This window comes from Streptomyces sp. NBC_01334, from assembly GCF_035983595.1.
Taxonomy (GTDB): Bacteria; Actinomycetota; Actinomycetes; order Streptomycetales; family Streptomycetaceae; genus Streptomyces; species Streptomyces coriariae.
Map to the genome: position 1 here is coordinate 115343 of NZ_CP130719.1, position 57671 is coordinate 173013.

Below are 57671 nucleotides of genomic sequence, written 5' to 3' on the forward strand. Positions count from 1 at the left end.
TTCTCGTAGATCGAAGAACTCGATGCGTCCAGCAAGCAGCCAGGTCTCAGCGAGTGCTGCTGCCGTGCGCGACCGGGTCTGTCCGGCCGTCTGCGCAAGCAGGGCACAACCCAGTGCAGCGTGGGCAAGGGCCGCTGGATGCAGCGTGGCGGGGGCGACCGACCAATACAGGCGACGATGAGAATGAGTTACCGCCGCAAAGTCCTGTGCCACAGATGCAGGTTGCATCGCCGATGTCTGAGTGGGGACGGCTGTGAGGCCGACGGCAACCGCAGTACCGGTGAGTGCGGCATGCCGCGGACGTTCCGACCGGACCGTGTGCGGCTCACTGAAGCCCAGGGAAACAAGGTCCTGTCCAAGCACCTGGGTAAGAGCCAGCGCTAGGTCGGGCTGCGGCCACGGCGGAGCCTCCGATTCCCACCTTCGCACTTGTCTCACACCTACGTTCAGGGCGTCTGCGAGTGCCTGTTGCGAGTGGTAACCGGCCGCCATGCGCGCGGACTTCAGCCGGATGTTGCCTGCGGAGCGTGCCATGCCTTACCTCCCGAGGTGTCGAAGCACTGGCACAAGTGTCCCTGAAAGCCCTCCCCTTGGCTAGTTTCTCCTTCCATACCTGACATGAAGTCCTCTTTTAGACCGCGAGAAGACCTATTGAAGTCCTCGAATCGGCTTCTTCTGAGGGCCAATGTTGAACGCATCCTGATCGCCGTCTCTACGGAGGAGCAGCCGTGCCATGCCGACCCGCCTGGTCCCAAGAGCCGCTATGAGCACCACGCTTCTACGGCGACATGGATCTCCCAGGTCTGACAAGCATCGCCTCAGCCTCGCCAAGAGAGCGCACCACGTATGGCTGGTACCGCCGGATAACAAGCTGGCCAGGCTCGCTCGGTGCCTCTGGAAGGCCAAGAGGCTCTGTAAAGGCACAGAGCAAGCCTCGTTGTACAAGGCCGTGTCAGCCATCAAGACCTCCTCCGTTTGTTCCGAAGCAGGTGGTTACGACGAAAACCAGACAGACGCCGCGCTCGGTACTGCTGCGCCGTGATGGGGAGGTGATGTACGAACGCTTCGAGATTGCATCCCGCGTCGGTGGCGGCCCGCCCCGATCGCAGGACGCGATCCGGGTCGGGAGTATGCGCCGGATCGCGGCGGCGAAGCTCAGGTATTGCGGCCTGGACACGCTCATCGACGAGGTGATGATCATCGTCTCGGAGCTGTTGACGAATGCAGTCCTGCACAGTGGCACCCGCCAGATCACTTTGAGCCTTCGCCTCGAGCACGGCGTCCTGCACATTGCCGTCGCCGACGGTATGCCGGGCCGCGCCCGCCGCAGGGACATTGACGGCGAGGCCGAATCGGGGCGTGGTCTGGCTCTGGTCGATGCCTTGGTCCAGGAGAACGGCGGCAGGTGGGGAACCAGCGACAACGATTCGGAGACCTGGTGCAGCCTCGTCGTACTGCCAGAGCAACCGCGACCACCCGCACATCGCATCGTCAGCCGGCCGCAGGTGAGGCCTCGATCCCCAGAATGATCGCGGTCTGATCGACGAGGTCGGCAAATGTGCTCATCGTGCCGCTGGTGAGCATGGTCGCCCTGCTCGACGTGACGCTACGGGCCGCCTGGGTGTACCCGTTCAGCCCGCGCCGTGCGTCGAGCTGCTCAGACCTGGCAATGCCGTGAACCTCTGCACTGCGGCCGGAGAACAAGCTGCTCCGGCTGCCAGGCAGGCAAGACCCCGGCGCGGGGCCGACTACCCAACCGTTCCCCCACGGCCACGTATCTGCCCCGCGCCGGTTCCCCCAGCAATGCACTCGACGTCAAGGAGACCCACGATGACGATCGCTCCCGAAGTTTTTACCAAGTCGGCCGCGCCGGAGTTCCTCGAGCTGGAGATCACCGGCAGGTGTCAGCTGACCTGTCCCTGCTACGCCAAGGCCGGCCCCACCGAGGACCACGGCAGCTTGACCGCCGACGGCTGGAAGCAGATCATCAGCGAGGCCGCCGAGATCGGTGTAAAGAAGGTCCAGTTCATCGGCGGCGAGCCGAGCAGCCACCCGCAATTCGAGGCCCTGATGCACCTCGCCTTAGCGCTCGGGCTCGAGGTTCAGGTCTACAGCAATCTGTACCGGGTGAAATGGGCGCACTGGGATCTGTTCGCGCACCCGAGAGTGTCTCTGGCGACGTCGTACTACAGCGACATCGCTGAGGAACACGACCGCGTGACCGGCCGGAAGGGCTCGCACGGCGCGACCCGCGCGAACATCGTCCAGGCCATCGACCGGGGCATCCCACTCCAGGTCGGCATCGTCGAGGTGTTCGAAGGACAGCGAACGACCGCGGCCCGCAAGGAGCTGTTGGGCCTCGGCGTCCGCGCGGTGAACACCGACCGCGTCCGCAGCATCGGCCGCGGTGAGGTCCACGTCCCGAGCACCGCAGACTTGTGCGGCCGCTGCGCGAAGGGCCGGGCTGCGGTCATGACCAATGGCACCGTCACCCCGTGCGTCCTCGGTCGGTTCCTGCCCACAGGGAACGCGAAGGACGACGGACTTGCCGCAGTGTTCGGCGGTTGGCAGTGGGCGGCCACCGCTGCCCACATCCCGGCACGAACAGCTTCGGCGTGCCCGCCTGACGATTCCGGTGACTGCGACCCCGCAAACACCGAAGCCTGCGACCCTGCTTACTAGGACGAAAGGGCTGTGAAGCGATGAAGTGGCTCCCGCAGGCCCGGCGCCTGGCCCACGAGGTCGTGCGGCCGGAATCCCGTTGGCACTCCGCCGTCGCCACCGTGCCGCGCCACTCGTTCGTCCCCCGATGGTGGGAACAGGACGGCGAGACGTGGCATCTGCGCACCGGTGCCGATGACCCCGCCGCCTGGTTGCAGGCGGCCTACAGTGATCAGACGCTGGTGACCCAGGTCGACGCCTGCCACGCCGACACCACCAGCAACAGGGTCATCGAGGGCAAACCGGCCTCTTCGTCGACACTGCCGAGCCTCGTCGTGCGGATGTACCGGCACGCGATGATCGCCGACGGCGACCAGCTCCTGGTGACCACGGGCACCGGCTACGGCACCGCCCTGGCGTGCGCTCGGCTCGGCGACGCCCAGGTAACCAGCGTAGACGTCGACGAAAACCTGGTGAAGCTCGCGGAAGAGCGGCTCGCGGTCCTCGACGACCGCCCCCGCATGGAAGTCTGCGACATCACCGGGCCGCTGCCGGGCGAGTACGACCGGCTCGTGTCCACCGTGTCCGTACGGCCTGTGCCGGTCTCCTGGCTCAGGGCGCTGCGGCCGGGCGGCCGGTTGGTGACGACGATCGCCGGCACGGGCCTGATCCTCACCGCGGACAAGACCGCGGACGGCGGTGCCAGGGGCCGCATCGAGTGGGACCGGGCCGGGTTCATGCGCGCGCACCACGGTGGCGTCTACGACCGCCTGCCGGAAGGCGTCTGGAAGCAGGCGGCACAGGGGCAGGGAGAGGAGATCTCCACCAGCCGGTATCCGCTGCTGTATCCGCCGGACGCGTGGGACGTCATGTCGATGCTGGAGCTGAAACTTCCCGGTATCGACTATCGGCGCAGCCAGGACGCAGACACCCGCACGGTGTGGCTGCTGCACCCCGACGGTTCCTGGGCCCGCGCCACGGCGCACGGGTTCCTCGAGTCGCCCGTCGTGCACGAGAGCGGATCCCGTCGGCTGTGGGCGGAACTGGACCGAATCCGTAACCGCCTCAACCGCGAAGGCGCCCTCCCCGTCTACGGCGCCCAGGTCAGCATTAGCCCTGACGGGATGGCCACCCTGACCCGTGGATCGTGGCAGACCGTTCTGTAGCCGCCGGATGGAGAAGAGCACGGGGGCTGGTCCCTCTTTCCGCGCTTGTCCCGCTCACGCCGACGACCAGGTCATGCCGGTCAACGCCACACGAATGCCTCACCAGCGCATCAAATCTGCTCAGCGAACACGGTAGTCCTGATCGGTTGGTGGAGCCTCGATTCGGTACAGCGAGGGCCACGCCCGATGTGCAGGACGTCTATTTCGCTGGCGGGCCCAGAAAGCGCGCAGACAGGCAGTCAGCTCGTAGCGGATCTGCTGAGCCCTGTACTCGTGCTCACCAACCTCGGCGTGATCGTGGCCAGGACTGTGCAGGTCATCCGCCCAGCCCGCTGACGCGCCCAGCCAACACGCGTACCCCCTGCTGGAACTGATGACGAGGAACCCATGCCTTCCCCCCAGCCCGCCGCCCGTCGTCGCAGACACGGCCGCCGCTCCCGGACAGAGCGCTACCTCCTCGACGAGGTAGTCGGCGTCCTGCACGCCCCGTTCGCCTGCATGGCCGTTCTGGCGTGCCTCACCGCAGCCGCCACCTGGGCTCTCGGGCTCACCGCCCTGCACGTTGCCCTGTGCCTGGCCGGCAGCGTCCTCATCACCGCGATCATCGGCGTCCTCCGCGCCCACGCCGTGGCGGCCTCGCTCCAGCTCAAACGTGACGCCGAGTTACAGCTGATCGCTCAAGCCGCAGGCGCTGCTGAACAGACCATGATCTGGACGGCAGATGAGCTCTGCCGAGGATCCCGGCCGGCACTCCCGCCAGACCCCCAGCGAGCCGCCGACGACCCGCTGGAAAACGTCTTCGAACTGATCGGGAACCTCCAAGTACAGGGGGCGGGTGCCCTGCTGCGGGTGCACGACGAGTCACAGGCGGCCGTGCTCGTGGAGATGCACCGGACCTTGACCCGACGCCAGCACGCTCTGATCGACGAGATGCTGGAGCACCTGACCGGTTTACAGGAGGCGACCGAGGACCCAGTGCTGCTGGACCGGAGCTTCAGGATCGACCATCTTGCGACGCGTCTGCGGCGCATGGTGGAGAGCGTGTCCGTCGTTCTCGGCGGCCGGTCCCTTCGGGAGACGCGTGCACCCGTACAGGTCAGCACCGTCCTGCGTGGCGCAAAGTCCGAGGTGGTCAAGTACCCGCGCGTGCTCACTGTGCCCGGCGACGTCGGCGCCGCGCTCGCGCTGCCCGCCCACGTGCACCCCGAAGTGGCCCACCTGCTCGCCGAGCTGATCGACAACGGCCTGGAGCACTCCGACCCGGCGACCAACGTGGTGGTCCGCGCGCAGAGAGTGGCGGCCGGTCTGCTGATCGAAGTCGAGGACCGGGCGACGCTCCTGATGGATCCGACCCAGCGGGACATGCTGAATCATCTTCTCGCTCATCCGGACCAGGCTGACGTCGCCGCCCAGGTCCGCAACGGACATCTCGGCCTCATCACCACCGCGAAGATCGCTGTGCGGCACGGTCTGAAGGTCTGGCTCGTCATGAACGCGATGGGCGGGACCACCGCCCACGTGATCATCCCGAATCGCTACCTCGTACCGACCCCTCCCGCAGTTGGCACCGTCACCATCTCCGCCCAGCCGGTACCCGCCGCCCGGGAGCCAGCGCATGCCGGAGCCGTCCAGCAACACGTGCGCCGTACCCCGGACAACGGCGGCGCGGCAGGCCGGCTGCCCCGGCGCCAGCGCGTGGAAAGGCCCATGCCGCCCGCAGCCGCCGAGCCGGCCATGCCCTCGCAGGCGGCCAACCCCCGAGCCGCAGCGGACTGGCGCACGAACCTCAACGCCGGGCTGAGCGCCGATCCCGGCCCCGACACATCACATCCCTGAACAGCCCCTCATGACCCGACCTCTGATTCGTATGGAGCGAACTGCCATGGCCTACGACGTGAACGGCACAGCTGCTGGTGTGGCCTCCGACCGTCCCGCGCCCTCCCCCGACGAAGTCAAGGGGCAGATGACGCGCCTGCTCGAACAGTTCGTCGACGACACTCCCGGTGTCACGGACGCGCTGCTGCTCTCACGCGACGGCATGCAGCAGGTGCGCTGCTCGCACATGGAGGCCGACTGGGCCGACGAGCTGGCTGCGGCGTTCGCGGGAATGGCGGGTCTGGCCGCAGGGGTCTCCGGGCCGATGCGTGCGAAGCTGCCGCCCCAGCAGGTCCTGGTGGAGCGGGAGGACGCGCTGTTCCTGGTCACCGACGCCGGCGTCGGGCGGGCGTTCAACAAGAGCGGGGGCATCGTTGCGACGGTGCTGGTGGTGCTGGCCCGCGCCGACGCGAACATCGGCACGATCGGCTACGCCACCGGACGTCTGGTGACACGGTTCGCGCCGTTCATGAACACCCCCGTCCGCGCCCGCGACGGCCAGAGCGACGGCGCCGCATGAGCCGCCGCCCAGGCCATGCCCCGTTACCGGCCGGGGCCGTGGACGAGACGGCCTCAATCGTGCGGCTGTACGCCGTCACCGACGGCCGAACCCGCCCCCGTCACCGACTGAGCCTGCACACCGTGCTGGGTCCCGGCCACCGCACGCCCCGCCCCGGGCTGGCCGAGGAGAGCGCCCAGATCATCGAGCTGTGCAGGCAGCGGCGGCGTCCGCTCGCCGAACTGGCCGGCACCATCGGCCTGCACGTCGCCTCGGTGACGGTCCTTGTCTCCGACCTGATCGATGCGGGCTCCCTGGCCGTGCCCGCGCCGGAGCGGGCGGACGGAGAGGGTCCCGATCTCCAGACGCTCCAGGCGTTCAGCGCCGGCCTCAGACGCAAGTGGCCCGATGCGGCCGCGATGGCCGGGTGAGTTGCGTGACCCAGCCGCTGCGGCCCGCCGAGCGGGCCGTCCTGAAACTGGTCGTCGCCGGAGGATTCGGCGTCGGCAAGACCACCGCCATCGCCTCCATCAGCGACATCCCTCCCCTGCGCACCGAGGAACTCCTCACCGCGCAAGGTGAGAGCGTCGACAGCCTGCACGGCATTGAGGACAAGACGACCACCACGGTCGCCTTCGACTTCGGCCGGGTCGGCTGGGACGACCCCGAGCCAGTCGAGCTGCACCTGTTCGGCACCCCGGGACAGCCGCGGTTCTGGAGCTTCTGGCACCACATCGCTCAGGGCGCCTTCGGCGCCGTCATCCTGGCCGACACCCGCAGGCTCACCAGCAGCTTCCCCGCGGCCGACTTCTTCGAACAGCTCGGCCTGCCCTTCGTCATCGCCATCAACCGGTTCCCCGAGGCCGCCCCGCGCAGCCTGGACGAGATCCGCGAGGCCTTCGACGTCAACGCCGCAGTGCCGCTGATGTTCTGCGACGCCCGCCAGGCCGACTCCGTCGCCGGGGTCCTGCTCGCCCTGGTCCAGCACGTAGTGAACACCGCCATCACCGACTCCGCACTCCTGGACGCCCAATGACCTTCACCCCGCCTCACCAGCCCACTTCGGTACCGGCCCCGGTCCCGTCGCTTCACACGGTGCAGCACCAGATCCACGTCTTCACCGACGACCCGGCCACAGAACTCACCGAAATGGCCACCCGCCTGTCACGGTTCAACGAGCTGGGCATCCGCCTGGAGGGATCCGAGGTGCTCGACGACATCGCCGTCGACATGGGCGAACGCGCCGGCTTCCTCTACGCCATGGTCAACGCCTTCGGCGAAGAACAAACCTTCCTCGGACTGCGCAACCCGCCGCGCGACGCCGGCTACCCCCTCGTCGGCCGCACGATGAGCCGCGCCCACGGCTACTGCCCCGAGGTCGTCCAGCGCAGGCGCGGCCTGCCCCTGCCGAACGTGGCCGCCTCCCCGCGCTTCCAGGGCAACCACGTCGTCGACGCCATCGGTATCCAGTCCTACTTCGGCGCCCCCCTCATCGACGAGGCCACCGGCCTCGTGCTGGCCACGGTCTGCATCGTCGACCCCGAGCCGCGCACTCTCGACGACGCAGCGCGGCTTCAGGCCATCGTCAAGGACGGCGCCCGCGCGGCGGCCGCCGAGCTCAAGATCGAGATGCCTGTCCACTGACGCACCGAATGCCCCCGAACCCCCACACGCGGTTCTGGCCGCAGCCGTCATGTGAGCCCACCAGGGAGAGGGACTTCCATGCCCATGCCCACAACGCCCGCCACCCTCGACAGGTTCCTCACCCCCAGCCACCAGGCCCTGTGGGCGGACGTCGACGCCTTCGCCCAAGAGGAGGTCCTTCCCCTGGTGGAGCGTATGGAAAGCGCGCCCAGCCGCGTCGACCGCAAGACCGCCCGGCTCATGGCCAGCCGCCGCTGGTTCGGCGTCACCGTCCCCACCGCGTTCGGCGGCATGCAGGCCGGCCACGTCGCCAAAACGATCCTGATCCACCGCCTCGCCCGCGTCTCCGGCGCGGCCGCCGCGATCCTCCAGGCGAGCCTGATCCCGGTCGCCGCCCTCCTCCACTACGGCAACGACGACCAGCACGCCGCTGTGCTTCCCAGCGTCGCCGACGGCAGCCTGCTGATGTCGATCGCGGTCACCGAACCGGACCAGGGCGGCCACATCGGCGGGATGACCACCAGCGCCCAGTGGGACGGCAAGGCCTGGGTGCTGTCGGGGACCAAGGCCCACGTCGGCAACAGTCACCTGGCCCATCAGCATGTCGTCGTTGCCCGCACCGCCGCGCCCGGTACGCGCACCTCCCAGGCCATGACCGCCTTCCTGGTCGGAGCAGACCAGAAGGGGGTGCACGTCCACCGGTACGCCAGCAAGCTCGGCCTCCACGGCTTCAGCTACGGCCTGATCACCTTCGACCGCGTCCGCATCCCACCACAGAACATCCTGGGCGAGGTGGGGCAGGGCTTCGACATCGCGCAGTCCAGCAGCATCCTGTACGGAAGACCCAACCTGGCCGCCGTCAGCCTCGGCCTGCACGAAGCGGCCGTCGCCCTCACCACACAGCACGTCAGCGACCGCCCCCGCTACAAAGGGGCAGTCGCCGACCTCGGCGTGGTCCGAGACCGGCTCGGCCGCATGTCCGCCCGCGCGATCATGGCCCGGATCCTCGCCTACCACGCCGTCGACATGCTCGACCGCGGCCTGCCCTGCGACATGGAACTCATCGCCGCCAAAGCCATCGGCCACGAACTCGCAGCCGAAGCCGGCCAGGACGCCATGGAACTACACGGCGCCAACGCCCTCACCCAGGAACACCCCATCGAGCGGGTCTGGCGCGACATGCAGACCACCTACGCCCCCGCCGGCACCGGCGAAGTCCAGCGCATCCGCCTCGCCCAGAACCTCCTCCACGAACATCACCACCCGAGCGAGGAAACCGACCACACGCAGTGGTCCACCCGCCTCGCCCACCTCACCCGGCACGCCCGAGCAGACCCGGCGCCCGCCCTGTAAAGCCCCCGCGCACGGCACCCCCGTGTATCCGCATTGCCGTGCGCGGGCCCCAGCCCCGCCGCAGACCACGCATTCAAGCCAGGCCTGCGGCGGGGCGCACACCCCAACACCCCTCCCCTCACACACGCCCCTACGCATCCCCCCTTCTCAAAGGAACGCATGAACATCACCGTCCACCATGACGCAGGCCGCAGATTCGATGACCTGGCGCAGCGCGTTGAGGCCGTCGCCGCCGAAACGGCCCCGCTCGTCGAAGCGGTGACGGGACTGGCCCTGCCCGACACGGTGGTCATCCGGACCATGTCCCCACGCGCATGGCTGAAGGCGCACCAGCGCCGCAGCGCACGGCTGCTGCGGGCCGAAGCCCGTGAGCTGCGAGCTCCTCGAAGGCGCAGGCGCCAGGCGAAGGTTCAGCACTACACCCAGTGCAACGGCCGGCACCGGATCTGGCCCCTGATCGGCGCCCAGGTCGTCGACTTCCGCCCAGGCCGGTTCGAGCTCGTGATCCTGCCCCAGTCCATGCGCGAAGCCGGCCGGCTCAACGACCAGGCCGTGCTCACCAAGGTCATCTGCCATGAGCTGACCCACATCGCCCAGCACGCCACGGACAACGGTGCGATGTGGCGGCTACAGGACAGCTACTACCCGGAGCTGCGGGGCACAGCCGACCGCGACTACGCCTTCCTCGTAGAAGGGCACGCCTACTGGGCCGACCGGCAGATCACGACGAAACTCCTCGGCGCCCCGGTGTCGCTGAAGGAGATCAGCCCACACGCCACGCACCGCTACAGAGACCTTGCCGCAAACCCTCACCGCGCCGAGACGCTGGAGTACTTCACCAGGGCCGTCGACAGCGTGGAGGAGATCGTCACCACGCACGGCCTCGATGCCTTCAACGGGGTCTGGCAGCGTCCCGACCTCGTTCCGACCCGCGATGAGGCCAGCACACCCGCTGGCTGGACGCGCCGCTTCGGATAACGGAGCCCTGTCGGCCCTCAACGTCCCTGCTGGGCTCCCCCGGTTGGCCGAGCGCGGGATACGAGCCCCCGGCGCGGGGAGGACGGATCGATGCGCTTTCTGGCGACGAACTGCCCCCGCGCCGGGCGCTCCCACCGAAGATTTCGAAGAAGACGATCAAGGACGACGACGGTGCAGCCCGACCATCCCGCGTTCCTCTTTCCTGGCGCAGCGCCCCACCCCCTTCTGCCACAGGGCGTCGCGTGTTCCAAGAAACGTTCCGTGACCGAAATCGCCGCTTCCTTAGGAGGCACAGTGGTTCCGCACATTGTCCTGACCTGGGTCACCACGGCCCGAGGCGGAGCAGAGCACTCCGTCATAGAACTGGCGGGCAACCTCGCCCGGATGGTGCCCGACGTGGATGTGCTGTGGTGGCGTCAGGGCGGACCGGCCGCCGGCTCCTGCGCCCCAACCCGTGTCCACGAGGTGACGAACTGGCAGGACTACCAACAGACGCTCACTCGCATCTGTCAGCCCGCCGATGGCCGTCCGGTCGTGGTGATCTCCAGCCACCGCACCGCAGCCGCCGACGTGGTCCTCGCCCCACGGGCCCGAGTCATTCCCGTTGTCCGGCACGTCGTCAACGCCGAGCAGGTGCTGCGAGTGATCGACCCCAACCACGGCGCGATGGTCGAAAGGACGATCAAATGCCTTCCGTGGGAGGTGCTGTCGGCCGTGCCTGTGTGGGTGGGCATCTCGCACGCATCGTCAGCAGCCCTGCGGGTGCACGCACCCATGGCGCGATACGTCAGCACCATCCACAACGGTGTCGCGATCCCGGCCGAAGTCCCTGCCCGCATCCGACCCGCCACGGGCCGGCTACTCGTCGCCGCAGTCACTCGGACAGTGCCGTGGAAGCGCACGGAACACCTGGTGCGGGCGGTCGCTGACCCGCGTCTGTCCACCGCGGTGCGTCTGGACGTGTTCGGCGAAGCTGGCTCCCAGCAGGCTGCGTTGGAAGACCTGGTGCGCGAACTCGGCGCACCGGTGCAGTTCCTCGGGTACAGCGACGACCTGCCCCGACGGCTGGCCGGGTACGACCTGCTGGCCACCGCCTCGGTTCAGGAAGGCTTCGGACGCGCTGTCATCGATGCCGCCGGTGCAGCGATACCCGCTCTGGTGCCCAACGCCGGAGCCAGCCCCGAACTCGTCATCGACGCCCTGACCGGCATGGTCTACGACCCCGATGACCCCGGCGACCTCGTGGCCGCCCTCACCGACGCTCTCCTGGACCGCGCCTCCCTGATGAGGATGGGCAGCGCCGCCCGCGCTCTGGCCGAAGCCTGGTACACCCCGGGCCGCTGCGCCGCCCAGTACCTGACGCTGGTCATGGGCCAGAGCCCCGCCCCCCGCGCCCTCGAGCCCGCCCGGTGAACGATGCCGGCCCCCTACTCGGCGACGTGCTGCGCCTGGCCGACGACCCGTTCCTCAAAGATCTGGGTGCCGGCGCCCTGGACGAGCAGCCCATCGCGACCCTTGGCGACGTGTCCGGCACCGTGTACGAACTGGTGCGCGCCTCGCTCGGCAACCGGCCACGCATCCATCCCGACGCCTACGTCTCCCCGCTGGCGAACGTGGCCCACGACGTGGTGATCGGTCCGGGCGTGCGCATCCACGAATACTCGACCGTCCGCGGGCGCACAGTGATCTCATCCCACGTACACATCGGGTACGGGTGCGAGATTTCCCGCAGCCTCGTCGGCGAACACAGCATCCTGTCCCACCGGGCGACCGTGGGCTGTTGCGTCATCGGCCGCGGCTGCTACTTCTCCGCCGACCTGCTCACCGCAGCCTGCGTGATGACCAACGACGACATGCTCCGCCCGGACAAACCCATCAGCTTCGCCCTGCCGGACGGCCGGCGGATGAGCACCGGCGAACCGAAATGGTCAGCACTGATCGGCGACGGCGTCCGCGCCGGAGCACGGGTCACCGTCGGCCCCGGCGCCGTCATCAACGCCCGATCGGTTCTGGCCCAGAGCACCACCGTCGCCACGGCATGGATCCCCGCCGACAGCCAGGTGTCCGAGCCGCAGTCCGCCCGCCCGATCAGTACCCCTTTGGAAGGACAGTCATGAGGTATGAGGCCGAACGCAGCCACCTCATCAGCGTGATCGAGGACATGGTCGCCTGGCAGATGCTCAACCCGGCCGGAGGCGCCGTGTCAGTGCGCATGCCGGACGGGAACATCCTGCTCTCCTGCACCCGGCTGGCGTTCGACCGCTGGAAGGTCAGCCCCCGCGACTTCATCGTCCTGGCCCCCGACGGGGCCATCGTCGAGCAGAGCGGCGGTCTGGGCGCATCCGGCACGCCGGTGCACCTGGACCTGTACCGGATGCTGCCCCGCGCCGGGGCCATCGTGCACACCCACGCCCCCTACAGCCTGGTCTACGCGTCCCTGGGCCTGCCTGTGCCGAGCGTGACCAACCGCGCCGACACCTTCGGTGACATCCCCTGTCTCACGGCGGACGACAGCGCCGTGAAGTCCGAGTTCCTCGCCAACCCCGTCCAGCTGGACCTGCCGGAGGGCATGGTGAACCGCCCCGACGTCGCTGCCGTCAGCCTTTTGGAGTACCGGCCGCAGCTGGAGAAGGTCATCGCGCCGCGCGCCGGTGAACTGGAGCGTCACGGCCTGGCCTTCACCCTCTACCGGCACGGTGCGTTCACCGTCGGCCGGCAGCTGGAAGAGACCGTTGACCTGATGCTGCGTCTGGAGGAGACAGCGCGAACCGCGCTGTTGCAGCCGCAGCTGACCGGCGGAGCCGTCTACCCCAACCGGGTGTCCCAGCCCGAGAAGCGGGGCGCGGCGGTGCAACCATGACCACACCAGTATCGTCGTATCTCACGGGACGGGATTTGATCTAGCGCTTTAGTGATATTCCTCCCCAAACCGTACGCAGACTGGGACAGGAAATATCGCAGAATGAATATTCTGACCTCGCAGGAGCAGCCCATGGCCGCAGACCGGCACACCTACCGCATCACCGGCGGAGTACCGCTTCACGGCACGGTCGAAGCCTCCGGCGCGAAGAACGCCGTGACCAAGGAACTCGTCGCCACCCTGCTGACCGGCGAACCCTGCGTACTGCACGGCGTGCCCCGCATCCTCGAGGTCGACCTCGTCCTCGGCATGCTCGCCGAGCTGGGCACCTCAGTGTCCTGGCTCGGCGAGCACACCGTGCGCGTCCACACCCCCGAGGTGACCAGCACCTCGCTGTCCTCCGTGTACTCCGGCGTCAACCGAATCCCGATCCTCATGATGGGACCCCTGCTGCACCGACGCGGCGAAACCGTCGTCCCGCTGCCCGGTGGCTGCACCATCGGCAAGCGGCCCATCGACTTCCACCTTCAGGGCCTCGCCCAGATGGGCGCCGACATCGTGGACCGGCCCGGCTCCGTCAAAGTCAGTGCCGACCGGCTCACCGGGGCACACGTCCACCTGCCGTTCCCGTCGGTCGGCGCCACCGAGAACCTCCTGCTGGCGGCCGTCCTCGCCAAGGGCACAACCGTCATCTCCAACGCGGCCGTCGAGCCCGAGATCGTCGACCTGGTGCTGATGCTCCAGAAGATGGGCGCTCTAATCACCATCGACACCGACCGCACGCTCACCATCTCCGGCGTCAGCGAACTCCGCGGCGTCGAGCACCACACCGTCGCCGACCGCATCGAGATCGCCTCCTTCGCGGCGGCAGCGGTCGCCACCGACGGACGCATCGAAGTCCGCGGCGCTCGCCAGGATCACCTGATCACCTTCCTCAACGTCCTTCGCCACGTCGGCGGCGAATTCAACGAGACCGAGCACGGCCTGGAGTTCTTCCGCGCCCGCCCCCTGACCGCAACCGACGTCGAGACCGGCGTCCACCCCGGCTTCATGACCGACTGGCAGCAGCCGATGACGGTCCTCCTCACCCAGGCGACCGGCACGTCCGTCGTCCACGAAACAATCTACGAAGACCGCTTCGGCTACGCCCAGCAGCTCAGCAACTCCATGGGCGCTGGCATCGAACTGACCACCCGGTGCCTAGGAGCCGTCGCCTGCCGATGGCACAACCGCGACTTCCAGCACACCGCCAAGATCACCGGTCCCACCCCACTCAAAGCCGCCGACCTCGTCATCCCCGACCTGCGCGCCGGCTTCGGCTACGTCCTCGCCGCCCTCGTCGCCGACGGCACAAGCACCATCAGCGGCACCCGCTACCTCGAACGCGGCTACGAGCAACCCGTCGCCAAGCTCACGGCAGTCGGCGCCCGCATCACCACCCAACCCGCCTGACATTTCCGTGCCGCCTGCCCACAGCCGGACGGGCGGCACCCCGGCCGAAGGACCCGTCCGTGCGAACAGCCTTACCTCTCCTACCTCCACAGCGGGTGTGGGAGCCAGTCATCGACCAGCACGACACCTGGCTCGCCATCAATCCGGATCAGGGCTGCCCCAAGGTCTGCGACTACTGCTACCTCCTCGACCGCGGCCAGACGCGCGTCAAGCCAGCCCAACTGACCACCCCCCAGCGGACCACCGACCTGCTCCTGTCGAGCCCCTACTACTACCCGCAGGCCGTCCTTGCCCTCTACACCTGCACCGATGCCCTCGCCACCCCACGCAACCGCGCCCACCTTGTCGGCCTCCTCGGCGAACTGGTCGCCAGGGGCGTACGCAACCCGGTGTGCCTGATCACGAAGTGCGCCGTCACCCAAGACGTCATAGATGCCGTCCTCACGGCGCGGGCGGCCGGCATCCCCGTGATCGTCTACCTCAGCTACTCCGGGCTCGGCCCTGACATCGAACGCGGCATCGACCACAAGGCACTCCGCGCCAACTTCCCGCGTCTGAGCGAACACGGGATCCCCGTCATCCACTACTGGCGCCCCCTCATCCACGCGAACGCCGCCCCCGAGACGATCACCTACGTCCTGGACTGGGCCGCCCGCTACTCCACCTGTTCCGTAGCCGTCGGCCTCAAGGTCAAACGCGGTTCCCGGCAGCAGATGGCTGACCTGTGGCCCGCACTGAGCGACGAGAACCTGCCCCTCGAGTCGGCCGACGCCGTATGGCCGCGCGAGACCTGGGACCTGCTTGACACCCTGCCTCTCCGCTACCCCGACCACCCCATCTACCAGACGAACTCCTGCGCCCTCGCTCACGTTCTACAGCGCCCGGACAATCACCACGTCCACACCACCCCCACCTGCACGGCCAACCACTGCCCAGCCAGTCAACGCGAACGCTGCGCCACCTCCTCCCCGCCCCCGGTCACTACCGACGCCATCCGAAACCAGCTCGTATGGCTCGGCGTGCCCACGATCCCCGATCTCGACTGGGACGCGACGACGCGCACCGTCACCATTCAGGGAGCCCTCAGCCTCCGTGACCGCAGCAACATCGCCCAACGGCTCGGTATCGCCGTCCGAGCTCCACGAGGCAGCAACGAGCAGTACTGGGCCGGTCGGCTTGAAGGCCGTCAGCCCCTCATCGTCTACGGGTAACGGCTCCTCCGAAGCAGCAAAGGAACGTGGGACACGGGCCCCTGAAGCCGGCGAAGATTCACACGAGAGCTACGCCAATCGCTTCAAGGCAGACCTGGCTCACTGCCTCGTCAGCCTCCGACAGCAGCGTGGTTGGTCGGTGTATGACCTGGAACGACGAACAGGGATCAGCCGGTCGACGCTCTCACGGATCGAGCGAGCCGTAACCGAACCGACAACGACCGTATTGGTAAGAGTCTGCCTGGCATACGGCCGTCCAGCGTCACGCCTCCTGGCCGAGGTCGAATCTCGCCTGCCTCCCACCGGCAGTTCCAGCGTGTCCCCCAGGCAAGAACCAAGCTGACGGCGATGCAGCGCTCCCGGGCGCGGCCAGCCACCACCCGCGCGATAGGCCGCGCCCGGCAGTTGATGCAACAGAACGGGCGGGGACCCCCGGCCATGCCCCCGGCCGGCCTCGACTCACTCCCCAGAGGTTCGCCATGCCGATTCCAGCCCCACTCCCCCGCAGCGAACTGCACACCTTCGTCGACGACTGCGTCCTGATACGCCGCGGGGATGATCCCCGGCGGGCTACGACCCACCGCTGTGCGCTGATCGACTTCGAGCGCAGCGAACCGAGCCCGCTGGTCTGCGACTTCGCCAAGCTCGCCACCTCTGTGTGGCCGGACCCGCTGAGCTGTGCACCGCCCAGTTCGAGGGCTGTGGCCGGTCTCTGTCCGATGCCGAGGAGTACGCACTCGCGGCGATCGCCGCAACCGACGCGGCCGGTGCTCTCGCGTACGGCCCCCGATACGGCGACGCACTCGTGACCGCGCGCGGCCGGGCCACCGTCAAGCAACTGATGCAGGAGGGACCGCGTTGAGCAGAACTCCTCACCCGCTGATCGCCGACGTGGCCCAGATCCTGCTCCAGGAAAACGGCGCCGCCCTGTGTGTGCGCCGCAGACCCGACACCGACCTGGCACCGGCACAGCTCACCGTTGTCGGAGGCCACTTGGAGGCAGACGAACCGCTGGACCGCGCGGCACGGCGCGAAGCGAAGGAAGAGACCGGCGTCCGCATCAGCGCCGACCAGCAAGATTTCGGCGGCCTCGTCCCCCACCACGAGCCCGGAGACTCGGATCGGATCACCGCCGTGTTCGTGGCGCAGTCCTCGACCGGCGAACCGTACAACGCCGAGCCGGACAAGCACGAGGGGCTGTTCTGGGTGCCGATGGAGACACCCCCGCCGGACTGCCACCCCTACACCGTCGCCATCGTCCACATGCTCACCCACGGACCGTCGTGTCGAGCACTGAACTGGCCCACCTCGGGAGGCGCACAGTGAAAAGGTTCTTCGGACCGGTCAAGATGGCCGAACCCCAGGTCTCTGACGCCGAACAGGAGCTGTTCGGCGGACCGCTGCGCTACGACCTGGGCTGGTCCCACCACGAGCATGCCGGCCTGGACCTCACCATGATGTCCGCACTGCGCTCCATGCCCGCCCTTGTCGGCGCCGCCCTGCGCATGGCGTGGAGCGCCGACCGGCGGGCGTTGCTCGCCGTGGCGGTCAGCGAGATCGGCCAGGGCATTGCCGCCGCCGTCGGTCTGCTCGCCATCAACGCCGTCATGCATGCCCTGCTCGCCGGCAGCGGCGACGCCGCCCAGCGGCTGCACGCGCTGCTGCCCGGTCTGCTGGCCGCGGCCGCTATCGGGGTGGTCAACTCCGCCCTGGCGGCGTGGTCGACCTCTCGCGCCGGGCGCCTGGAGCCCATGGTCGAGCGGATCGCCACCACCCAGTATCTGGCCGCCGCCGCACGTGTCGAGCTGGAAGCCATCGATGACCCCGACTTCCGGCGGCTCGTCGACGTCGCCCAGTACGGTCCCGGCTCCGCCCGCCGCATGATCGGTGTCTGTGTCGCCGCGCTGAACGGCCTCATCTCGCTGATCGCCACCGCCAGCGTCCTGGCCGTCCTCCATCCCGTCCTGCTGCCCATGCTGATCCTCATCGCCGCCCCGCGCGGCTGGGGTGCCATGCGCGTGGCCCAGGAACGGTACGTGTCGGTGATGAGCTGGCTCGAGCACGTGCGGGCCAGCCGGCTCATCGGCAACCTGCTCACCGAGCGCAGCGCCGCCCAGGAAGTCCGCCTGCACGCCGTCGGCGCCTTCCTCCTGAACCGCTACGAGCGCATGGCCGAGAGCGCCGAGGCCGAACAGGAACGCCTGGCCTCCAGCAAGGCCCTGACGGAGTGGGTCGCCTCCGCGCTGTCCGGGCTGGCCGTGGCCGCGACGTACGGGGCCATGTCCTGGCTGATCATGAGCGGCCGTATGAGCCTTGCCATCGCCGGCACCGCTGTGATCGCGGTGCGGACCGGGTCGGCGAGCCTGGGGGCGCTGGTGATGAACATCAACCAGCTGCACGAGGAATCCCTCTACGTCCGCGATCACGGCCGGTTCCTTGACCAGGCAGCGCAGCGCACCATCCCCGAAGGCGGCGATCCGGTCCCCGAACAGGTCAGGGAGATCGTTCTTGACCGCGTCACGTATCGCTACCCCGACCGTGACACGGCTGCCCTGGACCAGGTGTCCCTCAGCCTGCCGATGGGATCGGTCACCGCGGTGGTGGGTGAGAACGGCTCCGGCAAGAGCACGCTGATGAAGATCCTGTCAGGCATGCTGCTGCCCCAGGCCGGCACCCTGCGCTGGGGCGAAGCGGACATCAGCGACCTCGACCGTGCCCAGGTCTTCGAGCGCGTCTGCCTACTCACCCAGGATTTCCAGCGCTGGCCAGTGACCGCAGCGATGAACATCCGCCTCGGCCGCCCCTCTCACCCGGCCACGTTCCAGGACCTGCAGCCCTCGGTCGACTACGCCGCAGCCGGACCGGTCATCGCCAAGCTCCCCGACGGCCTTCGCAGCCTGCTGGCCCGCATGTTCCGCGGCGCCATCGAGCTCTCTGGCGGCGAATGGCAGAAAGTGGGGCTGGCTCGCACTCACTGGCGCAGTGCAACCTCGCAGGCGGACAGCGTTCTCATCGTCGACGAACCCACCTCGGCCCTCGACCCCGAAGCCGAGATCGAAGCGTTCAACCGCATTCGCCGTCTCGCCGCCCCCAACCGGGCCGTCGTCCTGGTCACCCACCGCATGTCCGGCGTCCGCCACGCCGACCGCATCTACGTCCTCAACGCGGGACACCTCGTCGAACACGGCACCCACGACGAACTCATCACCGCACACGGGCGGTACGCCGCCATGTTCGACGCCCAGGCAGCCCAGTACGCCCCCACCCCCAGCATCCCGAAACCCACCTCACCCACCATCACCGATCCCGCATGACCCGATCGACAGACACCCATCGCAACAAAGCCTCCACGCCCGGTGTGGCCGATACGATGACCGGACCGGCCGTCACGCCTTGTCGTAAGGATCCCCCAGTGACCCAGCACTGTCAGGCCCGTGCTGCGGTGTTCTCGGCCGGGTCCTGGGGCACCGCCGCTGCGAAGATCCTGGCCGACGCGGGCACCAGCGTGGTCCTGCACGCCCGCCGTAGCGAAATCGCCGACGCGATCAACACTCGCCACCGCAACCCCGGCTACTTCCCGGACGTCGAGCTGCCCGCTGCCCTGACCGCGACGACCGATCCGGCTGCCGCATTGGACGGCGCGGACTTCATGGTGCTGTCGATCCCTGCGCAGACCCTGCGGGCGAACCTGGCCGCGTGGGCGCCGCACATCGGACCCGAGACGGTGATCGTGTCCCTGATGAAGGGCATCGAGCAGGACAGCCACCTGAGGGCGAGCCAGATCATCATCGAGGTGGCCCGCGTCAGGGCGCAGCGGGTCGCGGTGCTTTCGGGGCCGAACCTAGCCCGCGAGATCATGGAAGGCCAGCCCGCCGCGGCCACCGTCGCCTGCGCCGACGAGAACGCTGCCCACCGCTTCCAGCAGGCCTGCCACACCTCATACTTCCGCCCCTACACCAGCACCGATGTGACCGGCTGCGAGCTGGGCGGCGCGGTGAAGAACGTCATCGCCCTCGCGGTCGGCATCGCCTCCGGCATGGGACTGGGCGACAACTCCACGGCCATGCTCATCACCCGCGGGCTGGCGGAGACCACCCGGCTGGGGATCGCTATGGGCGCCCACCCGGCCACCCTTGCCGGCCTGTCCGGCCTGGGCGATCTGGTGGCCACCTGTTCTTCCCCGCTCTCCCGCAACCGCAAGTTCGGCACCCACCTCGGCCGGGGCCTGAGCGTCGAAGAAGCAACCGCCGTCACCCGGCAGACCACCGAAGGCGTCAAATCCGCCCAGGCGATCCTCGCCCTGGCCCAGGCCCACGACGTCGAAATGCCGATCACGCAAGTGATCTCCGACCTGCTGCACGCGAAGGTCACCCTCGACGAGGCCGCGGCCGCGCTGATGCAGCGGCCCCCCAAGCCCGAGCGCTGACGCCCGCAGCCCCACGACACGGGGCCGCCTTCTTCACCCTTCCCTCCCCACCGGGGGTTCCCGCCCATGCCCACATCCGTGCTGTCCGCCATACAGATCGCCGTCACCTTCACCGTAATGGTGTGGATGATCACCGGCTTCACCCCCTACCCGGCCGCTGGCTGCGCTGGAAAATGTTCTGCCGGACCACATTCACGATCATCATGCTCACCGGCACGACCAAGGACGGACGCGCCGAGCCCGTGAACGTCTATCTCCACCTCTCCCCCGGCTCCTTCATCCTTGGCCGCCCCAGCTCCAGACGATCCTCAACCACCTCACCGCAAACGGCCGGTACGACCGAATCGACGGCCACGGCCGCGTCCTGTCTGCCAACGGTGAGCACACCGTGGAAGTGAGGGCCGGCCGTGTGGTTCTTTGACACTGTCGCTTCCGGCTTCCAGCGCCCCACCAACCCCGGACACGTCCAGTGGTTCCGGATCATCTTCGCCACGGTGCTCACTCTGCGCTTCGTCCTCGCCTTCGGCCAGGGCGGCTGAGACCGCTTCACCCCCGGCTCACTCAGCACGGCTCTCGCCGAAGAGCGCCTCGGTCCCACCCGCGCCCGTCTCCTGGCCACCATCTACCGGCCCGCACTGATCATCCGCACGTGTGCCGCCCTCGCCCTGGCACTCGGCCCCGCACCCCGCCCCGCCCTGATCGTGACCCTGGCCGGTGCCGCTATGGAGCTGCTGTACCTCAAGGGCCCCGACGCCGTCCGCTACACCCTGCTGACCGGGAGCAGCCTTTCCTCGCCCAAGACCTCGGCCACGGCCCCTTGGTCGAGCACGGATCCAGCACGGCGAACACGTGGGCTCAGTGCCTCCTTGTGCTGATCACCACGGACCTCTACTGGAACAGCGCCTGGCAGAAACTCCGCAGCCCCCAGTTCCGCAGCGGCCGCTACCTCGCCCAGTGGATCCACACCTACGCCCAGATCAGGAACCAGCTCCCCTGCCGGCGCCAGTACGCCGTCCCCGGCTTCGTCTATCGCAATGCGGGCAACCTCACCACCCGCGACGTCCGTCTCTGGCGCGTCGTGGCGGCCATCGTCATCACGACGGAGATCGCACTGCCACCCGCACTGCTCATCCCACAGACGATGCCCTACGCGGCCGTCGCCGGCATCACCATGCACGCCGCCTTCACCTGCCTCAAGCCCCGCCAGCTCATCACCTTCTCCGGCCTCACCCTCGGCACCTACATCGCCTTCGCCAGCTGACCGTTGCCGCCGCGACCGGCCCCGTAAGGCGTCATTTCCCTGCCCTCCTGGAACAGGCCCTGCGGGACGCTACGTCGGTCTCCGCCGAAGTCTGGGAACGCCACTGCATCGGCCGAGCCAATCCAACTGAGCAGATTTGTCACCGTCATGTCGCTGATGGGTCAACCTCCACCAGCGGCTGATCCGAACCGGTCAAGGTGATGCGGTCTACGGCTTGTTGCTCGCAGTGTCGGCGTTTCGGCCATTTCCGGACCGGAGCCGATCCAAGCCAGACCAGGGATCCCACGCCCGCGAAGTTCCCCCGCCCAGGAAACAGGCAGCTCCCCGGCACGACCGAATGACGTGTGTTCGATATCGCAGCCAGGTCGTTAGACCTCACGACTCCGCCACAGCGACCGCCCCAGGGGGAACGATGACCTCGGCCATCACACAGGATCAGCCGCCGCAACCACCCAAGGGCACCTCCCAGGACGACCAACCGCAGCAGACCGGTGTTCGAGAAGAGGAATACCTCTACCGCGACAAGTCACGGCTCCACGCCGGCTCCCTCCTGACGTCCCGCACCATGGCACGGCGCCTGCCCTCGCTCGTTCGGCGCTCGGTACAGATGGCCTGGCGGGTGGACCGCAGCGCGACCATCGGACTGCTGATGTGCCAGATCGGTACAGGCATCTTGGCGGCTCTCGGCCTCCTGGCCGTCACAGGCACGATCAACGCGCTGATCTCCTCGGGCGACATCACCGAGCGGCTGTGGGACGCCGCTCCGCAGCTGGCCGTCATCGCAGCCGCAACTGGCATGCGCGCGCTGCTGGGCATCACGGTCGTCTGGCTGACCGGGCGTCTGCGACCCGTTCTCGGCCGGGCCGCGGAGCTGACGATGGTCGAGGCCGCGCTCGGCGCAGAACTGGCCGCGAACAACAAGCCCGGCTACAACGACGCCTACGACATCGCCGACCGCGGCGCCCAGGTCACCCCCGACCTCGTCGAAGAGGCACAGGACGTCATCGCGGCGACCGCAACGCTCGCGGCCGGCGCAGCCGTCCTCACCGTCCTGCACCCGCTGCTCCTTCCTCTTCTCTTCCTCGCATGCCTGCCGCAGGCCGCCGCCTACGTACGTTCCGCCCGCGTGATCTACCTCGCCGGGCTGGAGACCTCCGGGCGGCGCAGGATGCTGGGCAAACTGCGCTGGCACATGGCGTACATGGAGTCCAGCGAGGAGATGCGCGCCTGTCTGGCCGGCCCCTTCCTGATCGGCCGGTACCGAAAACTGGCCGCATCAGTCAGCGCCACAGAGCGCAAGGCCGCCAACACGGGCGCGTGGATGGGGCTGGCCGGTGCTATTGCCGGTGGGGGCGCCTCGATCGCAGTGTGGGCAGCGCTGCTGTGGCTCCTGGCCTCCGGCCGCATGAGCCTGGCAGCCGGAGGCGGCGCCGTCTTCGCCCTCCAGACGGCCACCGGCTCCGTGCGCGGCATCATCAACGGCGGAGCACGCCTGGTGCGCACCGGCTGGTACGTGCAGGACTGGCAGAACTTCCTCGACAACGCCCACGGCCAGGCCATGACCGACTCCCGCGGCGCCGCGCCCCTGCCGGCCGCCCCGGAGCGCTTCGAGGTCCGCGACGTGACCTACCGCTACGACGGCGCCCCGAAGGACAGCCTCAGCAACGTGTCCCTGCACGTGCGGCGCGGCGAGATCGTGGCGCTGGTCGGGGAGAACGGCTCCGGCAAGACGACCCTCTCGCGCCTGCTGTGCGGGCTGCTGCTGCCCACCGAAGGCGAGGTGGCCTGGGATCACGCCCGCACGGCGGACCTGGACCCGTGGGGGTCGTGGAAGCACGTCGCGCTGGTGCCGCAGAAGTTCACGTACCTGCCGCTGACGATGCGCGACAACATCACGTTCGGGCAAGGCGACACCAGCGACGCGGCCCTGCTCGCCGCATGCGAGGCGTCCGGCGCCGCACAGATGCTGCCGGGCCTCCGCTCCGGCCTGAACACCCTGCTCACCAGCGAGTGGTTCGGCGGACAGCAACTCTCCGGCGGGCAGTGGCAACGCCTCGTCCTCACCCGCGCCTTCCACCGACAGGCGGCGCTCCTGGTGATGGATGAACCCACGGCAGCCCTCGACGCCCGCGCGGAGCACCGGATCTTCGCCGGCCTGCGCGAACTGGCCAAGGACCGCGCCATCCTGCTGATCACGCACCGGCTCACCAATGTGGCCGTCGCCGACCGGATCGTGGTCCTGGACGAAGGGCGGATCGTCCAAGAGGGCGCCTACGCCCAGCTCACACAGGAACCGGGGCTCTTCCGGACCCTGTGGGAGCTGCAGCGCCGGATGAGCGGCGACGCCGCCTGATCACCACAGCCGGGTCCGCACCGTACACACGCCCGCCCGCTCTTCTGAAAGGCAGAAGCCATATGACCTCTCCCGTCCCTGCTTCGGGGCACATCGCACCGCGCGCCGCCCCGCCCGCAGCGCGGTACGCCGCGCCCCGGCACGCGGTGTGGCTCGGCGCTGCCGCGATCATCACCGACCAGGTTGGCCGCGTCCTGCTGGTGCACCCCGCCTACCGCAAGGACGACTCATGGATGATGCCCGGAGGCGTCCTCGAACCCGGCGAATACCCGCACGTCACCTGCCGACGCGAGATCACCGAGGAACTGGGCCTGGCAGACCTGACCCTGACAGGCGTGCTCGCTGTCCACTCCCTCTCGCCGCATCACCCCGACATCCAGCCCGGCATGCTCTGCCCCGGAGAAATGCGCTACGTCTTCGACGGCGGAACCCTCACGCCCGACCAGGCGGAGGCAATCCGCCTGCCGCGCGAGGAGCTGTCCGAGTTCGCCTTCCTGGAGACCCGGGATGCAGTGCAGCGGCTGCGCCCCGTAGACGCGCAGATCATGCTCGCCGCCTACCGTGCCCGGCTCGGGAACACCGCCACCGTCCACCTCGCCGACGGCCGGCACATCCTCGACGTCCCGGCGCTGGACCGCCATGACGTCCACCTCCGCTACCGGCCCCTGTGGGACAACCCCCTCAACCGCAGCCCCGTCCCCGACGGCCGGGTCGTCCTCGTTGCCGACCCTGGCCCCTTGGGTGCGCTGCCGATGCTGCCCGGCGGCACCGTGGAGAAGACTGACGCGACGCCCGAGGACTCCCTCCACCGCGAAGCCGCAGAGGAAGCCCAACTCACCCTCACTGACCCGGTGCGACTGGGATGGGTGCTGGACGAGACCGACGAGGACTACGGCGGAGTGGGGCCCAACGCCCGACTCCGCCTGGCCGCCCGGGTCACCGAAATCGGGCCGGCGGCCGTCGACCCCGCCACCGGCCACCCCTTCGCCCGCCTGCTCACCACTCCCGCCCAGGCAGCCGCCTTGCTGGGCTGGGGCCCGCCCGGCGCGCAGCGAGCCCAGCTCGCGGCGGAGACAGCACGCGAGCGGTGGGGCCTGCCCACCGCGTGCCCCGCCGCCATCGAAGAGATCCCGGCGGAGGGGATGCGGCTGAGCTGAGCTGACCTCCCCACCTCGACTCATCCCGCTCCACACACGTTTGAGGTTGCCCTATGCCGCTATCGCGCCACCACGTCCGCACCACCGTCGAGACCTACCTCGCTCGCCACCCTTACGAGCGCGAGCAGCTCGGCGCCCTCCTGGACGCCCTCGGACGTCCCACCGACATCACCAGCCGCTCCACCTTCACCGGACATGTCACCTGCGGCGCGATCGTCGTCGACCCGCTCGGCCGCGTCCTGCACGTGCTGCATCTCCCGCCTTCGTTCCTGACCTGGCTACACGATCCCGAGCCTGGCGTGGCGACCCGTACGGCGGCGCTGCTGGCCTGGTTCCCCCAGGTCCCCGGACTCGCGACCGCGCTGACCGGCGTGGGATTCGACACGGACACCGCACGCGCGTCGGCGAACCTTGCCCTCGCGTTCCTCCCCAGCCCTCCCAACTCCCGCGAACTCGCAGCACTCACCGCATGTCTGGCATCCACCAACGAAGCAGTGCGGGTGACCGCCGCAGTCGCACTCGCCCACCGGCAGACAACAGCCCCGCCGGACAAGGCACTGACCGTCCTGATCCACGCCGACAGCAACGAGGTCACCGGTGACTCCGGGCCGCAACAATCCGCTGACGCTGAACGCGGAGCCAGTCGGGGACGGTTTCGCCTTCTTCGTACGCCTGACTCCCAACGGCGACGACACCGTGTGTCACTTGCAGATGGAGATCGATCCGATCGCCACATCGGAACTTCGTGAAGCATTCCATGCACTGCACGCGGCCCTGGTGGTGTGACCCCCCGAAACGATTTGGCCAGGCCGCGGTCGTGAGCGCAGCAGGCGATTGCGCAACCGGGTTGGTCTGCGCAATGTCCCCGACCACAGGCCCCACCACGAGGGCCAAGACCCCCACCACAGGCCCGACCAGCGCAGGTCAGCGCGTTGCGCAGGCGCCTGGGCCCAGGGCCCCGGCATCGCCCGCCAACTGCGCAAGACGGCCAGCCGAGCACGGCCGCCCGGTAGAAAAAATCTTCGACCGCCGAATATCCAGCCCATCCAGAGCCGGAATGCCCGAGGCTACGGCTGCTCGGTTGCCGCTGGCAGGTTGTGCCACGCATGTCCGCAGGCGCCTTTGCAGTTCGTCTCGCGGCGGCGAGTGTCCGCAACGGCGAACACGGAGACGAGGACGCGGAACGCCTTGAGATGTTCGGCGGAGGGGAGGCCCACGAACCCGTAGCGGGGCGGGTCCATGCAGATCATTACCGAGGGGTTTGCCGTGGGCTTCACACCGGATCGCGCCACCCCCGCACGACCGTCCGCAGTTGTAATGCGCGCCTGCATCGCATAGCCGGCGACTTCCTGCAGAACCTCCTGCTGACGTGTCGAGGCGAGGCCAGAAAACCAGCTCACACCAGCGTCCAATGTGCGGACCCCCTGGGCGATCTCGTTGACGACCCGCTCGGTCTCGCGCCGGAAGGCGCGGCCGTCGTCGCTGCTCGGCTCGGTCATCGCTTGATGATTTCACGATGCAGGTTCCAGGCGAGGCCGGTATCCGCACCCGAGACAGCGCGGGGGGAACCAGGAACAGTCCGCTCCCGCGATCTTGCAGCGCCCCAGGACTCCCACACCGCAGACCCTCACACGCCCCGCAGCACTTGAGTGACATCAAAAGTCGATGACATCGAGCACGAGGCTGGCCGCAAACGACTCCCGAAGAAGCCGACACAGCCAACCAAAACGAATGCCGCATCAGGCAATGTTCGCCTCCTGGGGACGTCAACTGGTAGTTGGCCAGACGTCCAGGCCTGGTCGCAGGAAAAGACCCGTGGCGGTCAGTAACGCGCCGTGTACGTGGACCCGTCCTGGCGACAGCGTCGAGACCACCGGCGCCTGGCAGTACTTCTTCTTCAGCACCTGACGCCGGGAACAGCGCGGGAGGGCGGCGGCACGGGCAACCGTGCCGCCGATCTCATGTCGCTGGTTCTCCGCGGGTCCGGCGTGGTGGGGACGCCAGGTGACACGCTGCGTCTGCGTCGCCCCCCCCCCCCGGAACCAGAGCCCTGGCCCCCGAAGGCCTCCGGCCGGGGTGAGCCGCGTCGCATAGACGTGTGCGGGACTTGCTATGCAACGAGTTGCATAGCACGATCGTCGGCATGGCGCTCGAACACGCGATCCTGGTGTCACTCCTGGAGAAACCGGGGTCCGGCTATGAGCTGGCCCGGCGTTTCGAGCGGTCCATCGGCTACTTCTGGACCGCGACCCACCAGCAGATCTACCGCGTGCTCAAGCGCATGGAGAACGACTGCTGGGTCGACGCCCGCGACGTCCCGCAGCACGGGCGGCCGGACAAGAAGGAGTACTCCGTCGCCGATCTCGGCCGGGCCGCGCTGTCCTCGTGGCTGCACGATCCGATCGAGCCGGAGAGCGTCCGCCACGATCTGGCGGTGAAGATCCGCGGTGCCGCCTTCGACGACCCGGCCGCCCTGATCCAAGAGGTGGAACGTCATCGGCAGGCGCACCGCGACCGGCTGGCGCACTACCTCGCGGGCGAGGAACGCGACTTCACCGACGCGGACGTGGCACCGCCGGACGCGCCACTTGACGCGGAACACGAGCTCCAGCACGTCGTCCTGCGCGGTGGCATCGCCTACGAGCGGATGATGATCGGCTGGCTGGACGATGTGCTTCGCACGCTCGCCCGCTTCGATCCGCCCGGCCGCTGACCGCCGCGTCATTCACCCGCTGCTCCGGTCCTCCGGCCCCCCCAGCCTCAGACTTCTCCCTTTCTCATCTGTCCTCCAGCCCAAAGGGGTCCTCACCATGGCTGACCAACCTCTCTTCAACCCGCGCACCTACGACCCCGATCACTTCGATTCCGAGACGCGCCGCCTGCTGCGTGCCACCGTCGACTGGTTCGAGGCACGTGGGAAGCGACAGCTGATCGAGGACTACCGCACACGCGCCTGGCTCGGTGACTTCCTCGTCTTCGCCGCGAAGGAGAACCTGTTCGCCACCTTCCTGACGCCCTCCTCCGCCGCCGGAGCGGGAGAAGCGGACAAGCGATGGGACACCGCCCGCATCGCCGCGCTCAACGAGATCCTCGGTTTCTACGGCCTGGACTACTGGTACGCCTGGCAGGTGACCATCCTCGGCCTCGGCCCGGTCTGGCAGAGCGACAACGCAGCCGCCCGTGACCGCGCCGCCCAACTCCTCGACCAGGGCGAGGTGTTCGCCTTCGGCCTGTCCGAGAAGTCGCACGGCGCCGACATCTACTCCACCGACATGCTGCTGGAGCCGGACGGCGACGGCGGCTTCCGTGCCACCGGCTCCAAGTACTACATAGGCAACGGCAATGCCGCCGGACTCGTCTCCGTCTTCGGCCGCCGCTCCGACGTCGAGGGCCCCGACGGCTACGTCTTCTTCGCCGCCGACAGCCGTCACCCGGCCTACCACCTGCTCAAGAACGTCGTCGACTCGTCCAAGTTCGTCAGCGAGTTCCGCCTGGAGGACTACCCCGTCCAGGCCGAGGACGTCCTGCACACCGGCCGCGCCGCCTTCGACGCCGCCCTCAACACCGTCAACGTCGGCAAGTTCAACCTGTGCACCGCCTCGATCGGCATCTGCGAACACGCCATGTACGAGGCTGTCACCCATGCTCACAACCGCCTCCTCTACGGCCGTCCCGTCACCGCCTTCCCGCACGTGCGGCGCGAGTTGACCGACGCCTACGTCAGGCTCGTCGGGATGAAGCTGTTCAGCGACCGTGCCGTGGACTACTTCCGCTGCGCCGGCCCCGAGGACCGCCGCTACCTGCTCTTCAACCCGATGACGAAGATGAAGGTGACTACGGAGGGCGAGAAGGTCATCGACCTGATGTGGGACGTCATCGCCGCCAAGGGCTTCGAGAAGGACAACTACTTCGCCCAGGCGGCCGTGGAGATCCGCGGACTGCCGAAGCTGGAGGGCACTGTCCACGTCAACCTGGCGCTGATCCTGAAGTTCATGCGCAGCCACCTCCTGGATCCGGCCGCCTACCCCGACGTGCCGACCCGCCTCGACGCCGCCGACGACACCTTCCTGTTCCGGCAGGGTCCGGCCCGCGGCCTCGGCTCGGTCCGCTTCCACGACTGGCGGCCCGCCTTCGAGTCGTGCGCGCACCTGCCCAACGTCGCTCGGCTGCGCGAACAGGCCGACGCCCTGTGCGAGTTCGTCGCCACCGCGGCCCCCGACGCCGAACAGAGCCGCGACCTCGACCTCCTCCTCGCCGTCGGCCAGCTCTTCGCCCTCGTCGTCCACGCACAGCTCGTCCTGGAACAGTCCCGCCTCACCGGCCTCGACGAAGACGTGCTCGACGAACTCTTCGCCGTCCTCGTAAGGGACTTCTCCGCACACGCCGTAGAACTGCACGGCAAGGACTCGGCGACCCGCCAGCAGCAGGAATGGGCGCTGGGCGCGGTCCGGCGGCCCGTCGTCGACCCGGCACGCACCGAGCGAGTCTGGCAGCAGGTCGAGGCACTGTCCGGCGCGTACGAGACGGCCCCGTAGGCACGTCACGCCGTACCCGTCCCGGTGGTGGCCGCGCCGCACGGCCCGGCCATCACCGCCGCATCCTGCCGGCGCCGACACAGCACCGGGCTCTCACACCCCGGCGTCCGCGACGGCCCCGCACGTTCTACGAGGACACCGTCCGCTTCGCCGTCGAGCACAACGTGTGGACGGCCCCGCTGGAGCAACACCGCGATCGCCGTGCGGGTGGCGGGTTCGGCGCTGCGGGAGCGGTTCGGCGCGGACGTGTGACCCGTCCACGGAGCAGTCATCCAGGTCCAGCAGGCCGGCACAGCGAAGCTCGGCCAGCAGGGCAGTACAGGCGCGGCCACACGCCCGCCTCGGTCCAATCCCGCAGCCAGCGCCAGGCCGTCACCCCGGAGCAGCCCACCGTCTCCGCGGGGACATCACACCATGCAACACCGGTCCGCAGCACATACATCACACCGGCGAGTGCCAGGGAGCAGGCGGCAGCAGCGCGGCCACCCGCTCCCACAGGTCATCAGGAACAAGATCGGCACGCACCCCGGACACCCTGCCGACCAAGATTGTCGAGCACCAGACCCGCAGCTCAACTCATTCTGAAACGATCAATTATGCGCGGAGTCTGCAGGCCGCGGCGTTGCCCGAGAAGGGGCGTCAGGTGCGGGTACCCGTTATGGCGGCGGGGCCCTGTTGTGAACGGGGTGTCTTCTCCCCAACCTTCCTGACGTCGATTGTGCGGGGATCGACGGCTTCGCCGGGAGCACCCTCTTGATACAGGCCTTCGGGCTGGGTATCACGGTCGTGCGGGAGAAGGAAGAAGACGCGGCGCCGGTAGAGGCCGCTGTCCGGGTCGGCTTCGGCGTGGTCGTCGAGTTCGGCGTAGCCGACCATGCGGCCGTCGCGGGCGTAGCGGGGTTTGTTGCGCCGACGTGGGGTCTTGTCGAGGGCTTGGCGGACGTAGTCGAGGTTCTCGGGGTCTTCTAGCCACACCACGTGTGCTTCGTGGGTGAGATCGCCCTCGGTCAGTAGCGAGCTCATGGCTGCTGCCCCTCCTCTGTGTGCCGGGCCGGATGGTGGACCGTCTCGTGGTGCGGTGTGCTATTCGCTGGCGAGCCCGGCCCCGCAGGTTCATGGTAGGCCCGGCGGGCGGGAGTGTGCAGGGGCGTCTGTGCGCTGCGCTGGTGCAGGAGTTGGTTCATCACGGTGTGTCCAGCAGAGCGAGGCCGGGGTAGTACTTACGGCCGTTCGATTTGATCATGTCGGCGGGTGAGGCGAGGCCGACTTCCTGCCGGACGCGAGTGGCGAAGGCGCGGGCGCCGGCAGGGCGGATGCCTTCGCCGACGCTGCACCAGGAGGCGTAGGCGGTGTACAGCAGGCCTTGCTCGACGCGCAGGTCGGGTTGGACGTCGAGGTCGCGGGTGCAGCATTCGGTGAGGAAGCGGCCGATGTGGTCTTCGGTGTTCGCGTAGGCGGTGGTGGCGATGCGGACGCGGTCGGGACCTTCGAGATTGTCGCGGGTGGCGAGGTAGCGGCGGGCCCCTTCGATGAGCCACTGCAGGATGCCGGGGCCTTCGTCGCGGACGAGTTCGAAGGCCAGGTTGTCGATCTTGCGGTGGTCGGGGACGGTGCGCTCGAAGGGAAGCAAGCGGATGCGGCGCCAGAAGGCGAAGCCCCCGGTGGAGACTTCGGGGCGGTGGTTGCCGAGCAGCCACAGGTGGTGGGTGGGGGTGAAGGAGAAGTAGTCCTGCCGCATGCGGCGGGCCTTGATCTTGTCTCCGCCGGTCAGAAGCCGGACGCGGGCTTCGTCGAATTTGTCGTTGGGCTTGAGTTCGCTGCAGACGATCAGCCGGCGGCCGTGGAGCTCGGTGAGTTCGGTGGAGTGCTCGGAGAACGCCCCACGGTCCATGAGGAATCCAGGTGGTGCTGCGTCCGCGTAGTCGCCCAGGATCTGGATCATGGTGTCAAGCAGGACGCTCTTGCCGTTCTTGCCGTGGCCGTGCAGGAAGGGCAGGACCTGGGCGCCGACGTCACCGGTGATGGAGTAGCCCAGCAGCAGGTGCAGAAAGTTGATCATTTCCTGGCCTTCGGCGTCGTCGCCGAAGGTGTCGTGCAGGAAGCGGTGCCAGCGCGGGGTCTCGATCGCCTGCGGTGCAACGCTCGTAGCACGGGAATGGAAGTCGCAGGTGGGGTCGGGCTTGCGCAGCAGCCCGGTGTTCAGGTCGACGACGCCGGCCGGGGTGCACAGCGCATAGGGGTCCCCGTCGAGAGTGTCAGGGTCCACGGAGAGATCCGGGGAGGCTTTCGCCTGGGTGAGAAGAGCTTTCATCCCGGTCGTCGACAGGGTGCGCTTCTTGTGCAGGTGGAGCTCACGGTCGCTGAACAAGCCGCGCGGGTCGGTGTCAGGCATGTCCTCGGCCATTTCGCCCGCGGCCCACAGAGCTGCCTTCTCGCCGCCGGTGCGTTTCCATCGGTAGCCGTCCCAAGAGAACCAGCCCAGGCCTTCGACGTGGCGGAACTGATCGCGGAAAAGCTTCACGAAGAGCTTGGCGTTGCCCCGGTCGGTGAGTGTCCCGGGCAGGGGGGCCGGCTGCGCCCACGAGGGCGCTGCCACCGGGGAGGTGTTGGCTTGGGCGGGGAGCCCTGCCGGAGGGTGGACTGGATGTTCGAGGTCCAACATCTGCTGAGCGGCGGCGCTGGCGTCGAAGCGCGGTGATTCGGCGCTGCTCATGAGCGTCCTTCGAGGTGGAGCGGACGTGCGGATCCGGCGGCGAGAGCGTCGTCGATGATGCGTTCGTTGCGGGTGCTCTGCCAGGGGCGGGCAGCAGCGGCCGCTTCAAGCAGCAGGGTACGCGCGGTCTGTTCGTCAAGGTGGCCGGCCGCTGCGAGTCCTCCGGCGGTGTAGGCGGCCTTGTTGAGCTTTTCGGTGAAGGACGCGCCTTCAGGCGTTGCCGCGCACTCGGCCACGTCCATGAGCAGGGGGTCAAGGACGCGCTGCCCGCCGGGAGGAGCTCCGTGGCGGCGTCTGCGAGGCACCGCGAGCCGGGGACGGGCCACCGGGCGCTGGATCATGTGGCCGGTCCTCACGAGTTCCTCACCGAGCCATTCGGGCAGTGGGGCGGGGAGACGGGCGGTGCCCTCGGCCAGATAGGTGCCCTGGGTGGTGCGGGTGGTGGGGGCGACGATGTAGCCGCCATCGGCGCGTACGTCGACCTGCCAGGCCAGGGCGACCTTGGCGCTGGATCCGGTCGAGCAGCGAAACCGTACGGCCGGATGGGGGTTGCGGTACCAGACGTGGAGACCGCCGGACGGAGTACGCACGCGCAGGGTGCTGTCGTCTTCAGCCGGGCTGGGCTGCCGACGCAGCGCCGCGAGGAGCGCGAGTGTGTCGAAACCGGACGCCAGGCCCTGAAGGTTAACGGAGTCGTGAATGGGAATGCCGGGAAGCAGCCGGTTACGGTCAGGTACCGGTGCGGGGTGTGCGTCGATGTCGATGACGACCAGGTCGGCCTTTCCGCAAGCGACGCCAACTCCCCAGGACGCGTCGCCGGACCACCAGCTGTCGATCTGTGCGAGGTCAGTGGTCGCAGCGTGGAAACCGTGGCACGGTCGGCCAGCGGGGAGGCAGGAGCAGTCGACCGGCGCGTGGTGGTGGTCCCTGCAGGCTTGGCAGTTCGCGGCGGGCGTCTTGCGACCTGCGGCGAGCGGATGGACCGGCCATCCTTGGTCAGCGCACCACCGGGCTACGGCATGGGAAGCCGCTGGCCGCGCCGTTGTTGCGGGCGCTCGCTTCGCACCGGGGCCGGACACGAGTCTGTTCCTTCTGCCGAGGTCTGCTTCCCTCAGTCCCTGACGGCCTCCTCAGCCTGGTCCAGCTTGCTGCACCAGGGACCGGAGGGACTGTAGGGACTGTGTTTCCGAAGAGAGTCTAGGACCCGGAGGCGGGGGAAGTGAGCAGCTCCCCCGCGTGGCGGTCTATCAGCTTCCGGGTCCCTACGGTCCCTTCGGTCTCTGGATGGGAGGGACCGGAGACGACTAGTGGCGGAAATGCCCGTTATCGGAGTGTCTGGAGGGACCGAGGTCGCGCTTCAGGTACGCGCTGTTCAGATCCCGCGGGGGGCTGATGGGGCTCCGTGAGGACCAACCCCGGAAGGGGGTATGAACGTGGCTGCTCTTCGGTCCCTCAGCTCAGTCCCTGAAGATTTTCCCAGGCCAGACCGCGTTTACCCCACCTCTGAGGGACTGTAGGGACTGAGGGCGCTAATTATGGGCCAGCATTCACACCTGTAGCTGATGCGCCCGCGCGTACGCACATACAGAGCTCACTCATAATTCCAGACTAGAGTCCCTTCAGTCCCTGATCGGGCATCTCTGGGCTTGTGACCTGCATGTTCAGCTAGGGACTGAACACAGGGCCCGAAGGAGCCGAAACCCTGCTTCGCTCGCATACTGGGCGTCCTTTGCGGGTTCAGAGCAACTGTCCCACCGAGAGCCCGCTGGCAGGCGTGCCATCACGCCCAGCACGAAGATCTCTCTCCCCCTCGCATGAGGCTGTTGCCCCGGATCCCTCGTCCCTGCGGACAAAGGGGTGCGACCGGACTAAATTTCGCTGACGCAAGGCCGCGGGTAGCCACGTCCCAAGCACTGTTCCAGGCCGGCCGTTTGAGGTGATCCGAAGGCATCATCGGCCTTGCCGCTCAGCACCTCGAAGGCTCCGCGCGCGGAGTGGAAAGCGACTGAAGCGACCGAGAGCTCGACCTGAGCGTCACCGCTGCACGCTGCCACCAACAGCGCCGACGTTCAGTCGCTTCAGTCGCTTCGGCCAACCGGACTACGCGCAGCCGGCTATGTGGATTCGATCGCAAGGGACCATGGCAAGCAAGCATGGATCAACGGAAGATGCCCCCATCACCCACATTTTGCCAGGCAGGCCGCCTCAGAGGTTGATGCACCCGGCGACGGTCTGCTGTAGGGGTGGCTTAACGTGTAGGCGGCGACGGCAGCAAAGTAGAGGGCTAGCGCAGTGGCTGCGGCTCTGTGCCCTCGAGGATTGCTTGCCCGTGCAGGGGCTGGCGCGGCGCGCCAGCAGGCCTGCCGCCATAGCCATGCCTGGTCGTCGTGGTGGGCCGCCCACCCGCCGGGAACCGCAACGACTGCGAGGCGTGGGAGGACCCCGCGGCCAAGGCCGCCGTCGGCAAGACCCTCACGATCGCCAACGGCGGCTCCCCGGGCACCGCACTCGTCATCCCGCACCGCCGCGAACGCGGCCAGAACGAACTCCCGGCCTGGAAAGAGGAACACAACAAGTCCCACACGCAGGTCCGGGCCCGCGTCGAGCACGTCTTCGCCCGCACGAAGACCTGGAAGATCCTGCGCGACTGCCACCTCAAGGGCGACAGCGTCCACCACGCCATGTTCGGCATCTCAAGGATGCACAATCTCCCCCTCTCCCGATAGCTCAGCGGACCCCACCGCAGCCAACCATGCCCGAGACGACTCGGAGAGCATTTACGAGACAGGCCACGACCGCCAACCCCATTCGGACAAGTTGACGGTTTCTTCTATCTGTGCGCCTTTGTTGCCGTAAAAGTTTAAAAGTTGCCTTCACCATCGACCACTGACGTCACACCAGCGACGGCTGCCGACACGGTCCTGCTTGCGTGTTGGTGCCATTCTGATCAACCCGGATATTCGGTGTGATCACCTCAGACCGGATCCGCCTACCCCACGCATCGGCTTTGAGACACACTGGCAGATGATCAGCATGGAGCTGAACATCTGCGCGGGAGATCACGTGAATATGGGCATGGAACCCCCGGCCCCCGCCCCTCCCCGACCAGAGCGGTCACTCTTCGTGCTGCAAAAATCACAATCCGCCACAACCCCTCATGCATCGCGGTGGGGCTGGCTGGACGCGCTCCGCGGTATTGCAGCACTCGTTGTGGTGTTTGACCACTCTTCGTACGCCTTCATGGCGGCCTTCCGGCGAGAGCTGATGCCGGAATTCAACACCAGCCGTTACGGCATCATGGTGTTCTTCCTTGTCAGCGGATACATCATCCCTGCCTCACTGGAGCGCCGAGGCTGCGTCCGCACCTTCTGGATAGGACGACTGTTCCGCATATACCCGCTTTGGGCCACTGCTGTCACTGCCATACTCGCGGCAAATCTGTTGGGAGTTGCGCATGTCCGTGACTTCGCCGGGCAGAGTGTCGCCAGTGTGGCACTTGCCCATGTGACGCTACTCCAAGAACTCTTGGGGACCCCAAATCTTCTTCTCGTTCTGTGGACCCTTTCATATGAGATGGCGTTCTATCTGCTGGTTGTTGCACTCTTCACGGTCCGCCTGCACCAGCGATCGGCGGAAGTAGCCGTCATCCTCACCATGCTCGCTGCCGCGAGCGTCATGTTCGGGGTCACTTTGCCGGTCTCCGCCCTGTCTGGTGCGGTGGGCACTGGCCTGCTCATAGCCCTCGCCTCAATCACCATGGTGGTCGCCATCGCCTGCGCCAGCGCCAAGTCCCCGGCGCTCCGGATGTTCGGGGGCGTTTTGGGCGGAGTGCTGGCGCTCGCCCTGGTGCCCTTCAACGGAGTGGTACCCATATGGGAGGGGCTAGTGATTCTTGCGGTGATGTTCCTCGGTACGGCCGTCTACCGGGCCGAAATAGGCCAGAACACATGGCGGCATGCAGCCTGCACCGCCGCCGTGGTGATGGCATGCGCTGTGGGCAGTGCATATTGGTATGGCGATGGGTCTCACTCCACACGCCGCGGTTGGATCATGGCATTCGTGCTAGCCATGCTCACCTTCGGTGCTGGACTGGCATTGCGTCGTCGGCGGATACCGCGCTGGCTGACCGGCCTCGGCACGATCAGCTACTCGGTCTACCTCGTGCATCCGGTGCTATTGGCAGTGACTGACGGCACGATTGGCCGGTGGCAGCAAGACAACCCCGTGCTTGAAGTGGCCTTCTATGCCGTGCTGCTTCCCCTATGCGTGATGACCTACCGTTACATCGAAGCGCCTGGCCAAGCTTGGGGGCGCAAGCTGCTTGCACGTCGCGTCCGATCGCCGTGACGAGCGCCTATGCAGGCGGCACATAGAGCTCGTAACACGATCTTGTTGAGGTGCCCTGGTCGGGCGTGACCGATGTGACGATTCCGCCGTTCGAGATGCTGTGAGCACTCGGCCGTGGATCGTGGACGACGACTTGTGGGCGCTGATCGAGCCGTTGCTGCCGCCCTGACCGCAGAAGTCGCCGGGGCCGCGGCCGGTGGCGGACCGCCTGTGTCTGCAGGGCATCCTGTACGTGCTCCACAACGACATAGCCTGGCAACTCCTACCGCTGGAGCTGGGGTTCGGCTCCGGACAGACCTGCTGGCGGCGCCTGGACCGCTGGCAGAAGGCCGGAGTCTTCGAGCAACTCCACCGAATTCTGCTCGCCGAGCTGCATGCGGTCGGCGAACTCGACTGGTCCAGGGCGTGTGTGGACGGCTCCCACATCCGCGCGAAAAAGGGGGAGCCGACACCGGTCCGTCGCCGGTCGACCGGCGGAAGACGGGCAGCAAGCACCACCTGATCTGCGACGGACGCGGCACCCCGCTCAAGGCCGTCACCACCGCGGCCAACGTCAACGACGTCACCCAGACCCTCGCCCTCGTCGACGGCATCCCACCCGTCGCCGGGAAGCCCGGCCGCCCGCGCAGACGCCCCGACTCACTCCTCGGCGACAAGGCCTACGACTCGAAGGCCGTGCGCCATCAGCTGCGACGCCGCCAAATCCTGCCAGTCATCTCCCGCAAAGGCGCCCCGAACATCAAGGGCCTGGGCAAACTCCGCCACGTCGTCGAGCAGACCTTCGCCCTGCTCCACCAGTTCAAACGCCTCGCCGTCCGCTGGGAACGCCGAACCGAACTCCACGACGCCTTCGTCTCATTGGCCTGTGGCCTCATCTGCTGGAGGCGGCTGAAGAGGCGCCGATCATGATCGTGTCACGAGCTTTTGGCTACAACTCACACCACTCGCCCAGAGGGCCGGCCGCCCGCGTCTGGGTGAAGTCGTGCACCAGGTCCCACGCCCGATCGATGTCCAGGACAAAGCCGCCCGTGAACGCGGCGAGGTCGTCCATGATCGGGACTTCGACCTCGGCACCCGAGGGTACGGTGCCGTCTCCTACGAGCAGAGACATCCGCTCGGTGTCACTCACCAGATGGACAACCGCGTGATCATCTCGGAAGGCCAGGATCAGCACCGGGAACTCCCTGTCCGGCGACCGAAGCTCGACGTATCCCTGACCACGGGAACGCAACTCGTTGAAGCGGTCTGACAGATCCTTCACCTCTGAACGCCTCTCAACCGGATGGAACAGTCCCGATTCCGGCGACGTCGCCGCCCACACCACGCTCATCCAGCCCCCCTTCCCCACACAGGCCATCGCCCACGATCCAGGGCCACGCTCCCACGCTCCACCACGACACGACTACTGGAACTGGGGCGCATGATCGTGTTACGAGCTCATAGGGCTTCTGCCCGAAACACAGGACGCCCCGGATCCATGATTCCAGGGCGTCCTTTCAGCATTTAAACGTCTTCCGGCTGGCGCAGAGCCTGCAAGATGCGCCTATCTATGGCGCAAACCCGTCCTTCACTATTCATTCCCAGATCCAGCCCTGATTGTTCGACAAGTCGCAGGTGAACTGAGCAGCCTGTGCGCCATTTGCGGTACTGCCACCTGAAATACCGAGGCACTTGGTGCTTTTACGATTCAGAAGTCTGAAGTAGCCCCCGTCATAGGGTTCGTAATCGAGGATCCAATCTTGGTTCGTGTCGCTGGACCCATTCGCGATGATGGCCACCGCGCCAGACTCACTGCTGGCACCATCGATTCCTAGGTTTCGTCCCGCTCCGAAGTTCTCAAACGTGTAGAAGCCGTCGAACAAGTAGATTTCCCACGTCTGCAGAGGGCTGGAGGAATAAGACTGCTGATAAATTCGGGCGCCGTTGGCGGTACTTGCTGCCTGCAGATACTTTCCGGACTTGAGGTTCTTTAGCCGGGAAGTGCCGACAGCGAGCTGGCTTGACCCAGTCGGATCACTGTTCGGCGATGAGTCGGCGTGTGCAAGCGCTGGACTCGCCAACGCCAGCAGCACTCCGGCCACCATGGTCGCGATGACCTGCGTGCATGTTGCGCGCATGACATGTCTCCCTTTGCAGTTGGTTCCGTCGATGTTGTCGGGAGTACTAAAGCAATCCATCGACAGATTCGCTATCACGTTCGATATCTTCGGCCGAAAATGCTTATTCGACGCGCCTGACTGGCGTGATCACGATGCCAACATGCGCCTCCTATAGCGGGAGCCGCAGGTCAGCACCATGAGCCCACCCTGCCCTAGGCCGTGCCAAGCCGGGTGTCATCGCAGAGGCAGCTGCCATACGCCGAACAAAGTAAAAATGACACAACCCCATGGAATTAAGGCAGATGTCGCGATGGTGCCCCTCCGCCAGGGAAGACGACGCGTCGCACCACCGATGCGTTCGAATTTCCAGTCCCTGCGGGTGCGGCCGGCCGGGGGCAGATCCCGACGCCCCGCGCAGGCCGCCGCCACAGACGAGAACTGCTGGGACGGTGTCCTGCTCGAGGTCACACTGCTGGTCGAATGGCTTGAGGGCGCCGAGGCGCCCACCGAATCCAACCTGGCCGACATGCTCTCCCTCGCCGAACTGGTCCGCCTCGCGAAGATCCGTTGGCGCATCGAGACCGACTACCGGGGACTCAAGCACGGCCTCGGCCTTGGCCACTTCGAAGGCCGCTCCTGGAACGGCTGGCACCACCACGTCACCCTGGTCACCGCCCCGCACGCCATACTCACCGAACAGTGGTCCCAAAGGCCGGTACAGCGGACTCACCCTCTACTAGGGTCCGTCTTCAAAGATCATCGGGTGGTGGATCATGGTGGGGATACGCCGCCATGAACTCACCGATCAGGAGTGGGAGTTGCTCGCTCCGCTGATACCGCGGGCCGCGACGGGCCGTCCGCGAGTGGAGGACCGGCAGGTCATCAACGAGATGGTGTACAAGATCCGGACCGGGATCTCCTGGCGTGACCTGCCGGAACGCTACGGGCCCTGGCAGACGGTCTACACCCGCTTCCGCCGTTACGCCCTGGAGGGCGTGTTCACCCGGGCACTCCAGCACATCCAAGCGCACGCCGACGCGGCCGGCGACATCGACTGGCTCGTCCAGATCGACTCCACCATCGTCCACGCCCACCAGCACGCCGCCGCCACCGGCCGAAAAGGGGGATCCACCGGCCGGACGAACCATACGATCACGCCCTCGGCCGATCCCGAGGAGGGCTGACCACCAAAGTCCACCTTGCCTGCGACGGACGCGGCCGACCCCTGGCCATCCTGCTCACACCCGGCCAACGCCACGACAGCATCTGCGTACGTCCCCTCCTGGAACGGATCCGGGTGCCGCGGGCCGGCCTTGGACGTTCCCGCTGCCGGCCCGACCGGGTCATCGCGGACAAGGCCTACAGCTCCCGCGGCTTCCGCCTCTACCTGCCCAAACGCGGCATCGCGTGCACCATCCCGGAAAAGAGCGACCAGCGGCGACACCGACACAACCGCGGCCGTCGCGGCGGACGCCCACCAGCATTCGACCGGCAGATCTACCGCCGACGCAACGTAGTTGAGCGCTGCTGCAACCGCCTCAAAAGCTTCCGAGGCATCGCCACCAGATACGACAAGACCGCCACCTCCTACGAAGCAGCGGTCAGTCTCGCGTCATTCCTGCTCTGGGCACCACCCGTTTGAAGACGGACCCTAGATCCTCGACGGCATCCAAGACCTGCTGGAGCGGTACCCGCACGACCTGCCACCGCACCACCAGCCAAAACCCAAGAGCCAGAGCAATCTAACGGAGTCCTACAAGGAATATGCAGGGCAGGCTCATTGGGCCGACAGGACGCCTTCAACCGATCACTCAAGCGTGCTCCGGCCATCACCGCGGAGCGACACCCACAGCAGCTCGACAGCAGTAGTGGGGCGGTGCAACGGACAGCACAACGGTTGCCGGTGGAGACGAACCAGAGAAAGAGTCAGAACAGGGTGTTTTGGTACGGCTCCCAGCCGGGGCAGAGGCCCCTCCACTTCGTCTCCAGATGCTTGCGCCACCCGGCGGTGGAGGCCAGGAACCCTATATCCGCACCCAGTCTGCTGGCGCTCTGGCTGAGGTCCTTGGCAAGCCGCCGGTCCAACTCGATCTCCGCGGCCTCCAACACCTCGGCCAGCCGCGCGCCGGCAGCCGCCTCCGCTCCTCCAGCACCGACGCCACCGCACCCCCTCGGGCATGAAGTGGACCCAAGACGTCGGTATGCCTTCCTCACCCGCGCGGAACCAGGCCTGATCCAGCAGATAAAGGGATCACGTTCGTTGAGATACGACTTCTAATCGATCACGACGGGGGCAGCCGCAGCGTCCAGCCCTGGTTGGCCGATCCGTCGCAGTAGAACTGGAAGACCTGCGCGCCATTGGCGGTGCTGGCGCCGTCGACGCCCAGGCATTTACCGCTCTTCTTGTTGTACAGCTGGAAGGTGCCGTCGGGGTAGTTGGAGTTGGCGCGCAGGAGCCAGTCCTGGTTGGCGTCGCCGGACGGTGTCGCGACGATGGCCGCCGCGCCGGCATCAGAACTGGCGTGGTCGATGCCGAGATTTCCCGCGACGAGGCTATCGAAGCTGTAGTAATCGCCGTCGGGGACCGCTGCCCAGTGCTGATAGGAGCTGTCAGCCGCGGTCTGCTGGACGACCGTGGCACCGTTGCCTGTGCCGGTGGGCTGCAGGTACTTCCCCGACTTGTGGTTCCTGATGGCGAAGATCTCTGCCGCAGCGGCCTGCAGGCTCGGCGCCGTTGCGGCCTGCCCCCAGTCGTCGGTCTGCGGCGACTGGGCGTGAGCGATCGCCGGGCTGGCCACTGCCATCAACGTCCCTGCGACGACTGCAGCAAACGCGGCCGTGGATCGTGTTGTGCGCATGACATCTCCGAGCGTCGTGTTGATGTTGCCGCGAGTACTCAACCAAACACGCGGAGGCATCGCTAGATCATTCGCGGACTTAGGCCGAAAGCGCTTGCCTGCAGTGTCGGTCCGCATCAGCCCTTAACGGCTGCCGGGGTGTGCGCCAGCGAGAACGCCTGATGGCGCCCGTCCATGCCGGCTGAGGAGTACAACCGCACCGGAAGCCGATCCGCGATAGCCAACCTCGGGAAGCCCACTGACGCGGTTCACCATGGCGGGAGAAGGCGCCTACCCCAGCGCAGCAGAAGAGGCGCGGCCTCTGGCCGTGCCGTCCGTCCGAACAGCCAGCCGCCCGACCCCCACGCCAGTGCTTCCGCTGCCCGGGAGTGTTCACTCAACCTAGTTGCCTCACATGCCTCATGTCTCTTTACCACCCCCACATAGCCCTCGCGGAGTCCGTTCGAACGTGGGAGTCAGGCGAAGAGATCGAGGATCACGACGCCGTCCTGCCCGGCCCTACCGTTGGTCTGGTCGCCGTGCCGCGCGAAGGCCCCGGCGGCGCCGCCGTAGCCACGTCCAGCACCGCCAGCTTTGGGCGGAGCGCCCTGCCAACTACCGTGCCCAAGCCTGGATTCGCCGCCTGTGTCGCGTTGCCCCTGATTCCCACTGAGCCCGATCGGACCGCCGCCGGAACCCCCGGCCCTGCGCAATGTCGCCGATACCGGCCAGTGGGCCTGACGTCCCGCAGAAGGAAATGGGCGCGGCACCCGCGGACATGACGACCTTCGTCCGCTGGCGACAGCACCAAAGCCTGGTCACCACCCGGGGCGTTGCCTGGAAGAGACACATCGCTGATCCTCGGCATCGGATTCGAGGCCGTCGCATGGCTTGTTTCTGCATAGCTTGACTGCAGTCGGACGCCGCCAGGCCGCGTTCGGCGCAGCTGCCGTGCCAGGCCCGTACCTCGTCGCTGAATCCCATCGCCGGGCAGCCGGTGTCGAAGCGAGGCAAGGAGTTCCGCTTCACCGAACCAGATGCTTGGCGCAAGGTGCACGCAGCCGCTCGCCACCCCTTAGTCCAGTTGGCATCAATGGGCCGGTGACCTGGCCCGACGTCAACGCCTTCTCCCGCCATGGTGAACCGCGTCAGTGGGCTTCCCGAGGTTGGCTATCGAGGATCCGCTTCCGGTGCGGTCGCACTCCTCAGCCGGCATGGACGGGCGCCATCAGGCGTTCTCGTTGGCGGCCGCTATGGGCTGCTGCGGACCGGCACCGCAAGAAAGCGCTTTCGGCCTAAGTCCGCGAATGATCTAGCAACGCCTCCGCGTGTTTGGTTGAGTACTCGCAGCAACATCAACACGACGCACAGGAGATGTCATGCACACAACACGATCCGCGTTTGCTGCAGTCGTCGCAGGGACGTTGATGGCAGTGGCCAGCCCGGCGATCGCTCACGCCCAGTCGCCGCAGACCGACGACTGGGGGCAGGCCGCAACGGCGCCGAGCGGGCAGTCCCTTGCGGCAACCACCTACGGCATCAGAAACTACAAGTCGGGGAAGTTCCTGCAGCCCACCGGCACAGGCAACGGCGCCACGGTCGTCCAGCAGACCGCGAATCAGAGCACCTCCTATCAGCACTGGGGAGCGGTCCCCGACGGCGATTACTACAGCTTCGATAGCCTCGTCGCGGGAAATCTCGGCATCGACGGCGCCAGTACCGCAAACGGCGCGGCGGCCATCGTTGCGACACCGTCCGGCGACGCCAACCAGGACTGGTTGCTGGCCTACAACGCCAACTACCCGGACGGCACCTTCCAGCTGTACAACAAGAAGAGCGGTAAATGCCTCGGCATCGACGGCGCCAGCACCGCCAATGGCGCGCAGGCCCTCCAGTTCACCTGCGACGGATCGGCCAACCAGGGCTGGACACTGCGGCTGCCGTCGTGATCGATTAGCCATCAAGGGTTCTGGATTGCGTCGCCTGGGTGACTCAATCCAGAACCGGCTCATGTCATCGGGCCGATATGCGTACATCCAATAAGGAATCCAGCCCGAGGGCTACCTCGTTGGGCGCGGGCGACCGGATGCGCTACTCCCCCAGCGATTCCCGTACGGCTTGCGCAACTTCTGTTGCATGCCGGACCAGGTAGATCTTCGTCGAGTGCTGTCAGATGCCCAATTGCTGCGCTGCCCGTGGTGACGACAGTCCCGACCCGCGGTGCACGGACAGGCCACGCCAAGGTGCTCCAGGCGGCCAAGTTCAGCGGGAGCCCTGCGATGTCCGTTGCATGGATGTGCAGACAGCACGCTGGTGGCAGGCCCCTCCTGGTCGGGGCCTCGGGGACCCGACGATCTACCGATGCGCAGTGCGCTGTGAGTTGAGGCTCGAGATCCAGGGCTGCGCAAAGATCACTCGGTCTGCGCAATACAGTGTTGATCAGGGGTTTTATCGATTGCGCAGACGGGTGGGACGGTTGGAGTCCCCGAAGCGCAGCGGATGCGCGGCCCCGGGTCTACTGCTGCGCGTCGGCGTGGTGGCGGGTGAGGGCCTGCCACCGCCGTTCGAAATCGTCGGCGTTCTCCGTGATGTAGTCGGTGGTGACGGGCTTGCCGTACTGGGCGGTGATTCCACGGCTTGTGCATTGCTGCGCAACGGCGTCGGCTGCGGGTCTGTCACTGCGCATCCGGTGCTCGGCCCAGACGTTGTAGACCCGGGACGGCAGGAAGTAGCGGCGCAGCGTTGACGGGCTTACCGGCTTTCCACCACGGCCGTGCAGACCCTTCTCGGCAAGGTAGTCGGACAGTTGCTCGCCGGTCGGTTCTCCCCCGTGTTCGGTCTGGTAGTTCATCCAGGCCAGATAGTAGCGGTCGACCGTAGTGAGGACGACGCGCTCTCCGGTTACGGTTTCCGGTTCTGGCGTCAGATCGTCGATAGCAGCGTTCACCTGGGGACTGCGCTTCCCTTTCGCGGCCTGCGCACCGGCGGCAGCAGGCGTCACCTCGGATTCCTCCTGGGCGGAGGAGTCGTGTGCAACTGGCGCGCTCGGGTCGGTAATTCGCTCCTCGGCTGCCGATCCGCTGTTGCCGAACCGGCGCTCCTGGAAGCTCTTGACGAAGGCGACCAGGTCGTCGCCGATGATGGGCCGGCCGCCGCTGCCGGTGATGCCATCCCGCTCGTAGACGAATGCCGCGAGGGCAGCGGCATCAGGGTAAACGCCGCGTTCCTCTTCGTGGCTGCGCCATGCGCTGTAGAAGTAGTCGTACCAATGGTCGGCTGGTTGGTCCGCCTGCTGCGGTTCGTCCGAGTTGATAGGAGCCGCGGTGTACGACGCGTAGCGGTCCTGGAGGACTTGCAGGAGAGGCTGCAACTGCGCCTCGGAGAGGGGGCCGCCCGCACCCGTAGTGATGCCGTAGGCGTCGCGGAGCCAGAGCGCCCACTGCGTGACGGTTGGCTCGGTCTGGAACTGGGTGATGAACGCCTGGTAGGCCTCAGCGAACCGCTCGGCGTCACCCTCGGCGACTTTCTCCGGTTCGATTGGCCGCGCGGGCGCCACGGCTGGAGCCTGCTTCGGGCGCGGCTCGATGTTCGGCGGTTCGGCTGTTTCCGACTCATGGTCTGGTCTGACCTCGAGCGCGGGGCCTTCGGACTGGGCTGAGGCGGGAGCAGGAACCCGCTCGACGGTGAAGATGATCGGCGGCTCGTCGATGCCCGCCGCCGCCAGACCCGCCGGGGCGGTCTCCGCCAGCGGGACGCCGTAACGGGCCAGCCGCAGCGGCATCAGCGACTCCACCGGGGCCTTGCGGCGCCAGGCACGGCCGAAGCGGGAACGCAGCCTCGCCTGGTAGACGAGACGTTCCTGCTCCAGCTTGATCACCTGCTCGTAGGAGCGCAGCTCCCACAGCTTCATACGGCGCCAGAGCAGGAAGGTGGGCAGCGGTGAGAGCAGCCAGCGCGTGAGGCGCACGCCCTCCATGTGCTTGTCCGCCGTGATGTCCGCGATCCGGCCGATCGCGTGCCGGGCCGCCTCGACGGACACCACGAACAGGATCGGGATCACCGCGTGCATACCCGTGCCCAGCGGGTCCGGCCAGGCCGCCGCGCCGTTGAAGGCGATCGTCGCCGCCGTCAGCAGCCACGCCGTCTGCCGCAGCAGCGGGAAGGGGATGCGGATCCAGGTCAGCAGCAGATCCAGGGCCAGCAGGACGCAGATACCCGCGTCGATACCGATCGGGAAAACATACGAGAAGTTGCCGAAGCCCTTCTCGAGGGCCAGTTCCCGGACGGCCGCGTACGAACCGGCGAAGCCGATTCCGGCGATGATCACGGCGCCGGTCACGACCACGCCGATGAGAACGCGGTGCGTCCGGGTCAGCTGAGGTATGTCGCCGTCAGCCACGCACCGCTCCCCTGCCGCATCGGACTTCCTGAACAACCATCACACTTTCATGTGCTTGGCGGCCCTGCGACACCTTTGGCGCCTCCCGTCGCGGATTCGCGGGAGGCGCCTGCGGCGGCTCAACTCGCCGGCTCAACGGTGAACTGCGCCATGGTCTCTGCGAACTTCGCGGGGTCGCGCTCTTGGCCGACCTGGGCAAGTTGGCGCAGCAGTTCGAAGAACGCCGGCTCTTCCATTTTCCGCTTGAGGTGCATCGCGATGAACCACGGATCGTCGTAGGGCAGCGAGCGGGGCTGGCTGCCCTCCTTGTCCACCGCCTTCTTGGCCGGGCCCGCTTTAGCGTTGCGCGGTTCCGGTACGCCCTGGTCAGGCTCCGGCTCGGGTTCGGGCTCGTCGTCCTTCTGCTTCGCTTCGGCTGGTGTGGCCGGTGTGGCTGGGGAGTTGATGACGGGACGGTCATTGCTTACGTCGTCATTGCCTGCGTCACCCTCCGGCGTGCCTTCGGCCTGGTCGTCTGCCTCTGCAGCTTCGACTGCCTCCTTTCGTACCGGCTGGGAGACGGCCGCCCGGAGCTGTTGTTCCTTACGCGCCCGTTCCGCCTTCAGCTCTGCCAGAGCCGCCTCTTGCTGGTCGGCGGGCTTGTTGCCGACGGCACGCAGCAGGTCGATGGACTCCTGCCCGATCCTGGACTGCAGTTCGGGGGTGAGGTTGAGGAGAGCAACGCGCTGTGACACCCAGCCCTGCGAGCGGTGCAGGCGCTTGGCGAGAGCGCGCTGACTGCCGTGGATGGCCAGGAGCCGTTGGAGAGCGCGCGCTTCGTCGAGCTCGTCGAGGTCCTGGCGGTGGATGTTGGCTACGAGGGCGGACTCCAGGAGCTCCTCGGAGGTGCCGCCTTGCTCGTCACTGACCATGACCTTGAGGGTGGTGAGCCCGGCTTCGCGGGCTGCCGCAAGCCGGCTGCTGCCGTCGATGACCACATGCGTGATGTCGTGCTCGAGGTCGGCTGCGCGGTCGGGGTTGGCCTTGATGTAGGCGTCCCGGTTCATGACCGTGATGGCCTGCTTCTGACCATGGGTCCTGAGGCTGCCCGCCAGGTCGGTCAGGTCACCGAGGCTGGATCGGGGGTTGTCGGGGTTCGGGCTGATGCGGTGGACGGGGAGTTCGGTCGGCGGGGCGACTCCGTCGGTGGGGACCCCTGTAGCGGCGGCGACGGCTTGGCGGCGTGCGCTGACGTTGCGCACGGACCCGCCGAACCTGCCGCTGCCCAGCTGGTCGGCCTTGCTCACAGCACCTCCCTGGCGAGTGCGCGCATGCCGACGGCCTGCTGCGACTTGGGCGCGTAAGACAGCAAGGGCTTCTTCACGCGGACTGCTTCCTTCTGTTCCTTCAGGTCGCCGATGAGCCCGACCACCCTCGGATCCTTTATGTCGACCCACCCCTGGAGCGAAGACGTCGCGATGTAACCGCGGCGGGAGTCGTAGAGGTTGACGACGATGCCGAGGTAGTCGATGTCGATCTGGAGGTCGTTGCGCAGGTCTTCGATCTGGGTGGTCAGAAGCTCGTAGGCGTCGGCGGAACTGTCCTCGGCCTGAACGACGATGAGCGCTCCGGACTGTCCGGGATTCTCGGCGTCGCGGCGGCGGCCGTAGTAGGCGGCGGCGTCCATGCTGAGCCCGAGGCTCGGCGGGCAGTCGACGATGATTACGTCGTAATCACTCTCGAGCGGAGCGAGGGCCCGCTCGAGAGCGGCTTCGCGGGCACGGACGGCAGACAGGCGCACGTCGAGGAGGAAGGCGTCGTTGCACGCGGGCAGCAGGTGGAGGCGGCCGTCGAAGCTTTCGTCGTCGACGGCGACGATCAGGTCGTGCAGGTCGCCCTTGGGGTCGCCAGCCATGTGATTGGTGAGACTGTCGCCGTTGAGCGGCAGCGGGCTTGCGCCAAGCTGGTTGGTGAGGTGGCACTGCGGGTCGAAGTCGACGAGCAGGACGCGCTGTCCGGGCCCGGGCAGATTCTCGATGTCGAGGGCGCCGTCTTCGAGCGCGGCCTCGCCGCCTTCCGTCTCGCTGGCACGCAAAGCCTTGGTGAGGGCCTTGGCTACCCGCACGGGATGCAGGGAGTCGGCGTCTTCGGCGAGTGCTTCGCCCAGTCCGGCCGTGATGGCGGTCTTGCCGACGCCGCCTTTCTGGTTGCAGACCACGATGCGGCGGGTGATGGCGGGACGTCGGACGCCGGGGGCGGGGTTGGTGTCGAGCCAGAGTTGGACGGCCTGAGCCAGGCCCTGGATGAGGGAGACGCCCCGGTCTCCGGCGCTCTCGCGGAACTCTTTCCATTGGGCGGCCGGAATCCAGGTGGAGAAGGAGTCCGCGCCTGCGGTGTCGACGGTCGTGGGCGTCGAGGCCAGGGTGCACCAGTCTTTGATGCCCTGTTCGACGGCGCTTTGGATTTCGACGCCGAGCTGCGCGGCTCTGATCTTGAGCTTCTGCCGGAGTCGTGCCGGCAGTTTGGAGACGACCTTCTCGCGGTCGCTGGAGGTGGCTGGGGTACTCATGGTGACACCATACTAACGTCGTAGATCATCTACCTCAGCGACACGTTACCTAGACCAAGTTGATGCACGGACGGCTGTGCCCGCAGGTGATTACGGCGTAATCACCTGGCGACTCCTCACCCTCACCCCGCGGGCTCCTCAACCAGGCCAGCGGGCCAGGCACCCCAGGGCTCGCCGCTGGCCCCCACGTGCCGCAGCGCCCAGGGCCGCGGCACGAACTACGCTCGAGGTGATTACGGCGTAATCACTCCCCCGTCACCACTCCCCCGCCCGCAGGCGATTACGGCGTAATCACTTCGCGGCTCCTCGCCCTCACGCCGCAGACTCCTCAACCAGGCCAGCGGGCCTCGCACCCCTGGCTCGCCGCTGGCCCCCACGTGTTCTGTCTCAACGAAGTTGTTCGTCTGCGCATCGCTAACCTTCGTGGACTGGATTGGGTGAGACACAACGACAGGGTTCGTTGAGACAGACGGCAGGTGTCCGGGCCGGAGCAGGCTCAGCCTCCGGTGTCCCGTCTCCGAGGAACTGGCCCCCGTCTCAAGTGAACTGGTCCAATTCGCTGGCGGTCTCAGGTGTCCTGGCTCGCCAACGTGTGTGACTCGGTGCGGGCGTACCGCTGTGGCTCTCAGCCCTGCACGGATGAAGTGACCGAAGTCGTTCCCGCGCGGGCCCCGGCACCGGTTCCTCCACCGCCGGCCGCCCCGCCGATCCCACCTGAGCTGGAAGCCGTGCTCACGCGGATGCGATTTCCCTACCTGCGCAAAGCCGCCCCCGAGGGTCTCGCGACCGCGAGATCACAACGCTGGGACCCGGCCGAGGTCGTGCGGATTCTCCTGGGGACAGAAATTAAGGGCCGGGACGAAGCGACTCGCCGCAACCACCGCAGCCTCGCCCAGCTGCCTTCGGGCAAGACCTTCGAGTCCTGGAAGGAGACCGAATCCTCCATCCCCGTCCCGACCCAGCATGCGCTCATGACGCTGGAATGGGTCACCAGGGCGGAGAACTTGGCTGTCGCCGGGCCCAGCGGCACGGGCAAGAACCACCTGGCGGAGGCACTGGCGAACAAGGCGATCGACCAGGGCATGAAGGGCGCCTGGTTTACCTTGAAATCGCTCACCGCCCACCTGGGGCGGGCGACCGTGGACAACACCGTCTCCAGGGGCGTCGCGAAGATCACCCGATGCGACCTCATCGTCGTCGACGACAATCGGCATGCTGCCGTCCGGGCAGGCCGCCGCCGAGGCGTTCTACCGTGTGATCGATGCAGCCTACGAACGCCGGTCCGTGGTCGTGACCTCTCGAACCTCCACCCGTCAGGATTCGATTTGATCATGCCGAAGACGCTGGCCACCGCCGCCGTCGACCGGCTCCTGCACCACGCTCACATCGTCCTGCCCGAGGGCTTCTCACTGCGGCTGATCCAGGCCACCAGCGGACAGGGCGTCGTCCCGCTGAACCAGCCCGGCTGATCCCGGCCTCCTCAGACGGGCTCCGGAAGATGACCGAGGTGCTTGATGACGCGCTCACGCAGCAGGAGGTACTCCTCCCAGCGACGGGGCAGAGGGCCCGGCGGGCGCTCGACGACACGGGCAGCGGTGACGGTCTGGCCCCGCTGGAACTGCTCGCGCGTCAGGTCGAGTTCCACCCCGCTGGCCAGCCGGTTCCACCAGTGGAAGCCGTGCTGGGTCCCGTCAAGGTGCACCTCGCCGACCATGAGATCACCGCCGAAGACGTCGTGGACGATCAAGGCCGTGATGTCACAGTGCCCCCAGGCCGGGTTACCTGGCTGCCAGTCGGCTTGATCGTCGGGCGAACAGGTGTCGGCAGCCCAACCGGCGCGCAGGGCCTTGCCGAGATCGAGCAGGTTCCAAGGGATCATGCCGCCAGCATCCCAGCCACCACTGACATCGGCGCTGACACAGACTCCACGAGCGTGGCCTTCCAGAGGCCGCACGACCCGCCGATCAGGGATCGAATAGTTATACCGGACAGGGAGATCAACTGTCCGCCAGCAAGGACCTGAACTGTCCGCTCACCCGGATGTCCCACTGTCCGTGGACAGCCTCTGGCCCCCCACGTGCCGCAGCGCCCAGGGCCGCGGCACGAACTACGTTCGAGGTGATTACGGCGTAATCACTCCCCCGTCACCACTCCCCCGCCCGCAGGTGATTACGGCGTAATCACTTCGCGGCTCCTCACCCACTCGCCGCGGGCTCCTCAACCAGGCCAGCGGGCCTCGCACCCCTGGCTCGCCGCTGGCCCTCTCGGTGTCCTGTCTCATCGAAATTGGTCGTCTGCATGCGGCTGACCTTCGTGGGCGGGATTGGGTGAGACGCGTGGACTCGGTTCGTTGAAACAGACCGCAAGTCTTGTGCTTGCCGCATCGCGTGCTGCGGCTAGGCCTCGCTCGTTCCTGAGCCGGACCAGACGGCGAGGTCGCCTCCAGGCAGCGATGTGAAGCGCCACCCTGTTGGGCCCGTGACCTGCCACGCCTCGAAGTGCATATCGGATGAACAGGTCAGGTGGTGGCCGGTGTCGAAAGCGAGACGCAGGGTGCCGGACTTGAACGCGACCGCCGACAGGACCTTCGCTCCGAACAGAGTCAGGGCCGCTGCAACGTCCTGCGATTCCGGTTTCAGGATCACGGACGGGTTGGCGTGGGCGGTCCCAAGCGAGAGGTTGACGGATGCTTCCAGTGCGACTTCCCAGTCCGAGTCGAGGGCCAGCACGAGCCGGAAGTCCACGCTGATCTTGGTAACGCTCATGCCGCGAAGGTTCAGGATCCACCGGTTCTCGTGTTCTACAGGACTCTCTTCAGCGCTCACTCCTGCACCTTGGCTGATTCGACAGCCGAGAGCCATGGGATTTCCGGGGCCAGGCGGCAGGGCTAGAACCATGTTCCGGCTGTGGACACGAGCAGATCACACACCGCGTCCACGTGCGTCAACTTGACGCACTGCTGCCCTCGGGGTGATTACGGCGTAATCACCTGGCGGCTCCTCGCCCACTCGCCGCCGGCTCCTCCTCATCGAGGTCGGCGGGCCACGCACCCCTGGCTCACTCCTGGCCCCTCGTGCCGCAGCGCCCAGGGCCGCGGCAGGAACTGCGCTCGGAATCAGCAGCACCCTCCAGTCTTCGGTGACGGTGCCAGGTCTGAGCGCCGCCTAAACGACGCGCGGAACCCTGCGCACTCGGCCACGCATCTCCGAACAGAGCAGACCGATGAGGCGACAAACCGGGGGCGCACACACCTGACTGGCACCGGGCTCTCCACTCAAGAGCAGGCGCTCTGGGACGCCTTCCCCACGGGGCAGACGTCGACCTGAGACAGCACTCCCCCCGAGCCTGCCTCCGTTCTCCAGCGGCTGGCCCGGGCCAGCGTCCTCACTCATCGCAGCGGAATGGGTCCTTGCTACCCCGATCGCCACGGGCCTCACCCGTGCGCCCGCGCGCCGGTAGCCGCGCACTGGGGGAGCGGAAGGGTAGGTCCTACAGCTGAAGGTGATTACGACGTAATCACTTTCAGCTGCCTCGACACAGTGAGACGTCAGCCGCCGGCTACCAGCGCTGCGGCAGCTGCCACCGCCGCAAGCGCACCCTCACCCTTCTCAGCCGTCCGGGCTGCGCGGTCTGCCTTACTCAGCTCACGCACCACGGCCTCCACGTAGATACCGAGGCTGACGAACTGGGTGGGCGTCTCGCAGTGGGGGAGTACAGCTTCGATCTGGTCCAGCCAGAACGTCACGTCATCGTCGTCATCCAGAACGACCCGGTGCTCAAGGAGCCTATGCGCGACAGGAGCCATCAAGGCATGCCGGCGTGAGGCTTCCTCTTCCGCACGGCGTTCCACCGCGGCTTGAGCCGCAGCCTGTCGCTCGGCAAGCAGAACCGCCTCAGGAGTACGGCGTACCGGCAGGTCCGGGTCTGCGGGATTGGTCAGGGCAGCAGCACGCAGTCTCAGCGCCTTGTTGTAGGCAGCGCTCGGCGCGTTGACCGCAAGCGCGGACGCAAGTTCCGCCCACTCCGCCCCTGCGGCCCGCGCATCGTCAACGGCTCGGGACTGGTGGACATCCGCCTGCTGGCGCAGGTACTCCCACAGCCGGGTGCGGTCGAGTGCGGATGCACGCCGTGCGGCCACGCTCTTCAGGGCGCCGGTGTGAGCCTCAAGGTAGAGAAGGGCACCGAACAGTTCGTCGTCGGCCGGCATGCGACCGATGTCCTCGTCCTCGGCCTCCTCATGCAACTGGCGCAACTGCCCGACGACCGCTGCCGTATCGAGATGGCCAACCCTCACAGGGGGTCTGAGCAGCGGTTTTGTCGGGTCCTTCGACCTACGAGCTGTGCGAGCCATGTATCAGAGTGTGCCCCACCCCACGGGATTCACATTCTGTGAAACAACATCTGGCCGACCTTTGTCCTCTCTTGTGACGGAGCACGCCAGTTGGCCATTGCGCACGTCACCAGCCAACTTGGCCACCCGCAGACGAGTGCGATCAAACCGCAACTTCGCCAATCACGCGTTCAACTGACGGTCGATGAGCCATCGCGCCTGGGCAACATCGCCGCTGCCCACGGTCAGGCCGGCCCTGGCAGCAACGTAGAAGCGGTCCCGGCCTTCGTCCGCGCGCCGTACAGCAGCTACCCAGTCGAAGCCGTCGCCAGCGACACCACGTGCCTCCCGCTCCAACTGCAGCACCGCCCAGCGCCACTCGCGCGCAGCGGCCACAGTGTCAGCGTCACCCAGCAGAAGCACCGCCTCCCAGGCTTTGGTCCGCTGGGCGTCCGCTTGGGCAATCAACTCAAGCCCCGTAGCCCGATCGATCGGATGCGCACGCGACGAGGGCCGCGACGACGCGGTGAGCCGATGCGCAAGCAAGTGGACCTCCTTGAGCGCCCGACCGAACTCGGAGTAGGCATCCAGCCGTCGTTCATCCCACCGCACCGACAAGGCACGCGCCCACTGCGCCCTGTCATTGAGCCGTGCCGTGAGCAGCGTCCCAAGGACACCGACGATGACACCTATGAGGGCAGGCAACTGGTTCAGAAAGGCAGTCATCCCCACAGCCTGCCCGCCACAGCATCCGGTCAAGAGGCACGCTCAGAGCGGCCAACTGGCCTTCTCACCGACACCTATGTCGGGTCGGCGGACAATGCCCCGGGCTGGCCAGGGCTCCCTTCCTGGAAGCGTCGACCGCAGCACTTGCCTCGCAGGTCCCCAGACCCTGCTGTTCCACGGGCTTGCGCCACCACGACGTCCGTCGTTCTGGCGTCCCCCTTCGCTGACACCGTGTGACGTCTGGCGGATCCCTGGCTGCCCAACACCACATCGGGGAGAGCGTGCCAGCTCGCTTGAGTGATTACGGCGTAATCAGAGCGAGCCTGCCAGCTGCGCCTGGTACGGCGCTCAATGCCATCCCACGAGCCTCGGGCCGAGCGCTCCCGAACCTTGGCTCCAAGCCTCAGCCTCTCGCCGGCAACCGCAGAACCAGGTCGCGGCGGACGTGAAGCGTGGTCGGGTTCATGGGGAGCGGCTACCCGGTTCCCCTGCCGAAGAGGCCAGGCGCCGCTCGCCTTCGGGCTACTGCTGGTTCCTCGCGATGCCTTCCTCCGCCGCCCGACGTAGTGCAGCGGACCGAACCTGGATCACGAGGGGGCCGCGGCATTCACGATGTCCAACCCAGTCCTCTGGGGACCGTCCGCTCGATAGTTGGGCCCTGAGAACGCGGACCCTCCCGCTTGCCAGCCCGCGAGTGATTACGGCGTAATCACTCAGACCGCCGCCTCCCCCGGGCACTGGTGATTACGCCGTAATCAAGCCTCTGCCCGATTCCAGAGATCAGCGGGCCAACTGTCGGCGTCTGTCCCGTCTCACTCAATCGAGTCGCCTTCTCAGCGAACCGAGTCGTTCGGGCTTCTGTCTCAGCGAACCTGGACGCGCGGCTGTATGGGCTCGGGGTGCTGTGCGGCGGTACCAGCTGGGGTGGATCAGGCGGGGCCGTGCATCGAATTGTCGTACGTGGACGCGGTGCAGCGGCGCTACCGGCGTCCGCTGCGGGACAGTGTGACCGGACGGTTCGAGGATGTCGCTCCGGCACACACGTTTCGCTGGTCGCGCGGTGAGCGTCAACGATCCGCAGCATTCGGCTCGTCGGCCTGGTGCCGATGCCAGCCCGATACTGACCTGCCTCGCAGCCGCTTCCATGATCTAGTGCCGGTCATGCCGTTGCTGCTGCTGGACCTCGACAACACCCTTGTCGACCGCGATGCGGCCTTCCGCGCCGCCGTCGTCGACTTCCTCGCCCAACACGGCCTGCCTGCCTCCGACCTCACGTGGGTGCTGACTATTGATGCCGGCGGCCATACGACGTGTCAGGAAGTCGCCGCAGCTCTGACCGACCGGTGCGGGGGAGTGGTGCCGACCACGACCATCCGAGCCCTTCTCGACACTGGCACCGCCCATCGCGTCGTCCTGGCGCAGTCCACCCGCGAGGCGCTAGGCAAGGCACAGGCACACGGCTGGAGTTGCGTCATCGTCACCAATGGGCGCACCGTCCAGCAGGAAGCGAAGATCCGTAACACCGGACTCGACCAGCTCGTCCAGGGCTGGGTCATCTCTGAAACCGTCGGCTACAAGAAGCCGGAACCGGAGATCTTCCAGGCGGCCGGCGCCACCGTCAACCTGGCCCTGCCGGGCGCGTGGGTCATCGGCGATTCACCGCACGCTGACATCGCGGGCGCCCACACCCTCGGTCTTCGGAGCGTATGGGTGACGAACGGACATGCCTGGACCCAGGACTCCTACTGGCCCACCCATGTGGCTGACGACGTCGCTTCCGCGATCAACCACACCATCAGGACATCGAGATAGGGCGCCACCAACCCCGAAACCTGTCATGTGTCTCAACGATTCCGGTTCACGCGTCTCACACAATCCAGCCCACGAAGGTCAGCACCCGAGGACGACCAACTTCGTTGAGACAGGACAGCGCCGAGGTAGCAAAGGCAGCTGTCCGACCGGGTCTGAAGAGATCTACCGCTGGCGATTCCTCCGACCGATGGGAAGGGAGCGCCGCCGGGACACCGTGTATGGCAACTTGCGCACGAACTGCCGCTCCCTCGCCCCGCGAGTGATTACGCCGTAATCACTCCTCCGGCCGAGCTCCATCAAGAGACTCGTCCGTCGTGGCTGCCCTGCATGTTGATGGGCGGCCCAGCGGAAGTGCCAGCCAGGCAAGGGTGCCGTCGCGGCGGCCAGTGATTGCCAACTCCCGTGCGATGGCTTCGCTGGCCAAGTCATGTCCTTCGCGCTCGGCCTGCTCATCCAGGTGCCCTTCCGCAGCCATGATCTCTGCGGTGTGCCTCATAGCCTGTGGCGTGGCGCGTGCCGACGTGCGCACAAGCCACTGTGATGGGCCAGCGACCTATCGCCGCACTCATGGCATCACCTACTTCCATGGCTGCTACTCGGTCGGCGATGACCAACTCTGGGGAGTCGTCCGCCGACGCAAGGGCATCGGCCACACTTGGGCGGCCCTACGGTCGATCCGCGCGGCCCGTTCGGACGGCGCCCCGATCTACGTGATTCTCGACAACCTGTCCGCGCGCCTGAACTGGCGGATCCACCGCTGGGCCGCCCGGAACAAGGTCGATCTCTGCTTCACCCCGACCTACACGTCCGGGACCAACCCAATCGAGGCCCACTTCGGGCCCCTTCGGCAGTTCACCCTCGCCAGCTCGAACCACCCCAACCACAGCGTCCAGAACCGGGCTTTGCACGCCTATCTGCGCTGGCGCAACAAGAACGCCCGTCACCCCGATGTCCTCGCCGCCCAACGACGCGAACGCGCCCGCATCCGCAGCCAGAAGCACATCCGCTGGGGCGGCAGGCCACTTCGGCTTGCGGCCTGAACCCCGGCAGACCTGCTGGTGACAGCACTAGTCGTCGAACTCGAAGCCTGCCGTCTCGGCACGGGCAACAATCTCGCGAACGGCACTGGGGCTCAAGATCACGGGCTCAAGGGCAGTCTTGAGCTGCGCGAGGTCACCCGAGCTCCCGAGCGCACAGAACATGCCGCCCTCACTGTCGAAGTCGAGGCGCTCAGCAAGATCCGGCCAGGCGAACTGCACAAGACCTTCCCAGAAGTACCCATTCGGCTCGTGTCCGGCGGCAACTACTGCAGCATCGGCGGCCAGGTCACCAGCAGCGAGTGTTAGCGAGTGCTCGCCGTTGAAGTCGTGCAGGGTGATCGTCACGGCGCGATCTTCCCACGCCCAGTGCACAGGCTGCCCAACCCAACAAACTGCTTGTCCGCTCCGGATCCGGCGAACCTTTCCGGTCACAGCACTAGGGACTGTTTCTTGGATCATGTGCGGAGCCAGATCATGAGGGCTGCGAGGGTGACGGTGCCGAGGTAGATGTAGGCGCGTTTCTCGTAGCGTGTGGCGACGGCCCGGAAGCCCTTCAGTCGGTTGATGGCTCGCTCGACGGTGTTGCGCTTCTTGTAGCGCTCGCTGTCGAAGCCGGTGGGCCGGCCGCCACGGGAACCGCGATTGCGCCGGTGTCTTTGCTGGTCGAGGCGTTCGGGGATGGTGTGGGCAATGCCGCGTCGTCGCAGGTAACGGCGGTTCTTCCGGGACGTGTAGGCCTTGTCCGCCAGTACATGGTCCGGCCTGGTGCGAGGGCGTCCGACTCCGGTGCGGGGCACGGAAACCTGGTCCAGGACGCGCTCGAGTTGAGGACCGTCACCGTAGTGTCCTGGCGTCAGGACGAGGGCGAGGGGCCGGCATCGTCCGTCGGCGACGAGATGGAGCTTGGTGGTAAATCCTCCGCGGGAGCGTCCCAGACACTCGCCGATCTGACCACCTCCTCCAGCCGGACGACCAGTTTCCGAAGCACCGGATCGACCCGATTCCTCCCTGGGCCGGCCCCCCTTTGAGGAACCCCGGCCGGAGGCGCATTCCGCGCGCCGGCGGCGTGCTGGTGAGCTCGCACCGCTGTGGAGTCCACCGACACGTGCCAGTCGATACGGCCCGCCGCATCCTCGGCCGACTGCACCCTCGACAGCAACATCGCCCAGGTTCCATCCGCTGACCAGCGGCGATGACGCTTGTAGACCGTCTCCCACGGACCGAACCGCTCAGGCAGATCCCGCCACTGCACCCCCCGTCCGCACCCGGTACAGCACCCCGTTGATCACCCGGCGGTGTTCACTCCACCGACCTCCACGCGCACCACCCGGAGGTAAGAACGACTCCAGCTGATCCCACTCCGCATTCGTCAGGTCTCCGCGGCCCATG

Annotated in this window: 48 protein-coding genes and 7 pseudogenes (1 of these 55 cut by a window edge); 37 read left to right on the plus strand and 18 right to left on the minus strand. The window is 67.2% G+C overall.

All coding sequences use genetic code 11. The annotated features are described in order from the left end of the window. Positions 1–534, minus strand: the start of a protein-coding gene (locus tag OG736_RS45010) for a helix-turn-helix domain-containing protein (RefSeq protein WP_327187979.1). It extends 693 nt beyond the left edge of the window; only the first 534 of its 1227 coding nucleotides appear in the window; it begins with the start codon at positions 532–534; its stop codon lies beyond the left edge, outside the window. A 518-nt stretch (positions 535–1052) separates the two neighbouring features. Here OG736_RS45010 and OG736_RS45015 point away from each other — a divergent pair. From OG736_RS45015 to OG736_RS45140, 26 genes are all read left to right on the plus strand, one after another. Beyond that, entirely contained in the window at positions 1053–1529 is a 477-nt protein-coding gene (locus OG736_RS45015; protein WP_327187980.1) for an ATP-binding protein, read from the plus strand. Between the two features lie 301 nt (positions 1530–1830). Next, complete coding sequence (locus OG736_RS45020) at positions 1831–2682, plus strand: radical SAM protein (RefSeq protein WP_327187981.1); 852 nt, start codon at positions 1831–1833, stop codon at positions 2680–2682. Between the two features lie 20 nt (positions 2683–2702). Beyond that, the gene (locus OG736_RS45025) at positions 2703–3827 is read left to right on the plus strand and encodes a methyltransferase domain-containing protein (RefSeq protein WP_327187982.1); all 1125 of its coding nucleotides are present in this window, start codon (positions 2703–2705) and stop codon (positions 3825–3827) included. A gap of 387 nt (positions 3828–4214) precedes the next feature. Beyond that, entirely contained in the window at positions 4215–5663 is a 1449-nt protein-coding gene (locus OG736_RS45030) for an ATP-binding protein (protein ID WP_327187983.1), read from the plus strand. A 46-nt stretch (positions 5664–5709) separates the two neighbouring features. After that, positions 5710–6222 (plus strand): roadblock/LC7 domain-containing protein, encoded by a 513-nt coding sequence (locus OG736_RS45035; protein WP_327187984.1) that lies wholly within the window; start codon positions 5710–5712, stop codon positions 6220–6222. Between the two features lie 38 nt (positions 6223–6260). Then, the gene (locus OG736_RS45040) at positions 6261–6632 is read left to right on the plus strand and encodes a DUF742 domain-containing protein (RefSeq protein WP_327187985.1); all 372 of its coding nucleotides are present in this window, start codon (positions 6261–6263) and stop codon (positions 6630–6632) included. 5 nt (positions 6633–6637) lie between these two features. Then, the gene (locus OG736_RS45045) at positions 6638–7237 is read left to right on the plus strand and encodes a GTP-binding protein (protein ID WP_327187986.1); all 600 of its coding nucleotides are present in this window, start codon (positions 6638–6640) and stop codon (positions 7235–7237) included. 59 nt (positions 7238–7296) lie between these two features. Further along, on the plus strand, positions 7297–7845 hold the full coding sequence (locus OG736_RS45050) for a GAF domain-containing protein (RefSeq protein WP_327187987.1): 549 nt from the start codon (positions 7297–7299) through the stop codon (positions 7843–7845). 84 nt (positions 7846–7929) lie between these two features. Further along, on the plus strand, positions 7930–9198 hold the full coding sequence (locus OG736_RS45055) for an acyl-CoA dehydrogenase family protein (protein ID WP_442817229.1): 1269 nt from the start codon (positions 7930–7932) through the stop codon (positions 9196–9198). Positions 9199–9357: 159 nt separating this feature from the next. Continuing rightward, complete coding sequence (locus OG736_RS45060) at positions 9358–10176, plus strand: zinc-dependent metalloprotease (RefSeq protein WP_327187989.1); 819 nt, start codon at positions 9358–9360, stop codon at positions 10174–10176. Between the two features lie 261 nt (positions 10177–10437). Then, positions 10438–11589, plus strand: coding sequence for a glycosyltransferase family 4 protein (locus OG736_RS45065; protein WP_327187990.1), 1152 nt, complete (start codon positions 10438–10440; stop codon positions 11587–11589). Next, a complete protein-coding gene (locus OG736_RS45070) occupies positions 11586–12293 on the plus strand; it encodes an LbetaH domain-containing protein (protein WP_327187991.1) in 708 nt (235 codons plus the stop codon). Before OG736_RS45065 ends, OG736_RS45070 begins: the two co-directional genes overlap by 4 nt. Next, a complete protein-coding gene (locus tag OG736_RS45075) occupies positions 12290–13036 on the plus strand; it encodes a class II aldolase/adducin family protein (RefSeq protein ID WP_327187992.1) in 747 nt (248 codons plus the stop codon). Before OG736_RS45070 ends, OG736_RS45075 begins: the two co-directional genes overlap by 4 nt. Positions 13037–13138: 102 nt before the next feature. Beyond that, positions 13139–14488 carry a UDP-N-acetylglucosamine 1-carboxyvinyltransferase gene (gene murA, locus OG736_RS45080; protein WP_327187993.1) on the plus strand — a complete coding sequence of 450 codons (1350 nt, stop codon included), beginning with the start codon at positions 13139–13141 and terminating at the stop codon, positions 14486–14488. A 95-nt stretch (positions 14489–14583) separates the two neighbouring features. Then, entirely contained in the window at positions 14584–15699 is a 1116-nt protein-coding gene (locus OG736_RS45085; protein WP_327187994.1) for a radical SAM family protein, read from the plus strand. Continuing rightward, positions 15581–16042, plus strand: coding sequence for a helix-turn-helix domain-containing protein (locus OG736_RS45090; protein WP_327187995.1), 462 nt, complete (start codon positions 15581–15583; stop codon positions 16040–16042). The genes OG736_RS45085 and OG736_RS45090 overlap by 119 nt, the downstream gene beginning before the upstream one ends. Positions 16043–16357: 315 nt before the next feature. Then, entirely contained in the window at positions 16358–16561 is a 204-nt protein-coding gene (locus OG736_RS45095) for a hypothetical protein (RefSeq protein ID WP_327187996.1), read from the plus strand. After that, a complete protein-coding gene (locus OG736_RS45100; RefSeq protein WP_327187997.1) occupies positions 16558–17025 on the plus strand; it encodes an NUDIX domain-containing protein in 468 nt (155 codons plus the stop codon). Before OG736_RS45095 ends, OG736_RS45100 begins: the two co-directional genes overlap by 4 nt. After that, complete coding sequence (locus OG736_RS45105; protein ID WP_327187998.1) at positions 17022–19013, plus strand: ABC transporter ATP-binding protein; 1992 nt, start codon at positions 17022–17024, stop codon at positions 19011–19013. The genes OG736_RS45100 and OG736_RS45105 overlap by 4 nt, the downstream gene beginning before the upstream one ends. A gap of 56 nt (positions 19014–19069) precedes the next feature. Next, positions 19070–20125, plus strand: coding sequence for an NAD(P)H-dependent glycerol-3-phosphate dehydrogenase (locus OG736_RS45110; protein WP_442817230.1), 1056 nt, complete (start codon positions 19070–19072; stop codon positions 20123–20125). A gap of 122 nt (positions 20126–20247) precedes the next feature. After that, the gene (locus OG736_RS45115) at positions 20248–20523 is read left to right on the plus strand and encodes a hypothetical protein (RefSeq protein WP_327188000.1); all 276 of its coding nucleotides are present in this window, start codon (positions 20248–20250) and stop codon (positions 20521–20523) included. Positions 20524–20532: 9 nt separating this feature from the next. Continuing rightward, complete coding sequence (locus OG736_RS45120) at positions 20533–20664, plus strand: hypothetical protein (RefSeq protein ID WP_327188001.1); 132 nt, start codon at positions 20533–20535, stop codon at positions 20662–20664. Between the two features lie 329 nt (positions 20665–20993). After that, positions 20994–21386 (plus strand): hypothetical protein, encoded by a 393-nt coding sequence (locus OG736_RS45125; protein WP_327188002.1) that lies wholly within the window; start codon positions 20994–20996, stop codon positions 21384–21386. A gap of 412 nt (positions 21387–21798) precedes the next feature. Beyond that, entirely contained in the window at positions 21799–23739 is a 1941-nt protein-coding gene (locus tag OG736_RS45130; protein WP_327188003.1) for an ATP-binding cassette domain-containing protein, read from the plus strand. 62 nt (positions 23740–23801) lie between these two features. Further along, positions 23802–24896, plus strand: a complete 1095-nt coding sequence (locus tag OG736_RS45135; RefSeq protein ID WP_327188004.1) for an NUDIX hydrolase — start codon at positions 23802–23804, stop codon at positions 24894–24896. A 53-nt stretch (positions 24897–24949) separates the two neighbouring features. Further along, the gene (locus OG736_RS45140; RefSeq protein WP_327188005.1) at positions 24950–25645 is read left to right on the plus strand and encodes a HEAT repeat domain-containing protein; all 696 of its coding nucleotides are present in this window, start codon (positions 24950–24952) and stop codon (positions 25643–25645) included. A 318-nt stretch (positions 25646–25963) separates the two neighbouring features. On the opposite strand, the gene OG736_RS45145 is transcribed toward OG736_RS45140, so the two are convergent. After that, the gene (locus OG736_RS45145; protein WP_327188006.1) at positions 25964–26395 is read right to left on the minus strand and encodes a DUF5958 family protein; all 432 of its coding nucleotides are present in this window, start codon (positions 26393–26395) and stop codon (positions 25964–25966) included. Between the two features lie 644 nt (positions 26396–27039). Here OG736_RS45145 and OG736_RS45150 point away from each other — a divergent pair. Next, a complete protein-coding gene (locus OG736_RS45150; RefSeq protein ID WP_327188007.1) occupies positions 27040–27609 on the plus strand; it encodes a PadR family transcriptional regulator in 570 nt (189 codons plus the stop codon). A 97-nt stretch (positions 27610–27706) separates the two neighbouring features. Further along, a complete protein-coding gene (locus OG736_RS45155; protein WP_327188008.1) occupies positions 27707–29431 on the plus strand; it encodes an acyl-CoA dehydrogenase family protein in 1725 nt (574 codons plus the stop codon). Between the two features lie 237 nt (positions 29432–29668). On the opposite strand, the pseudogene OG736_RS45160 reads toward OG736_RS45155, so the two are convergent. The 4 genes and pseudogenes from OG736_RS45160 to OG736_RS45175 all read right to left on the minus strand — a co-directional run. Then, a pseudogene (locus tag OG736_RS45160) lies at positions 29669–29956 on the minus strand (transposase); the annotation flags it as partial. A 114-nt stretch (positions 29957–30070) separates the two neighbouring features. After that, positions 30071–30454: a DUF6009 family protein gene (locus tag OG736_RS45165; protein ID WP_327188009.1), complete on the minus strand. Its 384-nt coding sequence runs from the start codon at positions 30452–30454 to the stop codon at positions 30071–30073. A 160-nt stretch (positions 30455–30614) separates the two neighbouring features. Further along, positions 30615–32144 (minus strand): DNA primase family protein, encoded by a 1530-nt coding sequence (locus OG736_RS45170; RefSeq protein WP_327188010.1) that lies wholly within the window; start codon positions 32142–32144, stop codon positions 30615–30617. Continuing rightward, positions 32141–33223 carry a bifunctional DNA primase/polymerase gene (locus OG736_RS45175; RefSeq protein ID WP_327188011.1) on the minus strand — a complete coding sequence of 361 codons (1083 nt, stop codon included), beginning with the start codon at positions 33221–33223 and terminating at the stop codon, positions 32141–32143. The genes OG736_RS45170 and OG736_RS45175 overlap by 4 nt, the downstream gene beginning before the upstream one ends. A 1299-nt stretch (positions 33224–34522) precedes the next feature. Here OG736_RS45175 and OG736_RS45180 point away from each other — a divergent pair. The 3 genes and pseudogenes from OG736_RS45180 to OG736_RS45190 form a co-directional block, all read left to right on the plus strand. Continuing rightward, a pseudogene (locus OG736_RS45180) lies at positions 34523–34870 on the plus strand (transposase); the annotation flags it as partial. A gap of 298 nt (positions 34871–35168) precedes the next feature. Continuing rightward, positions 35169–36491, plus strand: a complete 1323-nt coding sequence (locus OG736_RS45185; protein ID WP_327188012.1) for an acyltransferase family protein — start codon at positions 35169–35171, stop codon at positions 36489–36491. A 100-nt stretch (positions 36492–36591) separates the two neighbouring features. Beyond that, positions 36592–37400, plus strand: a pseudogene (locus OG736_RS45190) (IS5 family transposase). 19 nt (positions 37401–37419) lie between these two features. On the opposite strand, the gene OG736_RS45195 reads toward OG736_RS45190, so the two are convergent. Both OG736_RS45195 and OG736_RS45200 read right to left on the minus strand, forming a co-directional pair. Next, complete coding sequence (locus OG736_RS45195) at positions 37420–37821, minus strand: hypothetical protein (RefSeq protein WP_327188013.1); 402 nt, start codon at positions 37819–37821, stop codon at positions 37420–37422. Between the two features lie 244 nt (positions 37822–38065). Next, the gene (locus tag OG736_RS45200; RefSeq protein ID WP_327188014.1) at positions 38066–38686 is read right to left on the minus strand and encodes an RICIN domain-containing protein; all 621 of its coding nucleotides are present in this window, start codon (positions 38684–38686) and stop codon (positions 38066–38068) included. Between the two features lie 250 nt (positions 38687–38936). Between OG736_RS45200 and OG736_RS47425 the strand changes: the two are divergent. Both OG736_RS47425 and OG736_RS45210 read left to right on the plus strand, forming a co-directional pair. Further along, positions 38937–39331, plus strand: a pseudogene (locus tag OG736_RS47425) (IS701 family transposase); the annotation flags it as partial. 32 nt (positions 39332–39363) lie between these two features. Continuing rightward, a protein-coding gene (locus OG736_RS45210; protein WP_327188015.1) for an IS5 family transposase occupies positions 39364–40232 on the plus strand; the annotation gives its coding sequence in 2 pieces (ribosomal slippage) (positions 39364–39726 and positions 39729–40232; 867 coding nt in all). Positions 40233–40872: 640 nt separating this feature from the next. Here the strand turns inward: OG736_RS45210 and OG736_RS45215 are convergent. Further along, positions 40873–41394, minus strand: coding sequence for an RICIN domain-containing protein (locus OG736_RS45215; protein WP_327188016.1), 522 nt, complete (start codon positions 41392–41394; stop codon positions 40873–40875). 1412 nt (positions 41395–42806) lie between these two features. On the opposite strand from OG736_RS45215, the gene OG736_RS45220 reads away from it, so the two are divergent. Further along, positions 42807–43376: an RICIN domain-containing protein gene (locus OG736_RS45220; RefSeq protein WP_327188017.1), complete on the plus strand. Its 570-nt coding sequence runs from the start codon at positions 42807–42809 to the stop codon at positions 43374–43376. A gap of 1747 nt (positions 43377–45123) precedes the next feature. Here the strand turns inward: OG736_RS45220 and OG736_RS45225 are convergent. From OG736_RS45225 to OG736_RS45235, 3 genes and pseudogenes are all read right to left on the minus strand, one after another. Beyond that, positions 45124–45811, minus strand: a pseudogene (locus OG736_RS45225) (DUF2637 domain-containing protein); the annotation flags it as partial. Between the two features lie 134 nt (positions 45812–45945). Further along, a complete protein-coding gene (locus OG736_RS45230; RefSeq protein WP_327188018.1) occupies positions 45946–47112 on the minus strand; it encodes a ParB/RepB/Spo0J family partition protein in 1167 nt (388 codons plus the stop codon). Then, positions 47109–48374 carry a ParA family protein gene (locus OG736_RS45235; protein ID WP_327188019.1) on the minus strand — a complete coding sequence of 422 codons (1266 nt, stop codon included), beginning with the start codon at positions 48372–48374 and terminating at the stop codon, positions 47109–47111. The genes OG736_RS45230 and OG736_RS45235 overlap by 4 nt, the downstream gene beginning before the upstream one ends. A 644-nt stretch (positions 48375–49018) precedes the next feature. Between OG736_RS45235 and OG736_RS45240 the strand changes: the two genes are divergently transcribed. Continuing rightward, the gene (locus OG736_RS45240) at positions 49019–49843 is read left to right on the plus strand and encodes an ATP-binding protein (RefSeq protein ID WP_327188020.1); all 825 of its coding nucleotides are present in this window, start codon (positions 49019–49021) and stop codon (positions 49841–49843) included. An 11-nt stretch (positions 49844–49854) separates the two neighbouring features. On the opposite strand, the gene OG736_RS45245 is transcribed toward OG736_RS45240, so the two are convergent. The 4 genes from OG736_RS45245 to OG736_RS45260 all read right to left on the minus strand — a co-directional run bounded on the left by OG736_RS45245 (position 49855) and on the right by OG736_RS45260 (position 53430). Further along, positions 49855–50253 carry a YunG family protein gene (locus OG736_RS45245; protein ID WP_307160888.1) on the minus strand — a complete coding sequence of 133 codons (399 nt, stop codon included), beginning with the start codon at positions 50251–50253 and terminating at the stop codon, positions 49855–49857. A 517-nt stretch (positions 50254–50770) separates the two neighbouring features. After that, positions 50771–51199 carry a DUF6188 family protein gene (locus OG736_RS45250; RefSeq protein WP_327188021.1) on the minus strand — a complete coding sequence of 143 codons (429 nt, stop codon included), beginning with the start codon at positions 51197–51199 and terminating at the stop codon, positions 50771–50773. 722 nt (positions 51200–51921) lie between these two features. Next, positions 51922–52725 carry a hypothetical protein gene (locus tag OG736_RS45255; protein ID WP_327188022.1) on the minus strand — a complete coding sequence of 268 codons (804 nt, stop codon included), beginning with the start codon at positions 52723–52725 and terminating at the stop codon, positions 51922–51924. Between the two features lie 162 nt (positions 52726–52887). Beyond that, the gene (locus OG736_RS45260; protein WP_327188023.1) at positions 52888–53430 is read right to left on the minus strand and encodes a hypothetical protein; all 543 of its coding nucleotides are present in this window, start codon (positions 53428–53430) and stop codon (positions 52888–52890) included. 1161 nt (positions 53431–54591) lie between these two features. On the opposite strand from OG736_RS45260, the gene OG736_RS45265 reads away from it, so the two are divergent. Together OG736_RS45265 and OG736_RS45270 are read left to right on the plus strand one after the other, a co-directional pair. Beyond that, positions 54592–55242 (plus strand): HAD family hydrolase, encoded by a 651-nt coding sequence (locus OG736_RS45265; RefSeq protein WP_327188024.1) that lies wholly within the window; start codon positions 54592–54594, stop codon positions 55240–55242. A 545-nt stretch (positions 55243–55787) separates the two neighbouring features. Continuing rightward, a pseudogene (locus OG736_RS45270) lies at positions 55788–56282 on the plus strand (IS630 family transposase); the annotation flags it as partial. 27 nt (positions 56283–56309) lie between these two features. Here the strand turns inward: OG736_RS45270 and OG736_RS45275 are convergent. Both OG736_RS45275 and OG736_RS45280 read right to left on the minus strand, forming a co-directional pair. After that, positions 56310–56627, minus strand: a complete 318-nt coding sequence (locus tag OG736_RS45275; protein WP_327188025.1) for an Imm51 family immunity protein — start codon at positions 56625–56627, stop codon at positions 56310–56312. A 110-nt stretch (positions 56628–56737) separates the two neighbouring features. Then, positions 56738–57670 (minus strand): annotated as a pseudogene (locus tag OG736_RS45280) (IS5 family transposase). Between the last annotated feature and the right edge of the window lies 1 nt (position 57671).

Coding starts and splice junctions, on each gene's coding strand:
- OG736_RS45015 (WP_327187980.1), top strand. CDS start 1,053: ATGTACGAACGCTTCGAGATTGCATCCCGCGTCGGTGGCGGCCCGCCC.
- OG736_RS45020 (WP_327187981.1), top strand. CDS start 1,831: ATGACGATCGCTCCCGAAGTTTTTACCAAGTCGGCCGCGCCGGAGTTC.
- OG736_RS45025 (WP_327187982.1), top strand. CDS start 2,703: ATGAAGTGGCTCCCGCAGGCCCGGCGCCTGGCCCACGAGGTCGTGCGG.
- OG736_RS45030 (WP_327187983.1), top strand. CDS start 4,215: ATGCCTTCCCCCCAGCCCGCCGCCCGTCGTCGCAGACACGGCCGCCGC.
- OG736_RS45035 (WP_327187984.1), top strand. CDS start 5,710: ATGGCCTACGACGTGAACGGCACAGCTGCTGGTGTGGCCTCCGACCGT.
- OG736_RS45055 (WP_442817229.1), top strand. CDS start 7,930: ATGCCCACAACGCCCGCCACCCTCGACAGGTTCCTCACCCCCAGCCAC.
- OG736_RS45060 (WP_327187989.1), top strand. CDS start 9,358: ATGAACATCACCGTCCACCATGACGCAGGCCGCAGATTCGATGACCTG.
- OG736_RS45075 (WP_327187992.1), top strand. CDS start 12,290: ATGAGGTATGAGGCCGAACGCAGCCACCTCATCAGCGTGATCGAGGAC.
- murA (WP_327187993.1), top strand. CDS start 13,139: ATGAATATTCTGACCTCGCAGGAGCAGCCCATGGCCGCAGACCGGCAC.
- OG736_RS45110 (WP_442817230.1), top strand. CDS start 19,070: ATGACCGGACCGGCCGTCACGCCTTGTCGTAAGGATCCCCCAGTGACC.
- OG736_RS45130 (WP_327188003.1), top strand. CDS start 21,799: ATGACCTCGGCCATCACACAGGATCAGCCGCCGCAACCACCCAAGGGC.
- OG736_RS45135 (WP_327188004.1), top strand. CDS start 23,802: ATGACCTCTCCCGTCCCTGCTTCGGGGCACATCGCACCGCGCGCCGCC.
- OG736_RS45140 (WP_327188005.1), top strand. CDS start 24,950: ATGCCGCTATCGCGCCACCACGTCCGCACCACCGTCGAGACCTACCTC.
- OG736_RS45145 (WP_327188006.1), bottom strand. CDS start 26,395: ATGACCGAGCCGAGCAGCGACGACGGCCGCGCCTTCCGGCGCGAGACC.
- OG736_RS45150 (WP_327188007.1), top strand. CDS start 27,040: ATGGCGCTCGAACACGCGATCCTGGTGTCACTCCTGGAGAAACCGGGG.
- OG736_RS45155 (WP_327188008.1), top strand. CDS start 27,707: ATGGCTGACCAACCTCTCTTCAACCCGCGCACCTACGACCCCGATCAC.
- OG736_RS45165 (WP_327188009.1), bottom strand. CDS start 30,454: ATGAGCTCGCTACTGACCGAGGGCGATCTCACCCACGAAGCACACGTG.
- OG736_RS45170 (WP_327188010.1), bottom strand. CDS start 32,144: ATGAGCAGCGCCGAATCACCGCGCTTCGACGCCAGCGCCGCCGCTCAG.
- OG736_RS45185 (WP_327188012.1), top strand. CDS start 35,169: ATGATCAGCATGGAGCTGAACATCTGCGCGGGAGATCACGTGAATATG.
- OG736_RS45195 (WP_327188013.1), bottom strand. CDS start 37,821: ATGAGCGTGGTGTGGGCGGCGACGTCGCCGGAATCGGGACTGTTCCAT.
- OG736_RS45215 (WP_327188016.1), bottom strand. CDS start 41,394: ATGGCAGTGGCCAGCCCGGCGATCGCTCACGCCCAGTCGCCGCAGACC.
- OG736_RS45220 (WP_327188017.1), top strand. CDS start 42,807: ATGCACACAACACGATCCGCGTTTGCTGCAGTCGTCGCAGGGACGTTG.
- OG736_RS45235 (WP_327188019.1), bottom strand. CDS start 48,374: ATGAGTACCCCAGCCACCTCCAGCGACCGCGAGAAGGTCGTCTCCAAA.
- OG736_RS45245 (WP_307160888.1), bottom strand. CDS start 50,253: ATGATCCCTTGGAACCTGCTCGATCTCGGCAAGGCCCTGCGCGCCGGT.
- OG736_RS45255 (WP_327188022.1), bottom strand. CDS start 52,725: ATGGCTCGCACAGCTCGTAGGTCGAAGGACCCGACAAAACCGCTGCTC.
- OG736_RS45260 (WP_327188023.1), bottom strand. CDS start 53,430: ATGACTGCCTTTCTGAACCAGTTGCCTGCCCTCATAGGTGTCATCGTC.
- OG736_RS45265 (WP_327188024.1), top strand. CDS start 54,592: ATGCCGTTGCTGCTGCTGGACCTCGACAACACCCTTGTCGACCGCGAT.